The organism is Georgenia sunbinii, assembly GCF_036421875.1.
Lineage (GTDB): Bacteria > Actinomycetota > Actinomycetes > Actinomycetales > Actinomycetaceae > Georgenia_B > Georgenia_B sunbinii.
Genome location: NZ_JAZGOL010000005.1, coordinates 225,607 through 282,579, shown reverse-complemented (window position 1 = coordinate 282,579; position 56,973 = coordinate 225,607). Strand labels below are relative to the sequence as shown.

Annotated in this window: 49 protein-coding genes, 3 tRNA genes, 1 other RNA gene and 1 pseudogene (1 of these 54 only partly in view); 30 read left to right on the top strand and 24 right to left on the bottom strand. The window is 72.3% G+C overall.

Annotated features, from left to right (window positions below; translation table 11 throughout):
- Positions 1-22 precede the first annotated feature (22 nt).
- Both V2J52_RS14085 and V2J52_RS14080 read left to right on the top strand, forming a co-directional pair.
- Positions 23-1,405: a serine hydrolase gene (locus V2J52_RS14085; RefSeq protein ID WP_331228349.1), complete on the top strand. Its 1,383-nt coding sequence runs from the start codon at positions 23-25 to the stop codon at positions 1,403-1,405.
- Positions 1,405-1,671, top strand: coding sequence for an acylphosphatase (locus tag V2J52_RS14080; protein ID WP_331228348.1), 267 nt, complete (start codon positions 1,405-1,407; stop codon positions 1,669-1,671). The genes V2J52_RS14085 and V2J52_RS14080 overlap by 1 nt, the downstream gene beginning before the upstream one ends.
- Before the next feature lie 28 nt (positions 1,672-1,699).
- Here the strand turns inward: V2J52_RS14080 and V2J52_RS14075 are convergent, their stop codons facing one another.
- Positions 1,700-3,022 (bottom strand): CAP domain-containing protein, encoded by a 1,323-nt coding sequence (locus tag V2J52_RS14075; RefSeq protein WP_331228347.1) that lies wholly within the window; start codon positions 3,020-3,022, stop codon positions 1,700-1,702.
- Between the two features lie 243 nt (positions 3,023-3,265).
- Entirely contained in the window at positions 3,266-3,901 is a 636-nt protein-coding gene (gene upp, locus V2J52_RS14070) for a uracil phosphoribosyltransferase (protein ID WP_331228346.1), read from the bottom strand.
- 46 nt (positions 3,902-3,947) lie between these two features.
- Between upp and V2J52_RS14065 the strand changes: the two genes are divergently transcribed.
- Positions 3,948-4,412 carry a nucleoside deaminase gene (locus V2J52_RS14065; protein WP_331228345.1) on the top strand — a complete coding sequence of 155 codons (465 nt, stop codon included), beginning with the start codon at positions 3,948-3,950 and terminating at the stop codon, positions 4,410-4,412.
- 35 nt (positions 4,413-4,447) lie between these two features.
- Here the strand turns inward: V2J52_RS14065 and V2J52_RS14060 are convergent, their stop codons facing one another.
- The gene (locus tag V2J52_RS14060; protein WP_491062189.1) at positions 4,448-5,299 is read right to left on the bottom strand and encodes a Sir2 family NAD-dependent protein deacetylase; all 852 of its coding nucleotides are present in this window, start codon (positions 5,297-5,299) and stop codon (positions 4,448-4,450) included.
- Positions 5,300-5,465: 166 nt separating this feature from the next.
- On the opposite strand from V2J52_RS14060, the gene V2J52_RS14055 reads away from it, so the two are divergent.
- Positions 5,466-5,551 (top strand) — tRNA-Ser (locus V2J52_RS14055).
- 60 nt (positions 5,552-5,611) lie between these two features.
- Here V2J52_RS14055 and V2J52_RS14050 read toward each other — a convergent pair.
- From V2J52_RS14050 to V2J52_RS14035, 4 genes are all read right to left on the bottom strand, one after another.
- Positions 5,612-5,899, bottom strand: a complete 288-nt coding sequence (locus tag V2J52_RS14050) for a transcriptional regulator (protein WP_331228344.1) — start codon at positions 5,897-5,899, stop codon at positions 5,612-5,614.
- 7 nt (positions 5,900-5,906) lie between these two features.
- Positions 5,907-6,353: a hypothetical protein gene (locus V2J52_RS14045; protein ID WP_331228343.1), complete on the bottom strand. Its 447-nt coding sequence runs from the start codon at positions 6,351-6,353 to the stop codon at positions 5,907-5,909.
- 66 nt (positions 6,354-6,419) lie between these two features.
- A complete protein-coding gene (locus V2J52_RS14040) occupies positions 6,420-7,151 on the bottom strand; it encodes a glutamine amidotransferase (protein WP_331228342.1) in 732 nt (243 codons plus the stop codon).
- Between the two features lie 21 nt (positions 7,152-7,172).
- The gene (locus tag V2J52_RS14035; RefSeq protein ID WP_331228341.1) at positions 7,173-7,691 is read right to left on the bottom strand and encodes a DUF4190 domain-containing protein; all 519 of its coding nucleotides are present in this window, start codon (positions 7,689-7,691) and stop codon (positions 7,173-7,175) included.
- Positions 7,692-7,800: 109 nt separating this feature from the next.
- Here V2J52_RS14035 and V2J52_RS14030 point away from each other — a divergent pair, with 109 nt between their 5' ends.
- Positions 7,801-9,117 (top strand): uracil-xanthine permease family protein, encoded by a 1,317-nt coding sequence (locus V2J52_RS14030; RefSeq protein WP_331228340.1) that lies wholly within the window; start codon positions 7,801-7,803, stop codon positions 9,115-9,117.
- 6 nt (positions 9,118-9,123) lie between these two features.
- On the opposite strand, the gene V2J52_RS14025 is transcribed toward V2J52_RS14030, so the two are convergent.
- From V2J52_RS14025 to V2J52_RS14015, 3 genes are all read right to left on the bottom strand, one after another.
- Positions 9,124-9,756 carry a LytR C-terminal domain-containing protein gene (locus V2J52_RS14025; protein ID WP_331228339.1) on the bottom strand — a complete coding sequence of 211 codons (633 nt, stop codon included), beginning with the start codon at positions 9,754-9,756 and terminating at the stop codon, positions 9,124-9,126.
- Positions 9,757-9,804: 48 nt separating this feature from the next.
- Positions 9,805-10,125, bottom strand: a complete 321-nt coding sequence (locus V2J52_RS14020) for a type II toxin-antitoxin system VapB family antitoxin (protein WP_331228338.1) — start codon at positions 10,123-10,125, stop codon at positions 9,805-9,807.
- Between the two features lie 121 nt (positions 10,126-10,246).
- Positions 10,247-10,331: transfer RNA gene (locus V2J52_RS14015), tRNA-Ser, on the bottom strand.
- A 128-nt stretch (positions 10,332-10,459) separates the two neighbouring features.
- Between V2J52_RS14015 and ffs the strand changes: the two genes are divergently transcribed.
- The 7 genes from ffs to V2J52_RS13980 all read left to right on the top strand — a co-directional run bounded on the left by ffs (position 10,460) and on the right by V2J52_RS13980 (position 17,954).
- An RNA gene (ffs, locus tag V2J52_RS14010) (signal recognition particle sRNA small type) lies at positions 10,460-10,556 on the top strand.
- 76 nt (positions 10,557-10,632) lie between these two features.
- On the top strand, positions 10,633-13,299 hold the full coding sequence (locus V2J52_RS14005) for a DNA polymerase III subunit gamma and tau (protein ID WP_331228337.1): 2,667 nt from the start codon (positions 10,633-10,635) through the stop codon (positions 13,297-13,299).
- An 89-nt stretch (positions 13,300-13,388) separates the two neighbouring features.
- Positions 13,389-13,988, top strand: coding sequence for a recombination mediator RecR (recR, locus tag V2J52_RS14000; protein WP_331228336.1), 600 nt, complete (start codon positions 13,389-13,391; stop codon positions 13,986-13,988).
- Entirely contained in the window at positions 13,981-14,604 is a 624-nt protein-coding gene (locus V2J52_RS13995; protein ID WP_331228335.1) for a DUF5063 domain-containing protein, read from the top strand. Before recR ends, V2J52_RS13995 begins: the two co-directional genes overlap by 8 nt.
- A gap of 63 nt (positions 14,605-14,667) precedes the next feature.
- Positions 14,668-15,444 carry a TSUP family transporter gene (locus V2J52_RS13990; protein ID WP_331228334.1) on the top strand — a complete coding sequence of 259 codons (777 nt, stop codon included), beginning with the start codon at positions 14,668-14,670 and terminating at the stop codon, positions 15,442-15,444.
- Between the two features lie 177 nt (positions 15,445-15,621).
- Positions 15,622-16,896, top strand: coding sequence for an aspartate kinase (locus V2J52_RS13985; protein ID WP_331228333.1), 1,275 nt, complete (start codon positions 15,622-15,624; stop codon positions 16,894-16,896).
- The gene (locus tag V2J52_RS13980; RefSeq protein ID WP_331228332.1) at positions 16,893-17,954 is read left to right on the top strand and encodes an aspartate-semialdehyde dehydrogenase; all 1,062 of its coding nucleotides are present in this window, start codon (positions 16,893-16,895) and stop codon (positions 17,952-17,954) included. The genes V2J52_RS13985 and V2J52_RS13980 overlap by 4 nt, the downstream gene beginning before the upstream one ends.
- 205 nt (positions 17,955-18,159) lie before the next feature.
- On the opposite strand, the gene V2J52_RS13975 is transcribed toward V2J52_RS13980, so the two are convergent.
- Positions 18,160-20,022 (bottom strand): S9 family peptidase, encoded by a 1,863-nt coding sequence (locus V2J52_RS13975; protein ID WP_331228331.1) that lies wholly within the window; start codon positions 20,020-20,022, stop codon positions 18,160-18,162.
- 100 nt (positions 20,023-20,122) lie between these two features.
- Between V2J52_RS13975 and trxA the strand changes: the two genes are divergently transcribed.
- The 5 genes from trxA to V2J52_RS13950 all read left to right on the top strand — a co-directional run bounded on the left by trxA (position 20,123) and on the right by V2J52_RS13950 (position 27,701).
- A complete protein-coding gene (gene trxA / locus V2J52_RS13970) occupies positions 20,123-20,497 on the top strand; it encodes a thioredoxin (RefSeq protein ID WP_331228330.1) in 375 nt (124 codons plus the stop codon).
- 100 nt (positions 20,498-20,597) lie between these two features.
- Positions 20,598-21,386, top strand: coding sequence for a DUF3152 domain-containing protein (locus tag V2J52_RS13965; protein ID WP_331228368.1), 789 nt, complete (start codon positions 20,598-20,600; stop codon positions 21,384-21,386).
- A 460-nt stretch (positions 21,387-21,846) separates the two neighbouring features.
- Positions 21,847-25,323 (top strand): PQQ-dependent sugar dehydrogenase, encoded by a 3,477-nt coding sequence (locus tag V2J52_RS13960; RefSeq protein WP_331228329.1) that lies wholly within the window; start codon positions 21,847-21,849, stop codon positions 25,321-25,323.
- Positions 25,324-25,404: 81 nt separating this feature from the next.
- Positions 25,405-26,409, top strand: coding sequence for a sugar phosphate isomerase/epimerase family protein (locus tag V2J52_RS13955; protein ID WP_331228328.1), 1,005 nt, complete (start codon positions 25,405-25,407; stop codon positions 26,407-26,409).
- Positions 26,410-26,420: 11 nt separating this feature from the next.
- Positions 26,421-27,701: a hypothetical protein gene (locus V2J52_RS13950; protein ID WP_331228327.1), complete on the top strand. Its 1,281-nt coding sequence runs from the start codon at positions 26,421-26,423 to the stop codon at positions 27,699-27,701.
- Between the two features lie 388 nt (positions 27,702-28,089).
- Here the strand turns inward: V2J52_RS13950 and V2J52_RS13945 are convergent, their stop codons facing one another.
- From V2J52_RS13945 to V2J52_RS13930, 4 genes are all read right to left on the bottom strand, one after another.
- Positions 28,090-28,320 carry a hypothetical protein gene (locus V2J52_RS13945; protein WP_331228326.1) on the bottom strand — a complete coding sequence of 77 codons (231 nt, stop codon included), beginning with the start codon at positions 28,318-28,320 and terminating at the stop codon, positions 28,090-28,092.
- 661 nt (positions 28,321-28,981) lie between these two features.
- Positions 28,982-29,055, bottom strand: a tRNA-Pro gene (locus V2J52_RS13940).
- Between the two features lie 80 nt (positions 29,056-29,135).
- A complete protein-coding gene (locus tag V2J52_RS13935; protein ID WP_331228325.1) occupies positions 29,136-30,047 on the bottom strand; it encodes a metallophosphoesterase in 912 nt (303 codons plus the stop codon).
- A gap of 26 nt (positions 30,048-30,073) precedes the next feature.
- Entirely contained in the window at positions 30,074-32,572 is a 2,499-nt protein-coding gene (locus tag V2J52_RS13930; protein ID WP_331228324.1) for a transglycosylase domain-containing protein, read from the bottom strand.
- A gap of 209 nt (positions 32,573-32,781) precedes the next feature.
- On the opposite strand from V2J52_RS13930, the gene V2J52_RS13925 reads away from it, so the two are divergent.
- Genes V2J52_RS13925 through V2J52_RS13915 form a run of 3 tightly spaced genes read left to right on the top strand, consistent with a single transcriptional unit; the run spans position 32,782 to position 33,749 of the window.
- Positions 32,782-33,123 carry a WhiB family transcriptional regulator gene (locus V2J52_RS13925; RefSeq protein WP_491062109.1) on the top strand — a complete coding sequence of 114 codons (342 nt, stop codon included), beginning with the start codon at positions 32,782-32,784 and terminating at the stop codon, positions 33,121-33,123.
- A 9-nt stretch (positions 33,124-33,132) separates the two neighbouring features.
- The gene (sp36, locus tag V2J52_RS13920; RefSeq protein ID WP_331228322.1) at positions 33,133-33,285 is read left to right on the top strand and encodes a Sp36 family protein; all 153 of its coding nucleotides are present in this window, start codon (positions 33,133-33,135) and stop codon (positions 33,283-33,285) included.
- Positions 33,282-33,749: a RidA family protein gene (locus V2J52_RS13915; protein ID WP_331228321.1), complete on the top strand. Its 468-nt coding sequence runs from the start codon at positions 33,282-33,284 to the stop codon at positions 33,747-33,749. The genes sp36 and V2J52_RS13915 overlap by 4 nt, the downstream gene beginning before the upstream one ends.
- Before the next feature lie 105 nt (positions 33,750-33,854).
- Here the strand turns inward: V2J52_RS13915 and V2J52_RS13910 are convergent, their stop codons facing one another.
- The gene (locus V2J52_RS13910; RefSeq protein WP_331228320.1) at positions 33,855-34,532 is read right to left on the bottom strand and encodes a Crp/Fnr family transcriptional regulator; all 678 of its coding nucleotides are present in this window, start codon (positions 34,530-34,532) and stop codon (positions 33,855-33,857) included.
- A 163-nt stretch (positions 34,533-34,695) separates the two neighbouring features.
- Here V2J52_RS13910 and nth point away from each other — a divergent pair, with 163 nt between their 5' ends.
- Positions 34,696-35,391 carry an endonuclease III gene (gene nth, locus V2J52_RS13905; protein ID WP_331228319.1) on the top strand — a complete coding sequence of 232 codons (696 nt, stop codon included), beginning with the start codon at positions 34,696-34,698 and terminating at the stop codon, positions 35,389-35,391.
- A 59-nt stretch (positions 35,392-35,450) separates the two neighbouring features.
- Here nth and V2J52_RS13900 read toward each other — a convergent pair whose 3' ends face one another.
- From V2J52_RS13900 to V2J52_RS13885, 4 genes are all read right to left on the bottom strand, one after another.
- On the bottom strand, positions 35,451-36,356 hold the full coding sequence (locus tag V2J52_RS13900) for an alpha/beta fold hydrolase (RefSeq protein ID WP_331228318.1): 906 nt from the start codon (positions 36,354-36,356) through the stop codon (positions 35,451-35,453).
- 59 nt (positions 36,357-36,415) lie between these two features.
- Positions 36,416-38,422: an acetate--CoA ligase gene (gene acs, locus V2J52_RS13895; RefSeq protein ID WP_331228317.1), complete on the bottom strand. Its 2,007-nt coding sequence runs from the start codon at positions 38,420-38,422 to the stop codon at positions 36,416-36,418.
- A 141-nt stretch (positions 38,423-38,563) separates the two neighbouring features.
- Positions 38,564-39,685: a hypothetical protein gene (locus tag V2J52_RS13890; protein ID WP_331228316.1), complete on the bottom strand. Its 1,122-nt coding sequence runs from the start codon at positions 39,683-39,685 to the stop codon at positions 38,564-38,566.
- 203 nt (positions 39,686-39,888) lie between these two features.
- Positions 39,889-40,671, bottom strand: a complete 783-nt coding sequence (locus tag V2J52_RS13885; RefSeq protein WP_331228315.1) for an HAD family hydrolase — start codon at positions 40,669-40,671, stop codon at positions 39,889-39,891.
- A 145-nt stretch (positions 40,672-40,816) separates the two neighbouring features.
- Here V2J52_RS13885 and ssd point away from each other — a divergent pair, with 145 nt between their 5' ends.
- The 7 genes and pseudogenes from ssd to V2J52_RS13850 all read left to right on the top strand — a co-directional run.
- Complete coding sequence (ssd, locus tag V2J52_RS13880) at positions 40,817-41,851, top strand: septum site-determining protein Ssd (protein ID WP_331228314.1); 1,035 nt, start codon at positions 40,817-40,819, stop codon at positions 41,849-41,851.
- A 26-nt stretch (positions 41,852-41,877) separates the two neighbouring features.
- The gene (locus V2J52_RS13875; protein WP_491062188.1) at positions 41,878-43,083 is read left to right on the top strand and encodes a TadA family conjugal transfer-associated ATPase; all 1,206 of its coding nucleotides are present in this window, start codon (positions 41,878-41,880) and stop codon (positions 43,081-43,083) included.
- The gene (locus tag V2J52_RS13870) at positions 43,083-43,967 is read left to right on the top strand and encodes a type II secretion system F family protein (RefSeq protein WP_331228312.1); all 885 of its coding nucleotides are present in this window, start codon (positions 43,083-43,085) and stop codon (positions 43,965-43,967) included. Before V2J52_RS13875 ends, V2J52_RS13870 begins: the two co-directional genes overlap by 1 nt.
- 5 nt (positions 43,968-43,972) lie before the next feature.
- Entirely contained in the window at positions 43,973-44,560 is a 588-nt protein-coding gene (locus V2J52_RS13865) for a type II secretion system F family protein (protein ID WP_331228311.1), read from the top strand.
- Positions 44,561-44,706: 146 nt separating this feature from the next.
- Complete coding sequence (locus V2J52_RS13860; RefSeq protein ID WP_434056431.1) at positions 44,707-44,922, top strand: DUF4244 domain-containing protein; 216 nt, start codon at positions 44,707-44,709, stop codon at positions 44,920-44,922.
- Between the two features lie 118 nt (positions 44,923-45,040).
- A complete protein-coding gene (locus V2J52_RS13855) occupies positions 45,041-45,382 on the top strand; it encodes a TadE family type IV pilus minor pilin (RefSeq protein WP_331228310.1) in 342 nt (113 codons plus the stop codon).
- Positions 45,312-45,680 (top strand): annotated as a pseudogene (locus V2J52_RS13850) (Rv3654c family TadE-like protein); the annotation flags it as partial. The gene V2J52_RS13855 and the pseudogene V2J52_RS13850, both read left to right, overlap by 71 nt.
- Before the next feature lie 219 nt (positions 45,681-45,899).
- Here the strand turns inward: V2J52_RS13850 and V2J52_RS13845 are convergent.
- Positions 45,900-48,107: an HNH endonuclease signature motif containing protein gene (locus V2J52_RS13845; RefSeq protein WP_331228309.1), complete on the bottom strand. Its 2,208-nt coding sequence runs from the start codon at positions 48,105-48,107 to the stop codon at positions 45,900-45,902.
- A 187-nt stretch (positions 48,108-48,294) separates the two neighbouring features.
- Positions 48,295-50,847 carry a DEAD/DEAH box helicase gene (locus tag V2J52_RS13840; RefSeq protein WP_491062187.1) on the bottom strand — a complete coding sequence of 851 codons (2,553 nt, stop codon included), beginning with the start codon at positions 50,845-50,847 and terminating at the stop codon, positions 48,295-48,297.
- Positions 50,848-50,948: 101 nt separating this feature from the next.
- On the opposite strand from V2J52_RS13840, the gene V2J52_RS13835 reads away from it, so the two are divergent.
- Complete coding sequence (locus V2J52_RS13835) at positions 50,949-53,291, top strand: sodium-translocating pyrophosphatase (RefSeq protein WP_331228307.1); 2,343 nt, start codon at positions 50,949-50,951, stop codon at positions 53,289-53,291.
- A 76-nt stretch (positions 53,292-53,367) separates the two neighbouring features.
- Here V2J52_RS13835 and V2J52_RS13830 read toward each other — a convergent pair whose 3' ends face one another.
- Positions 53,368-53,871 (bottom strand): DUF8738 domain-containing protein, encoded by a 504-nt coding sequence (locus V2J52_RS13830; RefSeq protein ID WP_331228306.1) that lies wholly within the window; start codon positions 53,869-53,871, stop codon positions 53,368-53,370.
- A 67-nt stretch (positions 53,872-53,938) separates the two neighbouring features.
- Positions 53,939-55,966, bottom strand: coding sequence for a bifunctional metallophosphatase/5'-nucleotidase (locus V2J52_RS13825; RefSeq protein WP_331228305.1), 2,028 nt, complete (start codon positions 55,964-55,966; stop codon positions 53,939-53,941).
- Between the two features lie 127 nt (positions 55,967-56,093).
- Between V2J52_RS13825 and V2J52_RS13820 the strand changes: the two genes are divergently transcribed.
- Positions 56,094-56,973, top strand: partial view of a DUF7059 domain-containing protein gene (locus tag V2J52_RS13820; protein ID WP_331228304.1) — the 5' portion only. The gene runs 671 nt beyond the window's last position; 880 of the gene's 1,551 nt are visible here — the first part of the coding sequence; its start codon is at positions 56,094-56,096; its stop codon lies beyond the right edge, outside the window.

The following is a 56,973-nucleotide window of genomic DNA, read 5'->3' as shown; positions in this document are numbered from 1 at the left end:
GGCGGCTGGGAGGATGACGGCGATGACTACTCGAGCTGCGTCCCGCCCCGTCCTCGGCGCCGTCGTCGGTGCTCTCCTGCTCGCCGGCTGCTCCGGGCAGGGCACCGAGCCCGAGCCTGAGACGACGACCCCGGGACCTGACGCCGTCGTGGTGGCCCCGGAGGTGACGATCCCGCAGACCCGCGCCGGTACCGCGACCCAGTGGGTGCTCGACCAGCTCGCGGCCCCCGAGGGACCGGCGGCCGAGGAGGTGGCGGAGCGCTTCGAGGAGCGCTTCCGGGAGCAGGTGCCGGACGAGGACCTCGCCGCAGTCTTCGACCAGCTCCGTGCCTCCGGACCGTTCACGGTCGAGGGGTACAGCGGCACCGAGGACGACGCTCAGCTGCCGCTGGCTGGTCCCGTCGACCGGTTCGTCCTTCACCTCGGCACCCAGCCGGACGGCCGGATGAGCGTGCTGTTCTTCGAGATCGCCGAGCCGGTCCCCGAGGTCACGAGCCTCGATGACCTCGACGCCGCGCTCGCGGGGCTGCCGGCCGAGACCTCGGTGCTCGTCGCCGAGGTCGACGACGGCACCTGCCGCCCGCTGCTCGCGCGCGACGCCGACGTGGTGCGGCCGATCGGCTCGATCGTCAAGCTCTACGTGCTCGACGCCGTGCGGTACGCCGTCGCCGACGGCGAGCTCGGCTGGCAGGACACCCTCACGCTCACCGACGACCTCCGGTCGCTGCCCTCGGGCACGCTGCAGGGCGAGCCGACCGGCACCGAGGTGACCGTCGAGGACGCCGCGGCCGCGCTGATCGCGATCAGCGACAACACCGCCACCGACCTCCTCATCGATGCCGTCGGACGGCCCGCGGTGCTCGCGGCGGCCGAGCGGCTCGGCCATCACGACCCCGACCTCCTGACGCCGCTCATCACCACCCGCGAGATGTTCCAGCTCGGCTTCACCGAGCGTGAGCTGCGCCGGCGGTGGGCCGCCGCCGACGATGCGGAGCGCCAGGCGCTGCTCGACGGGCTTCCCGGCGGCGACGTCGTCATCGACCAGGCGCGCGCCGCCGACGTCGTCTGGGACGACGACCTCGACTGGTTCGCCACCGCCGAGGACCTCTGTCGCGCGCACGTCGGCCTGCAGGAGGAGACCGCCGAGCTCGAGGCGGTGCGCGGCATGCTCGCCGCCAACCCGGGCATCGAGGTGCCCGCCGGCTGGGAGCACGTGGCGTTCAAGGGCGGCAGCTCGACCGGTGAGATGGCAGGCTCGTGGTACCTGGAGCACGAGGACGGCCGGCAGATCGTGGTCGTCGTACAGATCGCCGGCGAGGACATCGCCTCGGTGCCCGACGCCGGGTGGATGGTCGACGTTGTCGCGCAGGCAGTCGAGGTGCTCGGCGAGGAAGGTGGGCAGTGATGCGACGGAGCCACGCGATCGTCTCCGGCCGCGTGCAGGGCGTCGGCTACCGGCTGTCGTGCGTACGGCAGGCGGAGGCACTCGGCGTCGCCGGCTGGGTGCGCAACCTGCCCGACGGCACCGTCGAGGCGGTGCTCGAGGGGGAGGACGACGCCGTCGCGGGCGCGCTGCGCTGGCTGCACGACGGGCCGTCCGGTGCGCGCGTCGAGCGTGTCGAGGTCCGCGACGAGGAGCCGCTCGGCGAGCAGGGCTTCACGCAACGCTGACCGGTGGGCTGGCCGATCGGTGCTGGTGTCAGAGCTGTTGGCCGAGGATCGTCACCGCGTAGGGGACCCCCGAGTTGCTCCACACGAAGCCGTAGCCGACGTGGGTGTACTCGTCGTCGAGCATCCACGGCCAGTGGCCGTCGGACTCCGTCCACCAGGTGTGCATCCAGCTGAGCAGGTTGTTGAAGTTCATGTTCATCCCGCCGGTGTTGCGCACGACGAGCTCGCTGGTGCGGCCCCATCCGCCCGGGGCCTGGACCTGGGCGCGGTAGTTCGGGTTGTGCCGCACCGCGTCGATCGACTTCAGCTGGTTGGCCCAGCCCTGCGCGACGCTCTGCAGGTGGTTGTTGTACTCCAGCCGGGGCAGGCCCTTCGCCGCGCGGAACTGGTTGATGAGCGCGAACAGCGTGCTGCGCGCGGTGGCGGTGTCCCCGTTCGAGACGGGTGGCGGTGTCGGCGTCGGCGTGGGGCGCGGGGTGGGCGTGGCCGTGGGGCTCGGCGTCTGGGACGGCGTCGGGCGCGGCGTTGCCGACGGGGTGGGACTGGGAGCCGGCTGCGGTGTCGCGGACGGGCTGGGCGCCGGTGCCGGGGTCGCCGACGGGGTGGGCGCGGGGGTGGCCGTGGCCGACGGGGTCGGCTCGGGCGTGGTCGGCTCGGGTTCCGGGGTGGTCGGCTCCGGCTCCGGCTCCGGCTCGGGTTCCGGCGTTGTCGGCTCGGGCTCGGGCTCGGGCTCGGGCTCGAGCTCGGGCGTGGTCGGCTCCGGCTCCGGCGTGGGGCTCGGCTCCGGCTCGGTGGGCTCCTCGGTCGCCACGACCGCGGGCTCGGCGGAGGGCTCTTCGGCCGGTAGCGCGACGTCGGGCTCGGCCTCGTCAGGGCGTGCGACGGCCTCACCCTCGCCAGGTCCGGCGAAGGTGGCCTCCTCGTCGCCGGGGCCGGCGACGGAGACGTCGTCCTCGGGACTGACCTTGGGGGTCGTCGGCGGCAGCGCGCGAGAACGGGACGCGCGGGGCTGGTCGAAGGCGGCGGTGCGGGCCTTGGCGGCGTTGTCACCGGACGCGGCGCTGTCCTCGCCCGCGGTGACGATCTGCTCGCTCACCTGCTGCTCGACGTAGACGTCGAGCGGACGGGTGAGCGCGCTGCGCTGCAGCGGAGCCTCGACCGGCCGTGCGGCGACCATCCCGGTGGCCTCGAGCGGCAGCAGCAGCCACCCGGGGATCGACGGGGCCGCGGTCACCGTGCTGGCGAGCACTGCGAAGGTCAGCAGCCCGGCGAGCAGAACGGTGCTGAAGCGGCCGACGATCCGGCGCCCCCGGCGGGGCGGCACAGAGCCAGGGCTCGCGGCAGCTGACACGTCGTCTCCTCAGAAGGTCGGGGCCCGTGCCGATCCGTCCGAGAGGACGCCGGCACCGAGTTCCTCGCGAAAGACTAATGCACATCTGTCACATAGAAAACTCTTGCAACATCAGTCACATGAATAACAGGCATGTCGTTTCCGCTGCCCGCACAACAAAGCAGCGGGGAACTTTCGTCAGTGCATGACTGACGAAAGTTCCCCGCTGTGAGCGGTCGTTGCAGGTGGTCGGTGCGCGTGACCTCAGACGATGCCGTAAAGGCGGTCGCCGGCGTCCCCGAGGCCCGGCACGATGTAGGCGTTCTCGTCGAGCCGCTCGTCGACAGCCGCAGTGACGATCGTCACGTTGCCACGGTCGCCCACGCTCGCCTCCACGGTGCGCAGACCTTCGGGTGCGACGAGCAGGAAGATGGCCGTCACGTCACGCGCGCCGCGCTCCAGCAGGTACTCGATGGCCATGACGAGCGTGGCGCCGGTGGCGAGCATCGGGTCCAGCACGAACACCTGGCGTCCGGAGAGGTCGTCGGGCAGCCGGTTGGCGTAGGTGATCGCCTCGAGCGTGGTCTCGTCGCGCTGCATGCCGAGGAACCCGACCTCGGCGGTCGGCAGCAGGCGTGTCATGCCGGCGAGCATCCCGAGCCCGGCGCGGAGGATGGGCACCACGATGGGCCGGGGAGCAGCGAGGTGGATCCCGGTGGTCTGCGCCACCGGTGTGTGCACCTCGATCCGCTCGGTGCGCACCTCACGGGTGGCCTCGTACGCCAGCAGCGTGACGAGCTCGTCGACGAGCAGTCGGAAGGTCGGTGACTCGGTGCGCTGGTCACGCAGCACGGTGAGCTTGTGGGCGATGAGCGGGTGATCGGCTACGTGCAGGCGCATGGATAGAACGTACCCGGTACCGGCGGGGTCGCGGGAGGATGGGGTCATGAAGCGGTGGGCGGCGGCCATGGCGCAGGCTCTCGACGAGGCACGTCGGGCACCCGAGACGGGCGACGTGCCGGTCGGGGCGGTTGTCCTCGGGCCGGACGGTGCCGTGCTGGCCGCCACCCGCAACCGTTGCGAGGCCGATTCCGACCCCACCGCGCACGCCGAGATCCTCGCGCTGCGGCAGGCCGCGGCGGTCCGCGGTGATCTTCGGCTCACCGGCTGCACGCTGATCGTCACCCTCGAGCCGTGCACGATGTGCGCCGGCGCGATCGTGCTCGCCCGGGTGGCCCGGGTGGTGCTCGGGGCATGGGACCCGAAGGCGGGTGCGTGCGGGTCGGTGCGTGATGTGGTCCGTGACGGCCGGCTCAACCACCGGGCGGAGGTTGTCGGCGGGGTCGAGGCGGAGGTCAGCGCCGAGCTGCTGCGCGGATTCTTCGCTGCGCGCCGGTCGCCCACCGGGTGAGTCGCGGCGGCGGGTGGTCGGTGCTGGCCCGTGGCTCAGCTGCCGGGCAGCACCCGGGCGAGCAGCGGCAGCACCCGGCTGGCGCCGGCCTCGACCTTGACCGCGGCGAGGTCGTCCCCGCGGGAGGGGCCTCGGCTGACGATGACGATCGGCTTGTCCTCCTTGGCGGCCTGCCGCACGAACCGCAGCCCGGACATCACCGCCAGCGACGAGCCGACCACGAGCAGCGCGTCGGCCTCCTCGACCATCGTCCGCGCGGCGGTGACCCGCTCCGGCGGCGTGGTTGCGCCGAAGAACACCACGTCGGGGGAGAGCACGCCGCCGCAGCGCGGGCAGTCGGCAACCACGAAGTCGCCGGTGCTGGCGAGCACCGCGTCAGCGTCCGGCGCCACCTCGACGTCCACGACGCTCGCCATCCGCTCCCGCCAGCCCGGGTTGAGGGCGACGAGCATCGCGTCGTGCTCCTCGCGCGGGATGACCAGCCGGCAGTCGAGGCAGACGATGCGGTCGTAGCGCCCGTGGAGGTGCACGACGTTGCGTGACCCGGCGCGGACGTGGAGCAGGTCGATGTTCTGCGTGATGACGCCGTTCACCACCCCGGAGCTCTCGAGCTCGGCCAGCGCCATGTGCCCGGCGTTCGGCGCCACCTCCAGGAGGTGGCGCCAGCCGAGGTGGTTGCGGGCCCAGTAGTGGCGGCGGAAGGTGGGGCCGGAGAGGAACTGCTGGTAGGTCATGGGAGTGCGCGGCGGCGAGCCGGGGGAGCGGTAGTCCGGCACCCCGGAGTCGGTGGAGATGCCGGCGCCGGTGAGCACCGCCGTCGTGCGGCCAGCGAGAGCGTCGATGATCGGCGCGGTCGCCGCCTCGATGTCCGCGGGTTCGGGACGCAGGGCGTCGGCGGGTGGGGCGACGATGCGGGGCGGCAGGTGTCTCACGTTCCCGAGGCTACGGGGCCGCGCCACGAAGCTCGCGTCGGTCGCCGAGCCGCGCCGGCGGGTGTGACGTGGGCCTCCGGCTTGGGCGCAGCCGCTCCCGCCGGGTAGCATTGCCCGCCGAGGTAGCGTGTCCGAGCGGCCGAAGGTGCGGCACTCGAAATGCCGTGTGGTTCATAGCCACCGTGGGTTCAAATCCCACCGCTACCGCGTGTGGAAGGGCCCCTCGGCATCCCGAGGGGCCCTTCTTGTCTCCCTGCGGTGCCGGGCTCAGTGGCCGGCGACCTCGTTGAGGGTGCGCAGCAGCTCCCGGAATCTCTTCTCGCCCTCGTCGCTGAGCCGCACGAGTGTGTGCCCGTAGCGGTTCTTGCGTTCCTTGGTGACCTCGACCAGTCCGCGTTCCTCGAGGTCGCGGATGATCTTGGACAGGTCGGGGGTGGACAGCCCGGTCGACTCCTGGAGCGCGGGGTAGTCCGCCTGCTCGACCTGGTTGAGGTGGGCGAGCGTGACGAAGCGCTTGGGGGCGAGGAGGTGTGGGTCGAGCTCTTGATAGGTCACGTCGGCCTCAGCGGCGGATCAGTAGGATGACGTAGAACACCAGCCAGGCGACCGGGGCGAGCCCGGCAAGGATGAACGCCTCTGGGAGCGGCGCTGTCTCGCCCCGGGTGATACCTCGCCAGACCGGCACCAGCAGCCAGGCGGTGAAGACCGCGGTCGGCAGGATGGTGGTGCGCAGTCGCGGCTCGTTCACGCGCTGGATGCGACCGGTGAGCCAGGCGTTGGCCATTGCGATCGCTGCAAGCGCGGGGATGGTGGCCCACCAGGGCCTGCCGGAGAGGGCGAGCAACCCCGAGGCCAACGCGAGGACGATCGTGAGCCCAGCGCTGAGGTGGTCCGTCGGCCCGAGCTGCCGTCTCGGCCGGCTCGGCAATGAGGCGAGCAGCGCGCGGGCACGCTCCGGCGTCACTCCGGTGCCGGGGGTGTCCTCTGTGGTTGCGGTCCATTCGTCCATGGCGCAACCGTTGCACCTAGTTGCAAGAAGTGCAAGTAGCTTCGATTCGAGGTCAGAGTGCCTCGGTCACCTCGCGTAGCGCTCGACGAAGTTCGCCAGGATCCGGTGCACCGCGCCGACGTCGGCGGCCGCCACCTCCCGGTGGACGGCGGCGAACTCCTCGGGCGGGAAGTAGCCGGCGTGCCGGTAGGTCTCCATCCGCTCGACGAGAGCGTCGAGCGTGAGCTCGGGGTGGAACTGGGTGCCGTAGAGGTTCTGCCGGACCCGGAACATCTGGACCGGGCAGCGGGCCGAGCCAGCAAGGACGGTCGCGGTCGCCGGCAGATAAGCGCAGGCCTCCTTGTGTCCCACGTACGCCTGGAAGCTCTCCGGCAAACCGGCGAGCAGCGGGTCGCGCCGTCCGGCGTCGGTGAGGGTCACCATCGGCGCGCTGATCGGCTCCCCGTAGGTGTCGTCGATGACTCCGCCGATGTGCCGGCCCAGCGTGCCGACCCCGTAGCAGGCGCCGAGGAACGGGAAGTCGCGATCGATGAGCTCGTCGAGCAGCTCGGCGAGCTCGGCCTCCACCCGACGCTGGGTGTCACTCTTGTGCTCGTCGGGGATCGACGTGGTGAACGGGCTGCCACCGACGATGATCCCGGAGTAGCCGTCGAGGTCGATGTCCGGCATCGGCGTCGCCTCGAGCCGGACCCGGTGCAGCTCGGACTCCGTCAGCCCGCCGTGGCGCAGGAGTGAGGCGTACTCGGTGTCGGCGACGGCGTCCTCGGACCGGGTTGCCAGCAGCAGGAACGGCTTCACAAGACGGCACGCTACCGCTGCTCAGAGGGAGTTGAGCACCAGTTGCAGGACGAGGACGGCGAGCCACACGGCGGTCATCAGGTAGCCGAGGACGAGGCCCGCCACCGCCAGGCCGCGGCCGCCGCGGTAGGAGGTACGCAGCCGGCGCAGCCCGATGTGGCCCAGGAGCACCGCGAACAGGCAGACCGCCGGGACGACGACGCCGACCAGGCCGAGCACGAGCGAGGCGACCGCAGCCTGGTCGTTGCGGTACGCCGGGCTGCTGTACCCGGGACCGGCGAGCACCGACTCCCGGTGGCTGCCGCTGACCGCGAACGGCTGTGCCGCTCCGGGCGCCGCTCCGCCGGAGCCGGGCCACGGGGCAGCCGACGCGGCGGCGGACGGGTGCGGCTGCGCCGGTTGCCGCGGGTGGACCGGCCGGTACGGGTCGGCAGGTCCGGAGCGGTCGGCCGGCGCCGGAGCGTCGGCAGCGCGCCGCTCGTGCCCCGGCGGCGCCCACGGTGCCGCGGACGGATCGGGGCGGACGTCGTCGTCGGTCATCGTGTGCCTCCCGGGAGCAGCCTGCCACGACCTCGGACGATCGAGCCCTGCGGCTACCCAGGCCCGCTAGTCTGCGCGTCACCACGAGCGGCGATGAGAGGTAGGAGCCATGGCAATCTGGCGCGTGCACGGAGATGGTGTCAACGTCGGGCCGGGCGACGTCGTCGCCCCCGGTGAGCGGCTCAGCTGGCCGCGGACGATCGGGATCGGCGCCCAGCACGTCGTCGCGATGTTCGGGGCGACCTTCCTCGTACCGCTGCTCACCGGCTTCCCGCCGGCGACCACGCTGTTCTTCTCGGCGATCGGGACGCTCGGCTTCCTCCTCATCACCCGCAACCGGGTGCCGAGCTATCTCGGCTCCAGCTTCGCGTTCATCGCGCCGATCGGCGCGGCGACCGAGATCGGCGGCATGTCGGCCGCCCTTGGCGGGATCCTCATCACCGGGGTCCTCCTCGCGCTCGTCGGGCTGCTCGTGCACTTCGCGGGGGCACGCTGGATCGACATCGTCATGCCGCCGATCGTCACCGGCACGGTCGTCGCGCTCATCGGGTTCAACCTGGCGCCGTCGGCCTGGAACAACGTGTCCGCGGCGCCGGTGACGGCGCTGGCGACGATCGCGGTCGTCATCCTCGTGACCGTGCTGTTCCGCGGGATCCTCGGGCGCCTGGCCATCCTCGTCGGCGTCCTCGCCGGCTACCTCGTGGCCGTGCTACGCGACGAGGTCGACTTCACCGCCGTCGGCGAGGCGTCCTGGATCGGGCTGCCGCAGTTCACCGCGCCCACGTTCGAGCTGTCGGTGGTCGGGCTGTTCGTGCCGGTGGTCATCGTCCTCATCGCCGAGAACGTCGGTCACGTGAAGTCCGTCGCGGCGATGACGGGGGAGAACCTCGACGACGTCACCGGCCGCGCACTGTTCGCCGACGGCGTCGCTACCACCCTGGCAGGAGCCGGTGGTGGCTCGGGCACCACGACCTACGCGGAGAACATCGGCGTGATGGCCGCGACCCGCGTCTACTCCACCGCGGCGTACGTCGTGGCGGGGCTCGTCGCACTGCTGCTGAGCATGTCGCCGAAGTTCGGCGAGCTCATCAACACCATCCCCGCCGGCGTCCTCGGCGGCGCCGCGACAGTGCTCTACGGGATGATCGGCGTGCTGGGCGCCCGCATCTGGGTGCAAGCCAAGGTCGACTTCTCCGACCCGGTCAACCTCACGACGGCGGGGATCGCGCTCATCGTCGGGATCGCGAACTACACCTGGGTGGCCGGAGACATGATCTTCGAGGGGATCGCGCTGGGCACCGCCGCCGCGCTGGGCATCTACCACGTCATGCGCGCGCTGGCCCGGTGGCGAGGGACGAGCGCCGAGGCCGTCAGCCCGGCGTCGGTCCCGCAGCCGCGCGAGCCGGAGGAGGCACCGCGCGACTGAGCGCGGTCACGCGTCGGTGGCGTCGTCGGTGGGCTCGGGGATGGTTACCGGGCTGCACCCAGCAGGGACCTCGAGCGGTGCCTCCGGGTCGAGTGCCGCCGACGTGGGATCGGGAACGCTGTCGAAGGCACTGCCGACGACGACGTCGATCGTCTCGTCCTCGCGTCCGTCGAGCGCCACCTCCGCGCCCGGCATGAGTGCGGCCACCGTGTACGCGGACCGCAGGCCGTGCGGGCCGGTGACGATCCGGGCGACGCCGTCGACGGAGGTGCTGTAGTTCGCGGTCTGGCTGACCGTGATGCCGAACTGGGCGAGCCCGCTGGCGGTACGGGCGGCCAGGCCGCCCTCCGTGGTCGCGTTAAAGATGTTCACGGTGATCTCGCCGAACGGCGTGGGGAGCGCGTTCGCCGGCGGGCAGGGCACCGACGTGTTGGCGGCGTCCGTCGGTGCCTCGGAGCTGAACGGCCGGCTGAACGGCGACGGGATGACGTTGCCCCACATCGCCGCCGCGAGGAGGGCGACGGCGAGCAGGGCGGTGAGCAGCACGCCGAAGATCAGGGTCTGGCGCTGCTGGAGCCGGCGGCGGCGAGCGGCGCGGCGGCGTTCGGCAACGGCATCGGCGTCGAGGTCGGTCGTCACGGTGCCAAGGTAGTCGGTGCGGGCTGGTTCCGGTGATTCGTGGCGGTCCTACGCACCGAGCACCTGACCGTCGAGGTCGAGCTCGAGCACCCGGGCGTGGACGTGGAGCCGCTGCTGGAGGGCGGCGCGCAGTGCGCGGTGGAGGCCGTCCTCGAGGTAGAGCACGCCGCGCCAGGTGACGACGTGGGCGAACAGGTCGCCGTAGAACGTCGAGTCCTCCGACAGCAGGTGGTGCAGGTCGAGCTCACGCTTGGTGGTGACGAGCTCGTCGAGCCGGACCTGGCGCGGAGCGACGGCTGCCCAGTCCCGGGTCGAGGTCACTCCGTGGTCGGGGTAGGGGCGCTGGTCGCCGACTGCCTTGAAGATCACCCGTCGATACTACGTTCCGGCTCGCCCAGAGGGGCCGCGGTCAGCTCCCGCACCAGCGAAGGTGCCGGGACGACGACGGGCCCGGCTGCGCAGCTGGTGCGCGGCCGGGCCCGTCGGGCTGCGGAGGATGAGGGATTCGAACCCTCGAGGGCTTGCACCCAACACGCTTTCCAAGCGTGCGCCATAGGCCACTAGGCGAATCCTCCTGGCGGTACGAGGGTACCTGAGGCTGAGCGCCGGATCGAACCGCCCGGTCGGACTGTGCTGAAGATCGCGTCGCTGCCCGCCCCGAGCAGGGCGGCTGGACCCGGTCGTGGCGTCCGTTAGACTTGCGGGCGACCCCTCGTGCGGCGTCACCTCACTGAACTCCCCCAGGGCCGGAAGGCAGCAAGGGCAGGTGAGCTCTGGCGGGTGCACGAGGGGTCCTTTACGTCTCCGGCCCGGCCGGCCGGGCACCCGGTCCACAGGGATGAGCGCCGCGGTCGTCGGGGCGCCTAGAGTTCAGGGGTGAGCACCGCCCTGTACCGCCGCTATCGCCCGGAGACCTTCGCGGACGTCATCGGGCAGGAGCACGTGACCGATCCGCTGATGTCCGCCCTGCGTGGCGACCGCATCTCCCACGCCTACCTGTTCTCCGGCCCCCGCGGCTGCGGGAAGACGACGTCGGCGCGCATCTTCGCCCGCTGCCTCAACTGCGAGCAGGGCCCGACCGACACCCCGTGCGGCACCTGCCCGAGCTGCGTGGACCTCGCGCGCGGCGGCGCCGGCTCGCTCGACGTCGTCGAGATGGACGCTGCGTCGCACGGTGGTGTCGACGACGCGCGCGAGCTGCGCGAGCGGGCCGCGTTCGCCCCGGCGCGGGACCGGTACAAGATCTTCATCATCGACGAGGCCCACATGGTCACCAGCCAGGGCTTCAACGCACTCCTCAAGCTTGTCGAGGAGCCGCCGGCGCACGTGAAGTTCGTCTTCGCCACCACCGAGCCGGAGAAGGTCATCGGGACCATCCGCTCGCGCACCCACCACTACCCGTTCCGGCTGGTCCCGCCGGAGCGGCTGCAGTCCTACCTGGAGGAGCTGTGCGCGGCCGAGGGGGTGAGCGTCGACGGCGGTGTGCTGCCGCTCGTCGTGCGGGCGGGTGGCGGCTCGGTCCGTGACTCGTTGTCGGTGCTCGACCAGCTCATCGCCGGCGCGCAGGACGGCACGATCGACTACGAGCGGGCGGTCGCGCTGCTCGGTTACACGCACGCGACCCTGCTCGACGACGTCGTCGACGCCATCGCGGCGGCCGACGGTGCCGCGCTGTTCCGCGTGGTCGACCGGGTCATCGGCTCCGGCCACGACCCCCGGCGGTTCGCCGAGGACGTCCTTGAGCGGCTGCGGGACCTCATCGTCATCGCGGTGTCCGGCGAGCACGCCGCCACCGTGCTGCGCTCGCTGCCGCAGGACCAGCTCGACCGGATGCGGATCCAGGCGCAGCAGCTCGGCCCGGCCCAGCTGTCCCGCTCGGGGGACCTCGTCAACGAGGCGCTCTCCGAGATGAGCGGCGCCACCTCGCCGCGGCTGCAGCTGGAGCTGCTCTGCGCCCGGCTGCTGCTGCCGGCGGCCGGCGATGCCGCCCGCGGCTTCGGTGCCCGGCTCGAGCGGCTCGAGAACCAGCTCACCGCGGGCGCGGTGCCGGCTCCTGCAACGGGTGGTGCTGGCGGCCAGCCGGCCTCGGTAGCCCCGGCGCCGGCAGCTTCGGCACCGCAGCCGCAGCGCACCCCGGACCGTCCGGTGGCACCGGACCGCGCGCCCTCGTCGGCCCCGTGGCCGACGGCCGCGGCCGAGGGCCGCCCCGACCGGGAGCCGGCAGCGACGCAGCCATCGACCGCAGCGGCCGCGGCGGCGCCCCCGGTGGCCGCCGGCTCGTCCCCCGGAGCGCAGCAGCCCACCGCCTCCCGGTGGCCGACTGACTCGGCGTCGGCAGCACAGAGCTCCGACTCCGCAGCCTCGTCCCCGGCACCGCAGCAGCCCACGGTCTCCCGGGAGCCGGCTGACTCGGCGCCGCGCGACGGAGCCGGCCAGCAGCAGTCGCCGGGCACCGCGCCGCAGCAGGCGCCGACGGAGACTGCTGCGCCGCGGCAGGACGCGCCGCCGCAGGAGACGACCGCGGACCGGCCCGTGCCCCAGCAGGCGCGGCCGGAGCAAGAGGCAACCTCGCCGCCGCAGCAGGCGACGACGCGGCCGCAACAGGCAGCTCCCCAGCAGCAGGCCACCGCGCCGCACCAGCAGGCACCCCAGCAGCAGGCGCCGCAGCAGGCGCCCCAGCACCAGCCGCCCGCCCAGGAGGCGCCTCGCCCCGCCGCGGGGCAGGCCGACGCCGAGCTGGTCCGCCGCCGCTGGCCCGAGGTGCTTGCCACCCTTGCCCGGTTCAAGCGCACCACCTGGGCGCTGGTCTCGCAGAACGCCCAGGTCGCCGACGTCTCCGGCGGGGTCCTGCAGCTGGCCTTCACCACCTCCGGGCTCGCCCACACCTTCCGTAACGGGCAGCACACCGAGGCTCTGCAGCGTGCGTTGTCCGAGACGCTCGGCGTCGACGTCCGGATCGAGCCCGTCCTCAGCCCGGCGGCGCAGGGCGGCGGCGGACCGCAGCACAGTCAGAGCACCGGCTGGAGCGGTGAGGCGCCCGCCGGTGGCGGCCACCCGGGGCCGTCGGGTGGCGCTTCGTCGGCCTGGGGTGCCGCCAGCCCGTCGGGCGGTCAGCCGCCCGCGGACGACCCGGGCGGGGAGTGGTCCGGTGGATCCAACCCTGGCCATGACGCCACGTCGTCGCCAGCCGACCTTGGCCGAGGTGCCTCGGGTGGCCCGGCAGGCGCGGCGACCGGACCCGGGCGGTGGGCAGGGTCAGCCGCGCCCGCCGTCGGCGGCAGCGTCGGTGGCGGCGCCGTCGCCGGAGCTCACGGACCGGCGTCGGCCGGAGCCAGCACCAGCACAGGGACGGCGGTCGCCTCTCCGGCGTCCGCCGGCAGCCCAGCCTGGTCGGCGCCCTCACCCCCGGCCGCGCCGCACGTCGCGCCCGCCGACGACACGCCGAGCATGGACGACCCCGACGCGGAGAACTCCGAGCTCAGCGGCGCCAAGCTCATCGAGAAGATGCTCGGCGGCACGGTCATCGAGGAGATCGAGGACTGAACCCGCCGGATCTTCCGGGGCGCGAGGCCGGTCGCGTCCGGCCGCGGGCGGACGCAGCCGGTCGGGCCGCGGCGACGTAGGCTGACGGGGTGTACGAAGGCGCAGTGCAGGACCTCATCGACGAACTCGGACGACTCCCCGGGATCGGTCCCAAGAGCGCCCAGCGCATCGCCTTCCACCTGATGTCCGCCGAGACTGCCGACGTCGAGCGGCTGGCGCACGTGCTCACCGAGGTCAAGCTGCGGGTGAGGTTCTGCGAGGTCTGCGGCAACATCTCCGAGGCGCCGAAGTGCCGTATCTGCACCGACCCGCGCCGCAGCGACGACCTCCTCTGCGTCGTCGAGGAAGCCAAGGACGTCGTCGCGATCGAGCGCACCCGCGAGTTCCGGGGCAAGTACCACGTGCTCGGCGGGGCGATCAACCCGATCAACGGCATCGGCCCGAACGACCTCCGGATCCGCGAGCTCATGACCCGGCTCGCCAGCGGCAACGTCACTGAGGTCATCCTCGCCACCGACCCGAACATCGAGGGCGAGGCGACCGCCACCTACCTCGCGCGGATGCTGCGCGGCATGGAGGTCCCGGTCTCCCGGCTGGCCTCCGGCCTGCCGGTGGGCGGCGACCTGGAGTACGCCGACGAGGTCACCCTCGGCCGGGCATTCGAAGGACGTAGGAGGATCGATGACTGACACACCGGACACCACCGCCACCGGCGCCGACTCCGACGCCGACCCTGACGCGCAGGAGGCCGCCGACCTGCGGGTGCTGGTCGCCGCCACCGCCGCCGAGTCCGAGCGCTTCCTCGCCACGCTCACCGAGGTCGCCGCCGGCACCAACCCGGACGCGGCGATCTCGCTGCTGCTGCTGGCCGTCTCGGACATCTCGGCCGCCGGCGCGCGGCTCGGCGCCGTCGTCGACGTCGTCCCGTCCCACCGCTTCGAGCCCGACGACGGCGGCGAGCCCGACGTCGACCCGCTGCGTCTCGGGCTCGCCAACGCGCTCGAGGGGGTCGACGAGTACCGCGAGGTGCCCGACCCGCTGCTCGACGCCGCCGTGACACCGGGCGCGATCTCCGCCGACCTCGCCGACATCGCCACCGCGCTGCGCCGGGGGCTGCAGCACCTGCGCGCCGGAAACGAGATCGAAGCGCTGTGGTGGTGGCAGTTCTCCTACCTGTCGAGCTGGGGAGAGCGCGCCGCCGCAGCGCTGCGCACGCTGCTGTCGATCCTCGCCCACCTGCGGCTGGACGTGGACGAGGACGTCGCCGCCGACGCCGAGTTCGAGGCGCTGCACGCGCCGGACTAGAACCGCGCCGACCGCGCCGCCCGACCGACGGGCGGCGAGCGCCGGTCACGGCATGATGTCGCTGTGCCCCTCGACCTCGACGTCCTCACGGTCGTCCTCCTGCTGCTCGCCGGCTTCACCGCCGGCTGGGTCGACGCCGTCGTCGGCGGCGGCGGGCTCATCCAGCTGCCCGCGCTGCTGCTGGTTCCCGGTATCAGCCCGGTCCAGGCGTTGGCGACGAACAAGCTCGGCTCCATCATGGGCACCGCGGTCAGCTCGCTGACCTACTACCGGCGCGTGGGACCGGACCTGCGCACCGCGGCGCCGATGGCGCTGACGGCGCTGCTCGGCGCGGTCGGCGGCGCTGCGCTCGCCTCGCGGATCCCGGCCGACCTGTTCACCCCGATCATCCTCGTCGTGCTCGTCGGAGTCGCCGCCTGGACGATCGCCAAACCCACGATCGGCACCCAGACCGACCTGCGCTGGTCCGGGCGTGGCCACCACCTCGCAGCCGCCGGGCTTGGCCTGGTCATCGGCGCCTACGACGGGCTGCTCGGTCCGGGCACCGGCACCTTCCTCGTCATCTCCCTGGTGTCGGTGCTCGGCTACGCCTTCCTGCCGGCGACGGCGCTGGCCAAGATCGTCAACTTCGCCACCAACGCCGGTGCCCTCATCTTCTTCATCCCCTACGGCGCGGTCCTCTGGGGCCTCGGGCTCGCGCTGGGCACCGCCAACCTCCTCGGCGGCTACCTCGGCGCCCGGATGGCGGTGGCCAAGGGCAGCGGGTTCGTCCGGGTGGTGTTCGTCGTCGTCGTCGGCGCGCTCATCCTCCGGCTCGGCTGGGACCTCGTCACCCGCTGAGACGAGCGGATCCGGACCGGGCCGGACGCTCTAGTGACGGCGTGACCGCCGCCACGTGCTCCCACGGAGCGGACGCCACGGTGCCCGACATCTGAGATCGTTCTAGACTGTGCTGCGTTCTTGGGGCCGCCCGTGCGGCCGGCTCCTGTGTGTCACCGACCTAGCGGAGCTCCCCTCGTGGCCCTTGTTGTCCAGAAGTTCGGCGGATCGTCCGTCGCCGACGCTGCCAGCGTGCGTCGTGTCGCCCAACGCATCGTCGAGACGAAGGCGGCGGGCAACGACGTCGTCGTCGTGGTCTCCGCCATGGGCGACACCACCGACGACCTGCTCGACCTCGCCTCGCAGGTCACCGACCAGCCTGCCGAGCGCGAGCTCGACATCCTGCTCACCGCCGGGGAACGCATCTCGATGTCGGTCCTCGCGATGGCGATCACCGAGCTCGGTGTCCCCGCCCGCTCCTACACCGGGCAGCAGGCAGGTGTCCTCACCGACGCCGCCTACGGCAAGGCCTCGATCGTGGGTGTGGTGCCCGAGCGCATCGCCCGCACCCTCGAGGAGGGCGGCGTCGCGATCGTCGCCGGGTTCCAGGGCGTCTCGCAGGACATGGACGTGACCACGCTCGGCCGGGGCGGTTCGGACACCACCGCGGTCGCCATCGCGGCAGCGCTCGACGCCAGCGTCTGCGAGATCTACAGCGACGTCGACGGCCTGTTCACCGCCGATCCCCGGATCGTGCCCGCCGCCCGCCAGATCACCGACATCACCAGCGAGGAGACGCTGGAGATGGCGGCCCACGGCGCCAAGATCCTGCACCTGCGCGCCGTCGAGTACGCGCGGCGCTACAACGTGCCCATCCACGTCCGGTCCTCGTTCTCCACCAAGCGCGGAACCTGGATCCGGAACGTCGACTCCCAGTCCGAGGAGGACACCATGGAAGCCCCGATCATCGCCGGCGTGGCCCACGACCGCAGCCAGGGCAAGATCACCGTCAAGGGCGTGCCCGACGTCCCCGGCGCAGCCGCGCGGCTGTTCGCCGTCGTCGCCGGTGCCGGCGCCAACGTCGACATGATCGTGCAGAACGTGTCCTCGGAGTCCACCGGCCTCACCGACATCTCCTTCACGCTGCCGGAGACCGACGGCGACGCCACGCTGGCCGCGCTGCGCGCCGCGGAGGCCGAGCTCGGCTACGCCGACCTGCGCTACGACGACCAGATCGGCAAGCTGTCGCTCGTGGGCGCCGGCATGCGCTCGCACCCGGGCGTCTCGGCCAAGCTGTTCAGCGCACTGTTCGATGCAGGAATCAACATCGAGATGATCTCCACCTCGGAGATCCGCATCTCGGTGGTCACCCGGGCCGACGTGCTCGACGATGCCGTGCGCGCTGTGCACAGCGCGTTCGAGCTCGACACCGACGAGTCGGAGGCCGTGGTCTACGGAGGGACCGGACGATGAGTGAGAACCGCAACGGGATCAACCTGGCCGTGGTCGGCGCGACCGGGCAGGTCGGCAAGGTCATGCGGGCGCTGCTCGCCGAGCGCGACTTCCCGGTCGCGTCCATCCGCTACTTCGCCTCGGCGCGCTCGGCAGGCACCACGCTGCCGTGGGGTGACGAGGACGTCGTCGTCGAGGACGTCGCGACCGCCGACCCGTCCGGGATCGACATCGCGGTGTTCTCCGCCGGGGGCGACACCTCACGCGAGCACGCGCCGCGGTTCGCCGCGGCCGGCGCGACCGTCGTCGACAACTCCTCCGCGTGGCGCAAGGACCCCGAGGTGCCGCTCGTCGTCAGCGAGGTCAACCCGGTCGCGCTGGACGACGTGCCCCGGGGCATCATCGCCAACCCCAACTGCACGACGATGGCCGCGATGCCGGCGCTGAAGGCGCTGCACGACGAGGCCGGCCTCGTCCGGCTGGTGGTCTCCACCTACCAGGCGGTCTCCGGCTCCGGCCTCGCCGGGGTGCGCGAGCTCGACACCCAGGTGCGTGCCGCCGTCGAGCAGGACGCCACCGCGCTGGTCCACGACGGCGCGGCGGTGACCTTCCCGGAGCCGCAGACCTACGTCGCGCCGATCGCGTTCGACGTCATCGCGCTCGCCGGCAACCTCGTCGACGACGGCTCGGACGAGACCGACGAGGAGCAGAAGCTGCGCAACGAGTCGCGCAAGATCCTCGGCCTGCCCGAGCTCGCGGTCTCCGGCACCTGCGTGCGGGTGCCGGTGTTCACCGGCCACGCGTTGTCGATCAACGCCGAGTTCGAGCGGCCGATCAGCGCCGACCGTGCCCGTGAGCTGCTCGCGGGTGCTCCTGGTGTGCAGCTCGCCGACGTCCCGACGCCGCTCGCGGCCACCGGGGCCGACGTCACCCTCGTAGGACGGGTCCGGCAGGACTCGAGCGTCGACGGCGGTCGCGGGCTGGCGCTGTTCGTCGCGGGGGACAACCTGCGCAAGGGCGCCGCGCTCAACACCATCCAGATCGCCGAGCTGCTCGCCCAGCGGATCCTCACCGCCTGACGCACGGCCGGCCGGGCTGATCCATCGGCCCGGCCAGCCCAGCCGCGCCCCGGCCGCGCCAGCCGAGCCGCGCGCCGGGCTCGCCCCTTCCACTCGCCCGGCGGGTGCTGGGAGGGCCGAGCGTTGATCGAACAGGGCGAGCCCAACGGGGTGCAGCGGGCCCAGCGGGGCCAGCGGGCCCAGCGGGGCCAGCGGGCCCAGCGGGTCAGGGGGTTCGGGGGGCGTCGCCGAGGTGGCGGCGGGCGAAGCCCAGCTGCACCTGCAGCTGGGCGATGCGCTCGTCGTCCACCAGCGAGCCGTGCCCGCCGGCGAACTGGTAGAGCTCCACGTCGCCGCCGCGCCGCCGCAGCGCGTCCACGTAGTTGCCGACCTGCCGCACCGGGCACCGCGGGTCGTTCATCCCGGCGAGGACGAGCACCGGCGCGCGGACGTGCTCGACGTAGGTGATCGGGCTCGCCACCCGGTACGCCTCCGGCACCTGCTGCGGGGTGCCGCCGAAGAGTGACCGGTCGAAGGCCTGCAGCGAGGCGGTCTCGTCCTCGTAGGCGGCGACGTAGTCGGCCACCGGGACGTCGGCGATGCCCAGCCGCCACCGGTCGGGCTGGGTGCCCAGCCCCAGCAGGGTGAGGTAGGCGCCCCACGACGCTCCGGCAAGGATCGAGCGTTCGGGGTCGAGCACCCCGTCGACCACCAGCGCCTGGTGCACGGCGGCGATGTCCTCGAGCTCGGTGTGCCCGACTCCTGCCTCGATCGCGTCCCGCCAGCGCGTGCCGTAGCCGGTGGAGCCGCGGAAGTTGATGCTCAGCACCGCGAAGCCGTGGTCCACCCACGCGGCGAGCGTGGGGGAGAAGGAGTCGGTGCGGTGGTCGGCCGGCCCGCCGTGCACGTCGACGACGACGGCGTAGGGCTGCTCGATGCCCTCGGGCACCCGGAGCAGCGCGTGGACCTCCCCACCGGGCCCGGCGACCCGCACGTCCTGCACCGCGGTCGACGGCCGCGGCCGCGGACCGATGGGAAGGATGAGGGTGCCGCCGCCGCGCGTGGTGCGCAGGGTATGAGGCTCGACCGCGGACGACCAGGTGAACCAGACCTCGCCGTCGGGCCGCGTGGTCGCCTCGTCGACGGTGCCGTCCCACGGCCCGACGGCGGTGGTGCGGCCGCTGGCCAGGTCGTGGCGGTAGAGCCGGGTGCGGGCGTCGTGGTCGACCGCGACGAGCACACCGGTGCCGTCGGGGTACCAGTCGGCGTCGGTGACCTCGCCGTCGACGGGCCCGAGCAGCAGCTCGCGGCGGGCGCCACTGGTCGGGTCCCACACCGCGAGGCCGGGCATCGCGGTCTGCTCGTGGAGCACGAGCAGCCGGGTGTCGCCCGGCAGCGGCGCGAAGCCCAGCGCCCAGATGCCGCGACCGGGCCCGTCATGAAGCTCGGCGACGAAGGTTCCGGTGTCGGCGGCGACCACCCGCAGCGCCGGGTGGCGGCTGTCGCCGTGCTCCGAGTGCTCGATCGCCAGCAGGTTGCCGTCGTCGCTCAGCGCGGCGGCCTCCGCGTCGTGCTCGCTCGCGTAGAGCAGCACGGGCGGCTGCGGCGTGGCGGTCGACGGCCCGGGGAAGACCTGGTGGATCGTCGTCCCGTCGGGGGTGTCGGTGCGACCGATGACCGCGGTGCCGTCATGGGCGAGCAGCAGCCCAGCGGGGGAGGCCGGCGGCAACGGGATCGGGGTCTCGGCGCGCCGGCTGGGCGGTGAGCCGAACGGCTGGCGCCGCCAGTGGCCGAACTCGTCACCGTCGGTGTCGTCGAACCACCACAGCCAGCGGCCCGAGGGGTCGATCGTCGCGTGGTCGGTCCCCGCGGGCCGGTCGGTGGCCGGCAGCAGGTGCCCGATGCTCGGCTGCCAGGAGTGGACCTGTGGGGCCCCGCGGTGGGTGGCGATGACGACGGCGTGGTCCGGCTCGTCGCTCGCCCACTCCGGGACGTCGACCCTGCCGGCCCGGAAGCGCTGCTGCCACACCGGCGGGGGCCAGTCGCCCGCCGTTGTTCGTCCCTGCGACCGTTGTCGGAGCCTCGTCATGGTCTCAGCGTAGGTCGCCTGGGATGCACGACGGCCGGTTGGGGGAATGATGGACGATAGGACGACGTTCCTCTGAGGACACCCACCACAAGGAGAGATCATGGCGACGACCGACGTCACCGAGGCCACCCTCGAGCAGACCATCACCGACAACGACATCGTGCTCGTCGACTTCTGGGCCGACTGGTGCGGGCCGTGCAAGAACTTCGCACCGGTCTACGAGAAGGCGTCCGAGAGCCACCAGGACGTGTTCTTCGCCAAGGTCGACACCGAGGCGGAGCAGCAGCTCGCCGCACAGGCCGGCATCACCGCGATCCCGACACTGATGGCGTTCCGCGAGGGCGTGCTGGTGTTCTCGCAGGCGGGCGCGCTGCCCGGGCCGGCTCTCGAGCAGCTCATCACGCAGGTCAAGGACCTCGACATGGACGAGGTCCGGGGCAAGGTTGCCGAGGCGCAGGCCGCCCAGGAGTCCTGACCAGGACCGAGGCAGGCCCGCCCGGCACGACGGCGGGGGCGCGCTCGCGTGAGACGATCGAGCGTGTACCCGCCGCGACCTGCAGGAGTTTGGTGCCGTGATGCGTAGCCGGGCGCTGCGGACGGTGCTCGCGCTCGCCGTCCTCGGGGCGGCGAGCGCGCTTGTGCTCTGGCCCAACTGGGCCGACCCTGGCGGGGCCCGCCCGGCCGCCGTCGAGCAGTTCGCCGTTCCCGACGACGCGCCGTGGAGCCCGCCCGAGCTCGCCGGTGACGGCTGGCACGCGCGTTCGGCAAAGACGCCCACCCTCGGCTTCGTGTCCGCGCAGGGCGGCCTGTGGAGCACCGACGTCCCCCCGGACGCCGGCGGCCAGCTGCGTACCGTCCCCGGCGAGGAGCCCGCTCCCGACGGCGACGCCGCCCGGGTGGCGACCGTCCGGGTGGAGGTCGAGACGGGGCTGGGGGTCGACGGCGGTGAGTTCGCCCGCCAGGTGATGACCACACTCAACGATCCGCGAGGCTGGGGCCACGACGGCTCGATCAGCTTCGCGAGGACCGAGGGTGACGCCGACGTCGACGTCACTCTCGCCTCACCGGCGACCACTGACCGGCTCTGCCACCCGGTCGATACCGGCGGGACCGTCTCGTGCGGGCGGGTCGGGTTCGCGGTGCTCAACGCGGCCCGCTGGGCCGGTGGCGCCGACCCGTTCCTCGCCGCCGGCGGCACCGTGGCGGAGTACCGCCTGTACCTCGTCAACCACGAGGTGGGGCATGTCATCGGCCGGGGCCACGTCCGCTGCCCGGCACCCGGGGCGGTGGCGCCGGTGATGCTCCAGCAGACGCTCGGGCTCGACGGTTGCCGGCCGAACGGGTGGCCTGCAGCGGCATCCTGAGGCCGGCGAGCAGGGCCATGGACGGCGCTCGGACGCGCCATTATTCGCGAGATAGTGCGGGTATGCGCGGTTGTGAAAGCGCGCCTCGCCTAGGTTGCATCTCGCCTTTCGGCTTTTGGTTGACCGTCTTCAAAAGTGAGGTTATCTTCACAGCATGATCACCGTTGATCGATCGGTGGCTACGCCTGCGTGGCCAGCCGCAGTTCAGCGCCGAGCACTGTTGCTCGGAGCTCGCGCCACCTCCGTCGCCCTTCGCGACCCCGCGCGCCACGGCACTCCGTGAGATCCACGGTCGGACGGAAAGGAGGAAGTCGACCCGTGTGCCGGCGCTGAGCCGGAAAGACAGTGACCGGGACCCGCACCCTGTGGTGGTGGGCGGGCCCCGGTCTTGTGAGAACCCCTCAGAGGAGTTGCATCACAGATGAACCTTAGTCGTGAACGACGCAGAGTGCGCCGTTCGATGGCAGTGCTGGCGGCCGGTGCCATGGTCGTCACTGGAATGCTCGCTGCCCCGATGGCAGCAGCCGACAACGGCGTGGACCCCGCACTCGAGGACGGCGCCGAAGCCGCCCTCGACTGGTCCAACTACGAGAAGGTCACCCTGACCAAGGACACCGGCGAGCCGATCGGTATGGCCGTGCTCCCGGACACCCGGATCCTGCACACAGCCCGTAACGGCATCGTGCGGATGACGGATCCGACCAGCGGCCTGACCCGCCACGTGGCGCAGCTCGATGTCTACGCCAACTCCGAGGACGGCCTGCAGGGCATCGCCCTCGACCCGAACTTCGAGGAGAACAGCTGGGTCTACCTCGCCTACGCACCCCGCGTGATGTCGGGTACCTCTCCTAGTGGTGTGGAGTACCGAGAGACGACCCCCCAGGGCAACGCGCCCAACTCACTTCCTGCTGGACAGGACGCGAGCTACTGGGACCAGTGGCTCGGCTACAACCAACTGTCCCGCTTCAAGTGGGATGACGAAGCCGGTCAGCTGGACCTGACCACCGAGGAGGCGATCCTCAAGGTTGAGGCCCAGCGTGGGCAGTGCTGCCACGTCGGAGCGGACATCGCGTTCGACAGCGATGGCAACCTGTTCCTCTCCACCGGAGACAACACTCCGGCCAGCACGCCGGGCGCAAACGGCTACGCGCCGAACAACAACGCCCCCGGAATGAACCCCGGCTTCGATGCCCGCCGTGGTGCCGGTAGCACCAATGACCTGCGGGGCGCGATCCTGCGGATCAAGGTACTCGACGAGATCGCGGCCGATGCCGAGGTTGGCCCAGGAAGCACCTACACGATCCCCGAGGGGAACCTGTTCACCGGCGAAGAGTACGCCGACGAGCCGGTCCGTGAAGAGCTGTACGTCATGGGCCTGCGTAATCCGTTCCGCATTGGCTACGACGCCGAGTCCGACTCGCTCTTCTGGGGCGACTACGGTCCGGATGCCGGTAACGCCAACGAAGTTCGCGGCCCGATGGGTTACGTCGAGTGGCAGCTGACCACCGAGGCGATGAACGGCGGCTGGCCCTACTGCCACGGCCCCAACGCCAACTACAACGAGTGGGACTACGCCACTGCTCAGCCCGGCGAGTTCTTCGACTGTGAGGCGGGTGCGGAGAACAACTCCACCTGGAACACCGGCATGGACGTGCTTCCGCCGGCGACCGCTCCGCAGCTGTACTACGGCGACCGCCCCGGGGACCAGCCCTGGGACGAGCTCGTCGAGTTCTCCACCCGCGGCGGCCAGGGTCCGATGGGTGGGCCCGTCTACCGCTACGACGAGAACAACCCCTCAACGACCAAGCTCCCGCCGTACTGGGACGGCAAGCCCCTCATGGGTGAGTACTCCCAGGACTACCTCGCCGCTTTCACGCTCGATGAGCTGAGCAGCGACGGCGTGGTCACCGGGATCACCAACTTCTTGCCCAGCGTAGCCCTGTACGACATGGTTGCTCCGCAGTGGTCGGGCATCATCGACATGGAGTTCGGTCCCGACGGCAGCCTCTACGTGCTCGAGTACGGCAAGGGCTTCTTCCGGGAGAACCCGGAAGCAGGCATTTTCCGGATCGACTACGTCGAGGGCAACAAGTCACCCCGTGCCGCATTCACGGCCGAGCCGATCTCCAGCAGCGACGCGCCCCTGACCATCACGGTGGATGCCTCTGCATCGGTTGACCCCGAGGGTGAAGCGCTCACCTACGAGTGGGACTTCGACGGCGACGGGGTCTTCGAGGCTTCAGGCGTCCAGGCGACCCACACGTACGCCGAGCTGGGCGTCTTCGATGTTCGTCTTCGAGTGACCGACCCGCACGGCAGTTTCGCGCTGACCTCTCGCCAGATCTCGGTCGGCAACCAGGCTCCGGTCGTCACCATCGACGACCCGGTCAACGGTGGCTTCTTCGACTGGGGCGACGTCGTCCCGCTGAGCGTGAGCACGCAGGACGCCGAGGACGGCAACGAGACCGTCTGCTCGCGAGTCTCCTGGACCTACGGCCTGGGGCACGACCAGCACGCCCACCCGGAGACCACGGGCACGGGCTGCCAGACCGCCATCCAGACCGACCCGAACTCTCCCGAGCACGGGCCTGGCGCGCTGATCTTCGGCGCGATCGTCGTCAGCTACACCGACGCCGGTCACGAGGGTGTCGCCCCCGCGCGGGGCGAGGCCACCGCACACCTCAACCCGAAGATGCAGCAGGCCGAGCACGCGCTCGCCCTGCAGGGCGTCGTCAGCTACGAGGACGAGGACGCCAGCGGCGGCAAGGCCATCCGAGGCCTCGGTGGCGGAGACTTCCTCCGCTACGACCCGGTCAACCTCAGCAACATCGATAGCGTCGTCGTCCGTGCCCAGGGTGGCGGCGCGGTCCAGCTGCGCTGGAACGCCGCGGACGCGGAGCCCTTCGCGGTTGCGCAGATCCCGGGTGGTTCGGGTTGGAAGGACGTCGAGGTCAACTTCTCGAACGCTCCGACCGGCACCGGCCAGCTGTTCGTCACCTCGGTGGACGAGCTGGCCGTGGACAGCCTGACCTTCGTCGGCGACGGCATCGCCGACGTCGAGGCCCCGTCCGCGTCCTACGAGCTGACCCCGGCCACCCCGACCGGTGTCGGGGGCGTCTACAACGTGCCCGTCACCTTCCAGGGCATCGCGACGGACAACGGCGCGATCGCGTCCATCCAGTACTCGCGTGACGGAGGGGCGACCTGGTCGAACCTCAACTCACGTCAGCAGTACCGGGTGACGTTCAACGCCAACGGTGAGTACGACCTGCTCTACCGGGCAACCGACACCGCCGGCAACGTCTCCGAGGTCGGCGAGGTGTCGTTCACCATCGACCTGCAGGCTCCCAACGAGCCCACGGTCGACTCCACCACGACCGCCAGGGTGTCCTCGGCGCGGGCCGTCTACGGCGCCCCGGGCGAGGTCACCGTCACCGTCTCCGGTGAGGGTGGCACGCCGTCCGGCGTCGTCGTCGTCACCGCCGGTGAGGTCGAGGTCGGTCGAGCCACCCTCGCCGAGGGTGCCGCCACCGTCGCGCTCGACCCGACGCTCGCCGTCGGGTCGCACACGCTGCGGGCGACCTACCAGGCCGACGAGACCTTCAAGACCTCGTCGACCACTGCACGACTCGTCGTGACCAAGGCGGCCTCGGTCCTCACTGCTGACGTGAGCCCGACGGTCAAGCCTGCGGTTGCGGCGACGGTCGCCATCCACGCCGAGACTGAGACCGGCCTCGCCGGGACCGGCCCGGTCACCCTTCACGTCAAGCGCGGTGTCTCCACGGTGGCGATGCTTTCCACCACGCTCGACGAGAACGGTGACGCGGTGGTCACCCTGCCGAAGTTCCCGGCCGGGTCGTACACGATCACCGTGACCCACACGGCGACCGCGAACACCACCGCGAGCTCCCTCCGCGCCAACCTGGTCGTCAAGTAACCAGGAACGCGCACTCTTAGTAATTGCGGGGCCGGCCGTCCAGCCGGCCGGCCGGCCCCGCGCTCAACTCGAAGGAGAGTCATGAGTCACCAGCACGCCCACCCCACCATCCCCAACCGGCCGATGAGCCGGCGCAACATGATCAAGGCCTTGGCGGCCTCCTCCGTCGCCGTCGGCCTCGGTGCCGGTATCGGTAGCGTCGCCGGCGCAAACCCCGGCGCCATCCCCGGCGCGGCGCCGTCCGGCGGCCGGAACCGCCTGGTCCCGCTGAGCAAGCTCGGCATCATCCTCTACAGCGTCCGGGACAAGGTCAGCAGCATCGGCTTCCGTGCCGTGTTCGAGGAGCTCGCCGCGATCGGCTACTCCGAGATCGAGTTCGCCGGATACACCCAGGGGAATGTCGGCCCGATCACGCCCCAGGAGATCCGTCAGCTGCTCGACGACAACGGCCTGCGTGCCGTCGGTGGTCACAACAGCCTCAACCCGAACAACATCGATGCCCAGCTCGACATCGCCGAGACCCTCGGCATGCCGTTCGTCGGGCAGGGGGGCCAGGTCACCCGCGACAACACGGTCGCCGGCTGGGGCCAGGCCGCCGACAACTGGAACATCATGGGGGAGAAGGCCCGCGCCCGGGGCATCAAGATCTACTCCCACAACCACGCCGGGGAGTTCGGCTACCTCAGCGACGCACCCGACACCCGCCTGTACGACTTCTTCCTGGAGAACACCAACCCCGACTGGGTGTTCCTCCAGATGGACGTCTACTGGGCGCACGTCGGCGCGCACCAGTACCCCGGATTCCGGCCGATCGACTACCTCAAGGCCGACCCCCGCCGCTTCCCGCTGCTCCACCTCAAGGACGGGAAGATCAACCCCAACAGCGGCAACGGCTACGACATCATCGAGTTCGGCGCCGGCGACATCGACTTCCAGGAGTTCCTCTCCGCCACCAGGGACCGCGGCCAGCGGATCGGCCTCTGGGAGCAGGACAACGCCGCGAACAACGCTGTGCCCCCGCACCAGCCGAACTCGCTCGGCAACGCCGCCCGCAGCTACGAAGCCATCGCCGCACTGCGCGGCTGACCACAGGAGACATGAATATGAAGCTCTGGAAGATTCCGACCGTGTCCCTCGCGGCCGCGGCCCTCGTGGTCGTCGCCGCCCCGGGGGCAAGCGCGGCGGAGACCGAGTGCGACAGCGACCTCGGCTCCGCAACCATTACCGGTGACCTCGTCGTCCCCGCCGGTGGGACCTGTACCCTCGGCGGCGCGTCCGTCGAGGGCGACATCTTCGTCGACGAGGACGGCTGGCTCGACGCCACCTCGGTGACCGTTGGCGGGGACGTCATCGGCATCGACAGCTACGGCATCCTGCTCGACGGCGCCGCTGTCGCCGGCGACGTCGTGTCGTTCACCGAGGGCCTGCGCGGCGGGTTCCTCTACATTCTCGACAGCGCGATCGACGGCAGCGTCGAGGCCGGTGGCCTCGACCTCGAGATCAGCGACAGCACCATCGGTGGCATCCTCAACTCGCTGGAGTCGAACTACGTCGACCTCCTGCGGCTCACCGTCGACGGAGACGTCAGCATCGTGGGCAGCCAGTGGGGAGTGAGCGCCGCGGGCGTCATCACCAGCGGCAACCTCGCCGTCACCGGCAGCGCGCGCGACGTCCTCATCGGAGCGACGCCGGACGGCGGCGCCGACCAGTGGGGCAACACCGTCGGCGGGGACCTCATCCTCTCCGGCAACACGGCCAACCTCCAGGTCGCCGGCACCACCGCGCTGGGTTCGTTCGTCCTCGCGGACAACGACCCCGCCGCGAACCTCGGTGCGGGCAACCAGGCCGGCGCCGTCGAAGGCGACCACACCGGGGACGCCCCGGCCGCCGGTGGCAACGACGGCGACCAGAACGTCGTCGTCGTCGTGCCCGAGCGGGACCAGGGTGAGTTCATCTGGACCATCGACTCGACGAGCAACCTCGTCAACCTCGGTGTCGCCGTGGAGTCCGGGGACCACTTCCTCGCCACCGGCGAGCTCAACCCGGTCCGGGTGACCGACACCCGCATCGACGCTCCGGCGTGGTCCGTCTCGGGCCAGGTCGGCGACTTCACCGCGGGCGACAACAGCGCCTCGGGTGCGGACCTCGGCTGGACGCCCGAGGTCGTCGAGGCCGGCGGGGGTGCCGTCGCCGGCGCCCACGTCGACTCCGGGTTCGACGGCGGGGACGGGCTCTCGGTCTCCCGCGTGCTCGGCAGCGCGGACGCCGAGCACGAGCTCGGCTCGGCCGTGCTCGGTGCCGACGTGGAGCTCAAGCTCCCCGTCGACGTCGAGACCGGGACCTACAACGCCACGCTGACGCTCACCGCCCTGAGCTAGCGTGACGGTGTGGCCGCCCGGGCCCTCGTGGCCCGGGCGGCACGTCCACGTCAGAACTACCGTCGGAGGTCCTCGTGCCCGTCGCGACACGACGTGAGGCAAGGCTGCTCGCGCTGCTCGTCTCACTGTTCATGCTCGTCGTTGTCGTCGTGCTGCCCAGCAGTGCCTGGGCGCAGACCGCGGACGACGACGCCGCCGCGACCGGACCGGCGTCGGTCACCTGGAGCGTCCGGCCCGAGGACAACGATCACGGCGCCGACCGGCCGAACTACCAGTACGACATCGCCGCCGGTGCGACGATCTCCGACGCGCTGCTCGTCAGCAACTACTCCGACGAGCCGATCTCGCTGGCGGTGTACGCCGCCGACGGCTTCCTCAACGAGGCTGGTCAGCTCGACGTGCTGCCGGCGGACGAGGAGTCCACCGAGCTGGGGGCGTGGGTGGTGCTGCCGCAGGACGAGGTGACCATCGAGCCCGGCGAAGGGGTCCGGATCCCGTTCCGCATCACCGTGCCGCCGAACGCGCCCCCGGGCGACGTCGTCGGCGCCGTCGTCACCTCGCTGCGGACCGCGTCCGAGACCGACGGCGTGACCGTCGACCGCCGGCTGGGCTCACGCATCCTGCTGCGGGTCGACGGTGACGCCGCTCCGCAGCTGGAGATCGCCGACCTCGTCATCGACTACGACGGCAGCCCGTGGCCGTGGCAGCCCGGCAGCGCGACGCTGACCTACACGCTGCGCAACACCGGCAACATCACCCTCGACGGGGCGCAGAGCGCGACCTTCGCCGGGCCGTTCGGCCTGGGCACGAGCGAGGCGACCGGGGAGACCTTCCCGGCGATGCCGCCGGGCTCCGAGCTCGAGCGGCAGATCGTGCTGGAGAAGGTCTCCCCGCTCGTCCTCGTCAGCGGAGAGCTGACCGTCGCCGGGGCCAACGCCGACCTCGACGCCGAGGTGCTCCGGGCGCGGACCTTCACCGTCTGGGCGGTGCCGTGGCTCGTGGTGGCCGCCGTCGCCCTCGTCGTCGCCCTCGTGATCGTCTCGCGGGTGCGGCGCCGGGCCCGGCNCCCCCCCCCCGGGCCGAGGACCGTCGGGTCGCCGCGGCCGTCGAGGCCGCGATCGCGCAGCATGCGGCGCAGGGCACCCCGGCTGAGCCGTCTGACGCCGAGTCGTCTGACGCGTCGTCCGCGCGCACGCTCAGCCCGTAGCCGGCACCCTGCAGCCTGCTGCCAGGGGACGAGAACGGCCCGGGACCTTGCGGTCCCGGGCCGTTCTCTTCTGTCGGGGTGGCGGGATTCGAACCCACGACCTCTTCGTCCCGAACGAAGCGCGCTACCAAGCTGCGCCACACCCCGTGGAGCCTGCTCAGGATAGCGGAGCGGACGGGCCAGAGGAAAACCGGTGAGGCGTTGCGGGGCCGGATGTGAGCAATCGCTCAGCTGGCCATCGCCGGGGAGGCGGTCGTCGGGAGCAGCTCGATGAGGCTCACCTCGGGCCGGCAGGCGAACCGCACCGGCGTGAACGGTGAGGTGCCGAGGCCGGCGGACACGTTGAGCCAGGCCGACCGGGCGCCGCCGGGGGCGTCCGGCCGAGGTCCGGGCCAGCCGTGGAGGCCGCTGGCCCGACCGGTGTCGAGGTCGCAGTTGGTCACCAGTGCGCCGTAGCCCGGGACCCGGAGCTGACCGCCGTGGGTGTGGCCGGCGAGGACGAGGTCGCAGCCGTCGGCGACCATCTGGTCCAGCACGCGGGTGTAGGGGGCGTGGCTGACCCCCAGGTGCAGTGCGCCGCGATCCGTGGCCTCGGTCGCGGGGAAGCGGTCCCGCTCGAGGTGAGGGTCGTCGACCCCGACGAGGCTGATCCGGGTGCCGTGCACGGTGAGCTCGCCGCGGGTGTTGGTGAGGTCGAGCCAGCCGGCACCGGTGAAGCCCGCAACGAGATCGGGGGTGGGCAGCGTCGTCGGATGCTCGCTCGTGCTGCTCCGGCGCGATGACGGGAGGAGGTAGCGCGCGGGATTCTTCAGCTGCGGGGCGTAGTAGTCGTTGGAGCCGAGCACGAACGCGCCGGGCACCCCGAGGAGCGGCCCGAGGGCGTCGAGGGCCGCGGGGACGGCGTCCACGTGCGCCAGGTTGTCGCCGGTGGTGATGACCAGGTCCGGCTCGAGCGTGGCCAGCGAGCGCACCCACTCGCGCTTGAGTCGCTGCTGAGGGGTGAGGTGCAGGTCGGAGACGTGCAGCAACCGCACCGGTCGGGTGCCGGCCGGGAGCACGGCGACGGCATGGGTCCGGACGGTGAACATCCGCGTCTCGGCGACCGCCCACGCCAGCCCGGCGGCTGCGGCGGCCGTCACGCCGAGGACGGCGCGGCCGGCGGGGTTCAGTCGTCGTCCCCGGAGCGACCGCCCCAGCCGCGGCCCTCGTTGCCGCGGTCGCTACCGCGGTTGCCCGAGCCGGCGCTGTCGCCGGAGCCGCCGCTGTTGCCGGAGCTGGCGCTGTCACCGGGGCCGCCGCTGTTGCCGGGGCCGCCGTCGGCGCTGCTGTCGGAGGACCGGGACGCCGCTCGTCCGCCACTGGTGTAGAGAGTGACCGTCTCGCCGCGGCGCGCTTCGCTGCCGGCGGTGGGGGTGGTCGCCACCGCCGCGCCGACCGGCCAGCCGGAGTCGACCGCGCGGCCCATCTCCACGTCGAAGCCGGCGTCCTCGAGGGTGTCGCGGGCGTCCTCGACGCTGCGGCCGCCGATGTTGGGGATGGTGATCTGCTCGCCCTGGATCGCGGTGCGCGAGGCCTCGGGGAACTCCACGATCGGCATGTCCTCGGTGGCCTCGAGCATGTAGTCCTTCCACGTCGGTGCCGCGATGAGACCGCCGTAGACGCTCTGGACGTAGCGTCCGTTGATGGTTGTGTAGATCATCGGCTCGTCGCCATCGGCATGGCCCATCCACACCGCGCTGGAGATCTGCGGGGTGTACCCGATGAACCAGGCGTGCTTGGCGTCGTTCGCGGTGCCGGTCTTACCTGCGGTGGGACGCGGGGGGATGCGCGCTGGGGAGCCGGTGGAGTCCCACTCGGGGCCCATGACCTCCTGCAGCGCGTGGTTGACGCCGTCCACGACGTCCTCCTCGAGCACTTGCTGGCAGTCCGACGGCGGGACCGGGATCTCCTCGCCGGTGCGGTCGGTCATGCTGGTGATCGCCACCGGCTCGCAGTACGTCCCGCCCGAGGCGAGCGTCGCGTAGGCGTTGGCCATCGACAGCGGGGTGACGTTGTTGGTGCCGAGGATCATCGACGGGTTCGGCTCCAGGGGCAGGCCTTCGCCGTTGCGCACGCCCATGTCGGCGGCGATGTCGATGATGCCGCACAGGTCCATCTGGTTGGCCATGACGACGAACGAGGTGTTGACCGACTTCCGGGTCGACTCGAGCACCGTCTCGACGCCGCCACCGAAGCCCTCGAGGTTCTTCGGCTCGTAGTCGGTCGCGTAGTTCCCGCAGGAGATCTCCCAGCTCTCGCGCGGGAAGGACCGGTTGGCCGAGTTGATCCGGTCCATCAGCGAGTGGCCGGTGCGCAGCCACTCGACGAGGGTGAACACCTTGAAGGTCGAGCCGGCGTGGAAGCCGGCGCCGCCGCCGTGCGCCTGGTCGACGCTGTAGTTCACCTGGGTGGCGCGCGGGTTGTCCTCGCTGGCGGTCCCGTAGGTGGTGTTCTGCGCCATCGCGAAGATGTGGCCGGTGCCCGGCTCGATCGACGGCAGCGCCATCGAGATGCCCGACGGGTCGTCGATCGGGATGGAGCCGGTCACGGCCTCGAAGGCGGCCTCCTGCTTAGCAGGGTCGAGCGTGGTGTGGATCGCCAGCCCGCCGCGGTTGAGGAGCTGGCGCCGGTCCTCGACCGTCTCGCCGTAGGCGTCATTGAGGAGGATCTCGTTGACGACGTACTGGCAGAAGTAGGCGGCGTTCCCGGCCACGCCGCAGCCGCGCGGCGCGTCCTGGACTTCGAGCATGTCATCGATGCTCAGCGCGGCCGCCTCGTCGTGCTCGGCCTGGGTGATGTAACCGTCACGGAGCATGGTGCCGAGGACGACGTTGCGCCGCTGCAGTGCGTTCTCCGGGTTGCCGACCGGGTCCCAGCGCGCCGGCGACTGGGTGATGCCGGCGAGCATCGCCGACTCGGCGATGTTGAGCTCCGCGGCGGTCTTGTTGAAGTAGTGGTGGGCGGCGGTCTCCACGCCGTACTGCGAGGGGCCGAACTGCGCGAGGTTGAGGTAGCCGGTGAGGATCTCGTCCTTCGACCACACCTTCTCCAGCGCGATGGCATACCGGGCCTCGCCGAACTTGCGGCCGATGCCTGCGGCACCCTCGGTCTCGGTGGCCTCCGCGTAGAGCTCGGGGTCGTTGGTGACCCGGCTCTCCTCGACCTGGACGTTCTTCACGTACTGCTGGGTGAGCGTCGAGGCTCCCTCCAGCGGCTGCCCGGCGAGGTTGTTGACGACCGCACGCATGATCCCTTCGGGGTCGACGCCGCCGTGCTCGTAGAAGCGGCGGTCCTCGATCGAGACGGCGGCGTCCTTCACGTGCTGGGAGATCTCCTCCGAGCTGACGACGATGCGGTTCTCCGCGAAGAACGTCGCGAGCAGCCCGCCCTCGGCGTCGAGCATGACGCTCTGCTGCGAGGGCTCGGTGAAGTCCATGTCCGTGGGCAGCTCGTCGAACAGGTCCGTGGTCGCGCTGCTCACCGCGCCGACGGAACCGACGGCGGGCAGCAGCAGGCCGGCGGTCAGCACGCCTCCGGCGACAGCGATGAGGAGGAACGCGACGAGCATCGCGACGAGCTGCACCGGACGGACGCTGCGTCCGGGTGAGGAGGGTCCTGAGGCCATGCTTCCAGCGTACGTCCCCGGGTGTGCTCCATGGCTAGGGCGCCCAACGCGGGGTGAGGAGGTTCACCAGGAAGTGTAAAAATCCGGAAGAAATGTTGTGAAGATCCCGTAAAGGTCACGATTTGGCCACCGGGCTATCCGAAACGTGCTAACCCGGGTTACGGTCAGCACAAGTGTGCAGGTGGCGACGAAGCCACGATCACAGGAGGATGGCTATGAGCTCCACAAATGACCAGACCTGGGCCGTGCGTGCGGCATGCCGCGAGGTCGGACCGGACGAGCTGTTCGTCAGAGGCGCGGCGCAACGGGCCGCCCGCGAGCTCTGTTTCCACTGCCCGGTGCGGCTCGAGTGCCTCGCCGACGCGCTTGACGCCCACGTGCCCTTCGGCGTCTGGGGCGGGCTGACCGAACGCGAGCGACGAGCGCTGCTGCGTCGCTACCCCGAGGTCCCGTCGTGGACGGAGCGGCTGCGCGACGAGGATGACGAGCTCATCGCCGAGCTCCGATCGGCACGGGCGCCGCGGATCCTCGCCCGGGTGCGGCAGCCGTAGGATGGGGACATGACGACCTGGGAGTACGCGACGATTCCTCTGCTCATCCACAGCACCAAGGCGATCCTTGACCAGTGGGGCGCCGACGGCTGGGAGCTCGTGCAGGTGGTGCCCGGCCCGAGCGAGAACCTGGTGGCCTACCTCAAGCGGCCCCGGGCATGAGCATCTCGCGGCGGCTGGCGGAGCTGGGCCTCGAGCTGCCGGCCGTCACGCCGCCGCTCGCCGCCTACGTTCCGGCGGCCCGCCACGGTGACACCGTGTGGACCTCCGGCCAGCTGCCGATGGTCGACGGCGTGATGCCGGTGACCGGCAAGGTCGGCGACGGCCCGGGCCTGGTGACGCCGGAGCAGGCCAAGGCGCTGGCACGGGTCGCGGCGCTCAACGCGCTGGCGGCGGTGGCGGCCAAGGTGGGCAGCCTCGACGCCGTCGTCCAGGTGGTCAAGGTCGTCGGCTACGTCGCCAGCGACCCGTCGTTCACCGGGCAGCCCGGGGTGGTCAACGGCGCCTCCGAGCTGCTGGGGGAGCTGTTCGGCGAGGCCGGCGTGCACGCGCGCAGCGCGGTCGGTGTCGCGGCGCTGCCGCTCGACGCGCCGGTCGAGCTCGAGCTCGTGGTCGCGGTCCGCTGAACGTCGAGGTCTGCTGAGCCGAGCTCGACGCGAGCGCCGGCCCGGCTCAGCGGGCCCGGCCTGGGGCCGGCCCGGCGCTGGCCCGGCTTGCGGCGCCGGTCCGGCTCAGCGTGCCCGGCGGCGGACGCGGTCGAGGTCGAGGATCTGCACGGCCCGGCCCTCGAGCCGGATCCAGCCGCGGGAGATGAAGTCGGCCAGCGACTTGTTCACGGTCTCGCGCGACGCGCCGACCAGCTGGGCGAGCTCCTCCTGGGTGAGGTCGTGCGCAACCCGAAGGCCGTCCGGCGTCTCCTCGCCGAAGCGCTCCGCGAGGTCGAGCAGCGCCTTGGCAACCCGCCCGGGAACGTCGGAGAACACCAGGTCGGCCAGCGCCTCGTTGGTCTTGCGCAGCCGCACCGCCAGCGCTCGCAGCATGTGCTTGGCGAGCTCGGGCCGGGTGTCGACGAGTGCCATGAACGGGTCGTGCTGGAGCTCGAGCAGCTGGGTGACGGCCACCGCGGTGGCCGTGGCGGTGCGCTCGCCCGGGTCGAACAGCGTGAGCTCACCGAGCAGCTCGCCGGGGCCGAGGATCGCCAGCAGGTTCTCCCGGCCGTCGCCCGAGCTGTGGCCGAGCTTCACCTTCCCCTCGATGACGAGGTAGAGCCGGTCGCCGGGGTCGCCCTCGTTGAACAGCACCTCGCCCCGGCGCAGCGTGACCTCGTGCATGGCGCCGCGCAGGTCCGCGCGAGCGTCGTCATCGAGGGTCGCAAAGAGCGGAACATTGCTGATCGCGGTGTCGTCCACGGTGGCTTCCCATCTGTTCTGTCGTCCTCGCCTGCGGCCCGCCGACGGCCCGCCTGCGATCATCCTGCCATCGAGTGGCCCGTTGTGCCTGCACGTCGCTGCGGCACGGTGCAACTCCGTGGCGCAGTGCCGTCAGCCGGTCGCCGCCCGTAGGCTGGCGTCCATGGCCTCGACGGACCCGACTCCCGGCGACCCCCGGCACGTCGTGGTCGTCGACGACCTGCTGGCGGACCGGTGGCCCGACGCGCGGTGCGAGCTTGACTTTGCCTCGCCGTTCCAGCTCCTCGTCGCCACCGTGCTGTCGGCGCAGACCACCGACGTGCGGGTCAACGCGGTCACGCCGGCGCTCTTCGAGCGGTACCCGGGAGCGGTGGAGCTCGCCGGCGCGGCCCCGGACGCACTCGAGGAGACGCTCCGCCCGCTCGGCTTCTTCCGGGCAAAGGCCCGGGCGTTGCGCGGTCTGGGAGCGGCACTGCTCGAGGACCACGGCGGTGAGGTGCCAGGCACGCTCGACGAGCTGGTCAAGCTGCCGGGCGTCGGGCGCAAGACCGCGAACGTCGTGCTGGGCAACGCCTTTGGTGTCCCCGGCATCACGGTGGACACGCACGTCGGGCGCCTCGCGCGCCGGCTCGGCTGGACGACGTCACGCGACGCCGTCCGCGTCGAGCGCGACATCGCTGCGCTCGTCGAGCCGGAGCGCTGGACGATGCTGTGCCACCGGCTGATCTTCCACGGCCGCCGGGTGTGCCACTCGAGGCGGCCGGCGTGCGGCGCCTGCGTCCTCGCCGAGCTGTGCCCGAGCTACGGCGAGGGGGAGACCGACCCGGTGGCCGCTCGGCAGCTGGTGCGCGAGCCCTGATAGCCGGCCCGGGACGGTGGGGGCGGTTGACCGGGCTCAGGGCCAGGGGGTGACCGGGCTCAGGGCAACGTGGCGAGGTGCTCGAGCAGCAGGTCGGCGATCTCCGCCGGGGCCTCCTCGGGCAGCAGGTGCCCGGCGGCGGGCACCACCGCGGTGCGCAGCGGGCCGTGGACGTGCTCGGCGTCGTCGGCGAAGGCCGCCGCCGGCGCGAGGCGGTCCCGGCCACCGCGGACGCTCAGCACCGGGACGGTGATCGGCCGGGACATCGCCGCGAGGTAGCGGCGACCGTCCGGTCGCGGCGTCGAGCGCACCAGCCAGCGCAGGTGCTCCAGGCTGGTGTGGGCCACCGAGGGCAGGCTCATCGCTGCTCGGTACGCGGCGATCTCCTCCGGCGGGACCGCTCGACCGGGAGCGGAGGCAGCCGTGATCACCCGGGTGACCAGGTCGCGCTCACGCAGGGCCCGCTCGGGGAACCACGGCACCTGGATCCGGGTGATGAACGCGCGGGTCAGTGGCGTGAGGCTGTTGCGGACCCGCAGGAGGGAGACCGGGTGCGGGGCGCCCAGCACCGCGATGGCGCGCGTGACGTCCGGCTCGAGGACCGGCATCGACCACGCGAGCAGGCCACCGAAGTCATGACCGACGACGACGGCCGTGCCGCTGCCCAGCGACCGGATGACCCCGCCGACGTCGGCGGTGAGGGTGGGGGTGGAGTGCCCGACGGGAGGCTTGTCGGAGCCGCCGAAGCCACGGATATCCATCGCGGCTACCCGGTAGCCGGCGGCGGCGAGCACCGGGACCTGATGGCGCCAGGCCCACCAGAACTGCGGGAAGCCGTGGAGCAGCACGACGAGCGGGCCGTCGTCCGGCCCCGCGAGCACGACGTGGAACCGGGAGCCGTTCGACGGGACGAACCGGTGCTCCCAGGGACCTTCCTGCCAGATCACGCTTTGGTCGCCTGCCACGTTGCCAGACCCTACCGGGCGTCGCCCGCACGCCGGCACAGGGCGTGCGGGCGACGCCGCTACGTGTTCATCCCGCTGGTGATCTGCGTCATCACCGAGGAGTCGGCGAGGGTGGTGACGTCGCCGACCTCCCGCTTCTCGGCGACGTCGCGCAGCAGCCGCCGCATGATCTTGCCCGAGCGGGTCTTCGGCAGCTCGGAGACCACGAGGATCGACCGCGGCTTGGCGATCGGCCCGATCTCCGCGGCGACGTGGTTGCGCAGTGCCTGGATGTGCTCGGCCGCCCCCTCGCCGTTGTCGGCGGCGGCTGCGGCGTCGCCGCGCAAGATGACGAAGGCGACGATCGCCTGGCCGGTGGTCGCGTCGGTCGCACCGACGACTGCCGCCTCGGCCACGGTGGGGTGCGAGACGAGTGCCGACTCGATCTCCGTGGTCGAGAGCCGGTGGCCCGAGACGTTCATGACGTCGTCGACGCGGCCGAGGACCCAGAGATCGCCGTCGTCGTCCTTCTTGGCCCCGTCGCCGGCGAAGTAGACCCCGGGGAAGCGAGCCCAGTAGGTGTCCTGGTACCGCTGCTCGTCGCCCCAGATGCCGCGGAGCATCGCCGGCCACGGCTTGGTGAGGACGAGGTAGCCGCCCGCGCCGTCAGGGACGGGCTCGCCGGCCTCGTCGTACACGTCGGCGCTGATGCCCGGCAGCGCGGCCTGCGCAGAGCCGGGCTTGGCGGCAGTGATCCCGGGCAGCGGCGAGATCATGATCGCGCCGGTCTCCGTCTGCCACCAGGTGTCGACCACCGGGGTCCGGTCGCTGCCGATGACGCGGCGGTACCAGATCCACGCCTCGGGGTTGATCGGCTCGCCCACGGAGCCGAGGACGCGCAGCGAGGACAGGTCGAAGCCGTTCGGGTGTTCCTCGCCCCACTTCATGCAGCTGCGGATGGCGGTGGGGGCGGTGTAGAAGATGGTGACGCCGTACTTCTCGACGATCTCCCACCAGCGGCCCCGGTGCGGGGTGTCCGGCGTGCCCTCGTACATCACCTGGGTGGCGCCGTTGATGAGCGGGCCGTAGGTGACGTAGGAGTGGCCGGTGACCCAGCCGATGTCGGCGGTGCACCAGTAGACGTCGGTCTCCGGCTTGAGGTCGAAGACGTAGCGGTGGGTGTACGCGCTCTGCGTGAGGTAGCCGCCGGTGGTGTGGAGGATGCCCTTGGGCTTCCCGGTGGTGCCGGACGTGTAGAGGATGAACAGCGGGTGCTCGGCGTCGACGGCGACCGGCTCGTGATCGGTGCCCTGCCGTGCGACGACGTCGTCCCACCACAGGTCGCGGCCCTCGGTCCACGCGACGTCCTGACCGGTGCGGCGGACGACGATCACGTTGGTCACGGTCGTCTCGCTCTTGGCCAGAGCGGCGTCCACCGCCGGCTTGAGGGCGCTGGGCTTGCCGCGGCGGTACCCGCCGTCGGCGGTGATGACCACCTTCGCCTCGGCGTCGAGGATGCGCGAGTGCAGCGCCTCGGCGGAGAACCCGCCGAAGACCACCGAGTGGGGTGCGCCGACCCGGGCGCAGGCGAGCATCGCGATGACCGCCTCCGGGATCATCGGCAGGTAGATCGCCACCCGGTCCCCGGTGTGCACGCCCAGCTCGGCGAGCGCACCGGCGGCGCGGGCGACCTCGTCACGCAGCTCGGCATAGGTGATGGTGCGGGTGTCGCCGGGCTCGCCCTCGAAGTGGATGGCGACCCGGTCGCCGTGGCCGGCCTCGACGTGCCGGTCGACGGCGTTGTAGGCGGCGTTGAGGCGGCCGTCGCCGAACCAGCTGGCGCGCGGCGCGCCAGACCAGTCGAGCACCTCGGTGAAGTCCGTGGACCAGGTCAGCAGGTCCCGCGCCTGCTCCGCCCAGAAGGCTTCCGGGTCCGCGGCTGCCCTCTCGTAGACCTCGGCGGAGGCGTTGGCGTGGGCGGCGAACTCCGGGCTCGGCGGGAACCGGCGATCCTCGGCGAGGAGGTTCTCGAGGCCTCCCGCCCCGGTGTCCTCGACGCTCGGTGAGGCGGCGTTCTCATCAACCATGATGTCCTCCGGACGACGTTGTGCGTGGCAGGCGCTCGCGCGGCGCTGTGGTGCGCGTCACGTGCGGCATGGGTTCGAATGTACCCCTCTGCGCCCACATCCATCACGTCCAGGGGCGGCCGAGGGGCCCTGCCGGGAGCGTCAGTCGCGGACGGCGCGCGCCCGTGCCAGCGCCTCGCGGCGGCCCTGACGACGTGCCCCGTGGGAGACGACGCCGAGGAGCACGAGCGCGACGCCGTAGACGACGAACCGGCCGCTGGAGCCGGTGGCGACGAGGTGGTGCGCGACGTTGCCGCCAAGGTCGTTGAAGTCGCGCAGCCACTCCAGCGCCGGGGCGAGGAACTCCTGCGTCCACTGCGGGACGGCGACGAACGGCACACCGAGGACGATGACGAGCGAGCCGACGACGATCGAGCCGACCGAGCTCCACCGAGCAGCCAGCAGCGCGACGGCGAGCACGACGAGACCGCCACCGAGCTCGAGCAGCGCCGCCACGTTGAGGTTGCCCGTCTGCCACGGGCTGCCGGCGGGCAGCGTGAGGCGAGCGCCGGCGTCGGCGGTCAGGTACCAGGCGACGGGCAGCAGCACGATCGCGACGAGCACGCCCAGCCAGTGCGCACCGGCCCGGGACCGCAGCGTCGGCTCGATCGTGGCGCCCTCGAGGACGACGGCGGTGTCCGGCTCGTCGTCCGTGGCGCGGGATACGTCGAGCCGCTCGGTGACGGGCGGTTCCGAGGTCCAGCCGGGCAGCGCCGCCGTCGGGGCCGGGTCGGTCAGCGGTTCCGGGGGCAGGTCGTGGACCGGTCCGTGAGCCGGCTCGCGGTCACCGGTGAGGTAGCCGGCGCTGGCGTGCTCGGCGAGCCCGGAGCGCGGGACCGGGCGCTCGATCCGGTGCTGGCGTGCCGCGGTGTCGGCCGACGTGGTCGTCGGACCGTCGGTGGCTGTGAGGTCCTGAGGCGCCGTGGCCGAGGTGGTGGCAGGCGTCTCGGTCGCGACAGGCGGTGCGGCCGGTGCGGCCGGCGCGGTCACCGGCTCGGTGACCGGCTCGGTGACCGGCCGGGTGCCGTCGACGGTGGCAGGCCCAGTGGCCGGCTCGACGTCGCCGGGCTCGTCGCCGCCGGGCTCGTCGTAGGGGGAGGTGATGGTGCCGGTGTCCTCCAGCGCGGACCTCGTCGGCGACGGCTCGGGGGTCGATGGCGCCTGCTGCCCCGACTCGTCCGGCTCGGCGGGCTGCTGCGGGTCGTGGGACGAAGGGGTGGACACGGGTTCCTCCTCGATTGGATCACGCCCAACGTATCGAGCGAGGCGATCGGCGGCGCTGCGGCGCGCCGCACGGCGCCGAGGCGGCTCTGGCGGCTCTGGCGGTTGTGGCGGTTGAAGCGGCCGGGGTGGCCGGGACCGCTGAGGCGACCGAGGCGGCCGTGGCGGCGAGGCCGCGCACGGCCGCGGCGGCTACTTCCGTCGGGTCAGCGGCGCCAGTGGCGAAGCAGGCGCCAGCCGACGAGCCCGCCGACGACGAGGCCGGCGACGGCCAGTGCCGCCGAGCTCCGGTGCAGCGGTGGCCCGACGGTCACCGGCCGCGCGAAGTCGCGGATCGCCCAGCCCTGCTCCGCCGCGTGGCGGCGCAGCGTGCGGTCGGGGTTGACCGCCACCGGGTGGCCGACCGCCTCGAGCATCGGGATGTCGGTCGCGGAGTCGCTGTAGGCGTGGCTGGACGCGAGGTCGTAGCCCTCCGTCCGGGCCAGCTCCTCGATCCCGGTCCGTTTCGTGGGGCCGTAGGCGTAGTAGTCCAGGGTCCCGGTGTAGCGGCCGTCGACGACCGAGCCGCGGCTGGCGATGACGTGGTCGACGCCGAGCAGCTCGGCGATGGGACGCACGAGAGTCTCGCTCGAGGCGGAGACCATCACCACGTCCTCGCCGGCGGCGTGATGCTCGGCGATGAGGTCGATCGCCTCTTGGTAGACGACCGGGCGGATGCGGTCCTCGAGGGCTGCGGCGATGATCTCCTCGGTCCTCGCGACGTCCCAGCCGCGCACCACCTGGCCCAGCCGGTCCTTCATCCGCTCCATCTGGTCGTGGGAGGCGCCCACGGTCAGGTAGCCGAGCTGGGCCATGATGCTGCGGGCAGCGCCGCCCGGCGTCAGCAGCCCGCTGCGGAAGAAGGGCTGGGAGAACGCCAGGGTCGAGGACCCGGCGATGACGGTCTTGTCGAGGTCGAAGAATGCGGCCGGACGGTTCGTGGGTGACAACGAGGGACCTCCTGGGGCCCAGCCTAACCAGCGTCGACGCCTGCTCCCCAGAGTGCGACGTGGTGGTGCCCGTCCACAGCCGCCTGCCGGTGCCCGGCAGGCCGGCCGGCTGGGTAGCACGCTGGTGACTCGAGGGGAGGTTGCCATGACGGACCCGGGACGGCACGACCCGCATCACGGGGCGGTGCTGCGGTCCGCGGACCCGGGGCTGATCGACCAGGTCCGGCGGCTGTGCGCGCTCGGTGGGCTCGAGCTCACCGTGGTGCCACCGGGGAGTGGCGCCCCGGTCGGGTCGATCCACCTCGATGACGTCACCGTCCCCGTCGAGCCGCGCTGGAGCGAGGTCGTCACCACTGGCCGTGTCGTCGAGCTGGCGGCCGCCGGGCACGGTGGCGCCGACGCGTTGCACCTGCCGGCCGACGCGGAGTCGCTGCTCGACCTGTTGAGCCAGGCCGCAGCACCGGTGCGCGCCGCCGTCATCGGCGTCATCGGGGCGAGCGGCGGCCTGGGGGTCTCCGCGCTGGCCGCGGTCCTCGCCCGGCTGGTGGTGGGCACCGGCAGCGCCACGGCGCTCGTCGACCTCGACCCCGCCGGCGGTGGGCTGGACGTGCTGCTCGGTGTCGAGCACGACGCCGGGCCGCGGTGGGCCGACGTCCTCACCCAGCACGGCGGATTCCCGCCCGACCGGCTCACTTCGTCACTCCCGGTGTGGCACTCGGTACGGGTGCTGTCGGGCGACGTGCGCGGGGGCGTCGACGGCGCGACTCCCGTCGCGCTCGCGGCAGTGACCGCGCTCGCCCGCGCTCGTGACGTCGTCGTCCTCGACCTGCCCCGTCTGCTGCTGGCACCGGGCGTGGACCCGGGGTGGCTGCGGCTGTGCGGCGACGTCGTCCTCCTCGCCGGTTGCGACGTCCGGTCGGCCGCTGCGGCCACCACCGCAGCCGCGACGCTCGCGGCCACCGGCACCCCGGCCGGGCTCGTCGTGCGGGGGCCCGCGCCCGGCTCGCTGCAGCCGGCGGACATCGCCGAGGCGTGCGAGCTGCCGCTCATCACCGTGATGCGGGCGGAACGGGCGTTCGCCGCGGGTGTCGAACGTGGGATGTCGCCGGGGGACCAGCCGCGGGGACCGCTACGGGCGGCTGGTCGCAGTGTGCTGCGGCACGTGGGGCTGCTGTCGTGACCGAGCCGGCATTGGACGAGGTGCGCGTGGCGATCTCGCGTCGCGCCACGACCGCCGACGGCGCGGGGATCAGTGCCGTCGTCACCGATGCCGTCGCGCCTGGGCCGCTGGGCTGGCGGACCATCCTTGACCTCGACCGTCGGGCCCGTTCGGAGCTGCTCGGGGCCGGACCGCTCCAGGCGCTGCTCGACGAGCCCGCTGTCACCGACGTCCTGGTCAACGGCCCGGCGGGGGTGTGGGTGGACCGCGGCGGCGGGCTGCGGCACGAGCGGGCGACGGTCGGCGGTGAGCCCGAGGTGCGTGCGCTCGCGACCCGGCTGGCCGCGGTCTGCGGCCGGCGGCTCGATGACGCGAGCCCGGTCGTCGACGGCGCGCTGCCTGACGGCACGCGGCTCCACGCGGTGCTGCCCCCGGTCTCGGCCTCGGGCACGCTCATCAGCCTGCGTACCCAGCGACGCCGGGCGATGACCCGTGACGAGCTCGTCGCCGGCGGGATGCTCACTCCCGCGGTGGCCGAGGTGCTTGCGGCGCTTGTCGTGCGGCGTGCGAACGTCCTGGTCAGCGGTGCGGCGGGCACTGGCAAGACCACCCTGCTGGCCGCGATGCTCTCCACGGTCCCGCACGGCGAACGGATCGTGTGCATCGAGGAGGCGGTCGAGCTGCGCCCGGAGCACCCGCACGTGGTCCACCTGCAGGTACGGCGGGCCAACGTCGAGGGCGCGGGCCAGGTGGAGATGGCCGAGCTCGTCCGCGCCGCGATGCGGATGCGCCCGGACCGGCTGGTGCTGGGCGAGTGCCGCGGCGCCGAGGTGCGCGAAGTGCTCGGCGCCCTCAACACCGGGCACGACGGCGGGTGGGCCACCGTCCACGCCAACACCTCGGCGGACGTTCCGGCGCGGCTCGTGGCGCTGGGCTCGTTGGCGGGCCTGGACGAGCACGGTGTCGCCGTCCAGGCGGCCAGCGCCCTCGACGCCGTCGTTCATCTGGTGCGTGACGACGACGGTCGACGCAGGCTCGCGGAGGTGGCGGTCCTCGGCCGCGAGGGCGGCGAGCTGCACTGCGAGCCCGCACTCACCGTGCGGCGAGACGGCACCGTGACGCAGGGGCCGGCGTGGCCCGGGCTGGCGGTCCGCCTCGACTCACTGGCCGAGCTGGTCGGGCCTGGCGTGCCGGATGACCAGCACATGCTCGCCGCGCGCCGCCGGACCCGGCGGTACGGACGAGAGCCGTGATGAGCGGCACCTGGCTGGCGTTGCTCGTGCTGGTCGCGCTGGCGGTGATGGCGCGGCAACCGACGAGGCGCACACCGCGGCCTGGCACGCCTGCCGGTCTGCGAGCGTGGCTGCGGCGAAGCTGGGCAGACCGCGGACGGGTCGGCCGACGAGGCTGGGTGCGACGTGCCGCGGAGCCCGATCTCGGCCTGGTGCTCACCGAGGTCGCCAGCCGGCTGCGTGCCGGGGCGCCCACCGACGTCGCCTGGGAGGCGGCACTGCGCCGAGCGGAGCTCTCGGGTGAGCTGAGCGGTCGCCCGCAGGAGCGGGATGCTGCGAGATCGGCGCGGCCTGGACCGGGTGCCGCGGTGCCTGCTGCCCCGGTGCTTGCTGGACTGGCGGCCGGTGCCTCAACTTCTGGTGTGGCAGATCCGGGCGTGCCGGGACCGGTCGCGGCGCTGGCCAGGCAACCGGTGCGGGACCCGGCGGTCGGCGCCTCGTGGCAGACGGTGGTGGCGGCCTGCCGGCTCACCCACGAGGTCGGTGCACCGATGGCGCAGGTGCTCGACCGGTGCGCGCAGAGCATCACCGAGGCGCGTGAGGCCCATGACGCCAGGAGGGTCGCGATGGCCGCCCCGGCGGCGACCGCCCGCATCCTCGCGGTGCTGCCGGTGATCGGGCTGCTGCTCGGCGTCGCGCTGGGAGCGGACCCGGTCGCCGTGGCGCTCGACGGCGGTTGGGGCACCATGAGCGCTGCGACCGGGCTGGTCCTCGTTGCCGTCGGGCGATGGTGGACGACCTCGTTGGTGGCGGCCGCCCGTGACCCGGCTGGCTCAGCCGGGCGGTCACGGTCGTGGTGGGGCCGGAGCGCGCGCAGGATCCGCGCCGGACCGGGCGGCCGGTGATGGTCATGCTGCTCGTCCTCGGCGTGCTCGCGGTGCTGCCCTGGTGGCTGGGCCGGATGCCGGTGGCCCAGGCGCCCGCGGACCGCGCGTCGACCGACCGGCAAGGGCCCGACGGGAGGAGACGGTGGCCGAGCCGCCGAGGGGCCCGGGTGATGACCACGGCACCAGATCCGGCAGTGGTGCTGGACCTGGTGGATGTCGCGCTCGCGGCTGGCGCCTCGATCCCCGACGCGCTCCACGGCCTCGGAGTTGCGCTCGCTCCCGGCCGGGTCGCGCGTGATCTCACCACAGCCAGTGCGGCTCTGCGGCTGGGCGCGTCGTGGCGGGACGCGTGGTCCGGCGCTGCCGCGGCAGTCGAGCCGCTCGCGGCCGCGCTGGAGCCGGCGTGGCTCGACGGCGCTGATCCAGGGCCGCTCGTCCGACGGGCTGCGGCCGGGGTTCGAGCCCGCCGGCAGCGAGCGGCGCGTGAGGCGGCCGAGCGGCTCGGCGCCACCCTGGTCCTGCCGCTCGGGCTCTGCTTCCTGCCCGCCTTCGTGCTGCTCTCGCTGGTGCCGGTGCTGCTCTCCGGCAGCAGCTCGCTCCTGGGCGGATGACCTCGGTGCGAGTCCCGTTGGTCCAACGGTGACCGTCGTGCGGCAGCCGTCCACAGCGCGGCTGTGCGGCCGAGCGGGCGATCGTCTGACCGCTCGACAGTGGTGGGGAGCCGGCCGGTCCACGGCCGGAGACGAAGGGAGTCGAGATGTCGACGACACGACGGACCCGCTGGCTGCACGCCGTGAGGTTGCGGCTGGGGGTGCTCCGCGAGCACGGGGAGGCCGGCATGGCGACGGCCGAGTACGCGATCGCCACGCTGGCGGCCGCGGGCTTCGCTGGGTTGCTCCTGGTGATCCTGCGGAGCAACGAGGTTCGGCAGTTCCTGCTGGACATCATCCGCCAGGCTCTCCAGGCGGGGTGAGGTGGGCAGGCGTCGTCCGGCGACGAGGTTCCGCCGGTGGTTCTCACGGGCCACCGGCGGGACGCGCCGCCCTCGCCGGGCGGAAGTTGCTGGCGGCCACGCTTCGGAGCGGGGAACCGTGACAGCGGAGATAGCCATCGTGCTGCCGGCGGTCGTCCTCGTGCTCCTGGTGTGCTGCGTCCTTGGTGCCGCAGTCCTCGGGCAGGTTCGCTGCGCCGACGCTGCCCGGGCGGGCGCTCGCGCGGCAGCCATCGGGGAGGACCGGGAGGTGGTACTCGCGACCGCCCGGCAGCTCGCCGGCGCAGACGCCCAGGTCGTGATCGTCGTCGAGGGGGCATGGGTGCGGGTGGAGGTGAGTCGACAGGTCGCCGGCGACCTCGTCGGACTTCGTGGCCTGCGCGCCTCAGCCACCGCGAGTGCCTGGGTGGAGCCGGGTGGTCCGGCTGATCCGGGTGGCTGACCGGGCACCCGGTGCCGAACCGTCGGCTGCCGGACGTGAGCGCGGCTCAGGAACGGTGCTGGGCCTAGCAGTCATCGCTCTCGGTCTCGTGCTGGTGCTGACCGTCGCTGGGCTGGGTCGGGGCCTGCAGGCCCGGGCGGCGGCGCAGTCGGCCGCCGACCTCGGCGCCATCGCCGGTGCTGAGGTGCTGCACCGGCCCGGTGGTAGCCCGGCAGCGGCGTGTGCACGGGTTCGCGAGGTCGTCGTGCGTGGCGGGGCGGTCATGGACAGCTGCCACGTGAGCGACGGCCACGTCGAGGTCCATGCCTCCGTGACGACGTGGTCGCTCACCGCACGAGCAGCTGCGAGAGCTGGCCCCGTGGGCCGGCGCCAGGACCGTCGATCATGTGGAGCAGCCAGCGACAGAACCGTTGCCCGGGGAGGGGAGCGAGCGAGAGCGGCCAGCGAGAGTGCCGTCGGCCAGCGAGCGTCCGCGACAACGGCTGGCCGCGAGGGCGGCCGTGGGCAGAGCTGTCCCCTACGGGCTGTGGCCGGGTTCATCGCCGCTGTGACCGGCGTCATCGCCGTTGCCGCTGCCGCTGCCGTTGCTGCCGCTCCTGCGATCGCTGCCGTGCCTGCGGTCGCCGCTGCTGCCGTGGTGGTCGTTGTGTCGTGGGGCCTGGATCTGCTGGCCGTGGCGGTCGTGGAAGATCCAGGTGCCGTTGGTGCGGGCGATGGTGATCTGGTGGGCGTGGACCCAGTCGTGGTGGTGCCAGCACAGCAGGATCCCGTGCTCGGTGTCGGTGGGACCGTGGTCTCGGCCCCACCACAGCGAGTGGTGGATCTCGCCGAAGCCCGGTGGCTCGTCGCAGCCGGGGTACTGGCAGTGCCGGTCGCGGGCATGGATGGCCCGGGCCTGGTTGGCGGGGAAGATCCGCTGCTCACGGCCCACGTCCAGCACGGTGGACTGCGGCCCGAACACCACCCTTGACAGCGCTGACTCGCAGACCAGCCGGGCCAGCAGCGCCGGCGACAGCGGGGTGCCGTCCTCCAGGGTGGCCGGCTCCATCCCGCGGATCGCGTCGTAGTCGATCGCGGTGGAGATCACGTGATCATCACCCGGCTGCCACTGCTCGACCCGCGTCCGCGCCTGCGGCGACAGCTCGAACAACACCGCGCCCGCCGCACCGTCCAGGTCAGCCGGGTTGTCGGGCCCAGCTGGGTTCTCGGGAGCAGTTGAGCCGTCGGACCCGGCCGAGCTGTTGGGGCCGCGCTGCCCGCCGGCCGGGCTGCCGGCGTCACGCGGCCGGCCGGACGGCGTCTGCGCGTCACGGGGCCCGCCGGGTGCCGACAAGGTGGACTCCGCACTGATCTCGACGCACGACCCCGGCTCACCCGGCCCGGCCGGCTCACCCGACCCGTCGGGTGCATCCGGCGTCGGCGTCGGCGCCGTTGTCGTCGGCATCGGCGTTGGTGGTACCGCGGAACCGGTCGCGGCGGCCATCGCTCGCAGCGTCTCCAGCGACGTGGTCACCGTCACATGCGGCCGCACCCGCGCACCAGCGCCCTGCAGACCACCGTCCAACGACTGCCGCGCCAACGACACCAACGCCGCCGCCCGCCGCTGCGCTGCAGGACGGTCATCGCCCTTGGCCTTACGACCCATGTGCGCAGCCAACGCGGCACGCACCGCCGTACCCGACACATCGTCCAGCCAGCCCTCGACATGGAACCCGTCGGTGGTCGGCGCGACCGTGAACTTCTCCTTGGCGTCATCCTCGCGCCACCGGCGATCCGCCGCCTCCGGATCCACCCGGATCGCCCACGCCTTGACCACCTTGGTGAACGTCCCGGCATCCATCACCTGGGCCTGGTCCACCAAGAACGCCTCACCCATCACCGGATCAACGAGCTGAGCACGCAACCGCTGCGTGGTGACCGCCTCTCGCACCAGCACCGATACGTGCTCGGCACTGATCAGCCCGGCGGCCAACGCCTGGGCGGCCAGCGGCAGGTGATCACGTAACGCCCGCGACTCACGGACCTGCCGTGACGCCGCCCCAGCCGTCGCCCCGGTGCGCTGACGAACCCACGCATTGAACGTCCGCGAACCGTCCAACGTCCACAGCCCATCAGCATCCACCGCGGTCAGCACCCGCGACCGCACCCCCGCCAGCTGACGCTCCACCTGCTCCACCAGGTCCAACGCCTCACTGGCACCCCGCCCGGGCAACCCGTGCCAATCCGCACCAGCCAACGACGACACCGACGCCAACATCACCGACAACTCACCCAACAAGTCCGTCGACACCGCCGCGGAGCCGATATCAGGTGACCCGGCCGCCGAATCGCCCTCGGCTGGGAGAGCCGCTGAAGCGCCCCCAGGTGTCACCGCCGCCGAAGCGCCCTCAGGAGTCACAGCCACCGAGGCGTCATCGATCGACACCGTCTCGGCATCCCGCGGGAGGTCCGCCGCGACCGTGCGAGCCGGCCGGCGACCGGAGGCGGCAACGGTGGCGCCGCGGTCGCCCTCACCGACCAGCCGGTACCGCGTCTTCGCGCCGTGCGCGAGCGAGAACGTCTCCCACGGCAGCCAGGTGTCGTAGCCCTCACCCACCTGGGTGGGCTCGGGTGACGCGAACGCCCTCGGGCGAGAACCGGCGCCGTCGGGCCGGGCGGCGAGCGCGGACGCGAGCCACCGTTCCGCGGCCGAGACCTCGTCGTCGAGAAGTGTCTCCGTCGTCATCGCACTCACCTCCTTGCTGTGGTTCCTACGCTAGGACCGACCTGTGACATTCAGCCGGGAGAGCCGCCATCGCCCTCATCTCCTTGTCGCAGTCCCCACGCTAGGACCGACCTGTGACATCTGGCCGCGGCCCGTCAGCTCGCCGTAGCCACCATCCGCGCCACGGCCCGATCGGCGTCGGCAAAGATCAGGTCGAGCGCGGCTGCTCAGACTCTGGTCGCTCCGGGCAGGCGGAGACGAGGAACCGCAGGACCCGCACGGCGCCGGCCTTGTCGAGCGGCGAGTTGTTGTTCCCGCACTTGGGGGACTGCACGCAGCTGGGGCAGCCGCTCGGGCACGGGCAGTCCGCCACCGTGGCGAGCGTCGCGGTGAGCCACTCGCGGGCGGCGGCGAAACCGCGTTCGGCGAACCCGGCGCCGCCGGGATAGGCGTCGTGGACGAACACCGTGGGCTGCTCGGTGTCCGGGTGCAGGGCGGTCGACAGGCCGCCCAGGTCCCACCGGTCGCAGGTGGCAACGATCGGCAGCAGCCCGATGGCGGCGTGCTCCGCGGCGTGCAGCGCACCTGGCAGCGCGTCGGCGGTCACCCCCACGGCCGCCAGGTCTGCGGCGGTCGCCGACCACCACACCGACGCGGTCGGCAGCATGTGCTCAGGCAGGTCGAGGTCGTAGGCGCCGATGAGGTCCATGTCTGGGATCCGGCGTCGTTCGAAGCCGGTGACCCGCGAGGTCACCTCGACCTGGCCGTAGGACCATCGCACCCCGCGACCGGCCGGGTCCTGCCACTGCGCGTGCGCCTGCTCGGCGACGATCCGCACCGATGCATGGCTGCGGGCGCGCGTCCGGTGCGCCAGCTCGACGTCACGGTGGACGATCGCGACGTCGTCCTCCAGAGCCTCGACGACGAACGACTGGCCCTGGTGGATGTAGACCGCGCCAGGATGGACGGTGGCGTCCGCGCGGGAACCGTCGACGGTGCCCAGCACGGTGCCGGTGCCGCGCTCGACGACCTGCACAGGCTTGCCCTGCCCGCCCCGGAGGTCGGTGAGTGACGCTGGGTGCTCCGGGCGGGAGAAGTTCCAGAACCAGCCCGTGGGCCGGCGCCGCAGCAGCCCACGGCGGACGAGCTCGAGCAGCAACGACTCGTCGGGCAGGCCGAAGAGCGCGAGGTCCCCAGGGCCGAGGGGCAGCTCGGCGGCGGCGGCGCACAGGTGCGGCGCGAGAACGTACGGGTTGGTGGGGTCGAAGGTCGTCGCCTCCACCGACTGGCCGAAGATCGCCTCCGGGTGGTGGACGAGATAGGAGTCGAGAGGGTTGTCGGAGGCGATGAGCACCGCCAGCCCTTCGCGTCCCGCCCGCCCGGAGCGTCCCGCCTGCTGCCACATCGAGACCCGGGTACCGGGCCAGCCGGCGATGACGACGGCGTCCAGACCAGCGACGTCCACCCCGAGCTCGAGCGCATTGGTGGTCGCCAGCGCGAGGAGCTCACCGGTGCGCAGCGCGGTCTCCAGCGCCCGCCGCTCCTCGGGCAGGTAGCCCCCGCGGTAGGCGGCCACCCGGTCGGCCAGCCCGGTGCAGGCGAGGCGCGACCGAACCTGCTCGGCGACCGCCTCGGTGCCGTAGCGCGAGCGCACGAAGGCCAGGGTGCGCGCCCCGTGCCGCACCAGCCGGGCGAGGATCTCGCCGGTCTCGCTGATGACGCTGCGCCGCGGCCCGGCGTCGTCGTCCAGAGCTGCCGACGCTCCTGCCGGCCCCGCCGGATCAGCAGGATCGGTCGGAACGGCGGTGCCCTGAGCCGGCCAGTGCCGACCGGAGTCGGTCAGCGCCGGCTGCCACAGCGCAATCGTGCGGGTGCCGCTCGGTGCGGTGTCGCGCGTGACGGCGTGGACGTCGTCGGAGCCGATCAGCCGCGCCGCGGTCCCCGCCGGGTCGCCGGTGGTGGCCGACGCGAGGACGACGGTCGGTTCCGCACCGTAGTGCCGAGCCAGCCGCAGCAGCCGCCGCACGACGAGCGCGACGTGCGCCCCGAGGACGCCGCGGTAGGCGTGGCACTCGTCGATGACGATGAAACGCAGCCCGCGCAGCAGCCGTTGCCAGCGTCGGTGCCCCGGCAGCAGGGAGAAGTGGAGGAAGTCCGGGTTGCTCAGCACGATGTCCGCGTGGTCGCGCACCCAGTCCCGCTCGGACAGCGCGGTGTCCCCGTCGCAGGTGCTCGCCCGCACCCCGGTGAGCCGCGCAGCCGCGAGCAGCCGGTCGAGCGCGGCGAGCTGGTCCGCGGCGAGCGCCTTGGTGGGGGCGAGGTAGAGCGTCGTCGGTCGGCGGCTGTAGGTGGAGATCCGGCCGGCGCCCGGCCTGGCCGCATCGGCCGCGGCCTCGCGCACCGCGCTGACGGCCGGCAGCCAGGCGGCCAACGACTTGCCCGACCCGGTCGACGTCGCGATGACGGTGTGCTGCCCTCGCCACACGGCGTCCGCCGCCTCGACCTGGTGCGCCCACGGGCTGGCCACGCCGAGCCGCTGGTAGCCGGCCACCAGGTCCTCGTCGGCCCACGGCGGCCATGGCACCGTGCTGCCGGCACGGCCGGGGATCTCCTCCACGTGCAGCAGCTGGCCCTCGCCACCGTCCACCTGCCGCAGCAGCGCGAGGAGTTCGGTGACGGCCATGGATCTCATCATCGTCCATGGTCTGGGAACCGGCTTTCGGGAAGATGCTCGGTACCCAGGTACAGGGGCCTTCGACATGCGTAGACTCCGCCACACCAATGCAGCGGCCCTGCGGGTCGCGTCGATCACTCTGTGCGTGGACGAGGCTGTCCCCGCACGTGCGCTGCCGAGGAGGGCGGATGGACGAGCTGAGTGCTACAAGCCTCACCATCGTTGGGATCATCACGGGGATCGGGGCCGTCGCGCTGATCATCGCCGTGATGCTACGACGCCAGGTCTTGGCGGCGGACCCCGGCTCAACGGGGATGGGGGACATCGCCAGGGCGATCCAGGAGGGGGCCGCCGCCTATCTCAACCGGCAGCTGCGGACCCTCGTGCTGTTCGTCGTCGTCGTGTTCGGGCTGCTGTTCCTGCTACCGGGGGACGGCGGGGTCAAGGCCGGCCGGGCGATCGCTTTCGTCTTCGGTGCCGGCTTCTCCGCCGCGATCGGGTATCTCGGCATGTGGTTGGCGGTGCGGGCCAACGTCCGCGTCGCCGCAGCCGCGCAGCACCCCGACGGCAACAGCGTGGGGGCGCGCATCGCGTTCCGCACCGGCGGGGCCGTGGGCATGTCGGTCGTGGGCCTGGGCCTCCTCGGTGCCGGCGGGGTGGTCCTGGTGTTCCAGGGCGACGCACCCGCCGTCCTCGAGGGCTTCGGCTTCGGTGCCGCGCTGCTGGCGATGTTCATGCGGGTCGGCGGCGGCATCTTCACCAAGGCCGCCGACGTCGGGGCGGACCTTGTCGGCAAGGTCGAGCAGGGCATCCCCGAGGATGACGCGCGCAACGCGGCGACCATCGCCGACAACGTCGGTGACAACGTCGGCGACTGCGCTGGCATGGCGGCCGACCTCTTCGAGTCCTATGCGGTGACCCTCGTCGCCTCGCTGCTGCTCGGCAAGGCGGTGTTCGGTGAGCAGGGCATCATCTTCCCGCTCATCGTGGCTGGTATCGGCGCCATCGTCGCCGTCCTCGGCGTGCTCATCACCAAGGTCCGCGGCAACGAGAGCGCTCTCCGGGCCGTCTACCGCGGCTTCTACACCGCCGCCGTCGCCGGCGTGGTCCTCGCGGGGATCGCCGCCTACCTCTACCTGCCGAGCACCTTCGGGGCGATCACCGGCATCAGCGAGGATCTTGCCACCAAGAGCGGCGACCCGCGGCTCATCGTCGCCGCCGCGGTGGCGATCGGCGTCGTGCTCGCCGGGATCATCCTGTGGCTCACCGGCTACTTCACCGGCACCACGTCCAAGCCCACCATCCACGTCGCACGGACCTCACGGACCGGTGCGGCGACCGTCGTGCTCGCCGGGATCGGCGTCGGCTTCGAGTCGGCCGTCTACACCGCCGGCGTCATCGCGGCCGCGATCTGCGGGGTCTTCCTCATCGCCGGCGGCTCGGTGTGGCTCTCGCTGTTCCTCGTCGCGCTCGCCGGCTGCGGGCTGCTCACCACGGTCGGCGTCATCGTCGCGATGGACACCTTCGGTCCGGTCTCCGACAACGCGCAGGGCATCGCCGAGATGTCCGGCGAGGTCGACGACGCCGGTGCGCAGGTCCTCACCGACCTCGACGCCGCCGGCAACACCACCAAGGCCATCACCAAGGGCATCGCGATCGCCACCGCGGTGCTCGCTGCCACCGCGCTGTTCGGTGCCTACGCCGACGCCGTGAGCCAGTCGCTGGAGACCATCACCACCGCGGGCACCGAGCTGGCCAGCGGCGTCGTCACGTCGATGCTCAGCTACGAGATCATCTCGCCGGTGACGCTCGTGGGCCTCATCCTCGGGGCGTCGACGGTGTTCCTGTTCTCCGGGCTGGCCATCGACGCCGTCACACGTGCCGCCAGTGCCATCGTCTTCGAGGTCCGCCGCCAGTTCCGCGACAACCCGGGGATCATGACCGGAGAGGTGCGGCCCGAGTACGGGCGCGTGGTGGACATCTGCACCCGGGACTCGCTGCGGGAGCTCGCGCCGCTCGGGCTGCTCGCGGCCTTCGCGCCGATCGCGGTCGGGTTCGGCCTGGGCGTCGGCCCGCTCGCCGGCTTCCTCGGCGGTGCGATCGGCTGCGGGGTGCTCATGGCGGTGTTCCTCGCCAACTCCGGAGGGGCCTGGGACAACGCGAAGAAGCTCGTCGAGGACGGTCACCACGGCGGCAAGGGCTCCCCTGCTCACGAGGCCGTCGTCATCGGCGACACCATCGGTGACCCGTTCAAGGACACCGCCGGACCGGCGATCAACCCGCTCATCAAGGTGATGAACCTCGTCGCCGTGCTCATCGCCCCGGCGGTGGTGCAGATGAGCGTGCCCGCGGACGCGAACCACGTGCTCCGCATCGGGATCGCCTCGCTGGCGGCGGCGATCGCCTTCGGCGCGGTCATCGCCTCCCGGCTGCGCGCGGCGAGGGTCGGCGCGGACGTGGAGGCGCAGCTCGACACCGACACCGACGCCGACACCGACACCGGCCAGCCGGCTCGCGTCGCCCGCTCGTAGCGACGACGACGAAGGGGTCCGTCCGCCAGGTGCGGACGGACCCCTTCGCTCGTTCAGCGGTCGTGGCTCGTGCCGCTCAGCCGGTCGGGGCCGGCTGCTGCGGCCGGTCGCACCGCGTCAGGTCGGGCTCGCTGCCCGCGTGGTAGGCGTACTCGGCGCCCTCGGCACCGAGCACCAACCGGGTGCCGGGCACCAGTGCCTGCGTGTAGCTCATGCCCGGCTGCGGGCAGCCGAGGGAACCGTCCGGCCAGGTGACCGACTCCAGGCTGACCACCGAGACATCGTCCGGGGCGATGCCCAGGTGCTCGGCGAGGTCCGCGACCGCCGCCACCACCTCCGGGGAGTCGGCCGACGGCCCGCCCCCGGGAGCCGTCGGCGCCTCCGTCCCGCCCGGTGGCGACGTCGCGGTGCCGCCGGGCGACGGCGTGGCGGTGCCGCCAGGCGACGGCGCCTGCGTGGTGGGTGGCGCCGTCGTCCCGGGGTCGGTCGGTTCCTCGGCGCCGTCACCGCAGCCGGCGAGCAGCGTCACCGCCACTGCCGTCGCTGCGAGCACCGCGCGGCAGGTCGTCAGCCGCCCCATCTCACCACCTCTCCACCAGCCGGAGCCGGCATCTCGCCGGGGCGGTCATGGCACCGGGCAGTCATGCTCAGCGCCGCGCGCGACGGACCACCGCGACGGTGCCGCCAAGGAGCAGGAGGAGTGCCGCACCGAGAATCCCCCACACCGGTGCGCCGGTGCTCGGCAGCTGCCCGCCGGACGGTGGTGGCGTCTGGGCCGGCGGTGCGGTCGATGAGGGCGCCGCCGTCGGGTCGGTGGTGGGGTCGGTCGTCGGCTCCTCGGTGGGCTCCGGCGTCGGCGTGGGCGTGGGAGTCGGCTCCGGCAGCGGCTCGGTCACCAGCCACCAGTTCTCGACGAAGAAGTCCGCCGGGTCGATGACTTCACGGTCGGTCGCCCACTCGATGAGCAGCTGGCGGATCTCCAGCAGCTCGTCGTAGACCACCGGGGCGTCGGCCACGTGCGGGAACGCCCCGCCGCCGGACTGCCGGTAGTTGTTGACCGCCATGACGAAGACGTCATCGTCGGCCACCGGCGTGCCGTCTGGGTGGGACAGCCCGCTGATGCGCTCGCCGACCGGCTGGGAGATGTCGATCCAGTACTCCAGACCGGAGATGACGTCGTAGTTGTAGTCCGGCACGCCGTCGGGCCGGTCGGGGTAGACGGCGTTGGTGCCGGTCTCCGGGTCGAACTCGGCCCCCTCCTCCACCTGGTTGAAGTACCGCGCGGAGTACTCGAGGTAGTCGCGCAGCTGCGCCCCGGTGAGCTCGACCGCGCGCAGCGTGTTCTCGTAGATGTACAGCCCGGCGATGTCGCGGATCGTCACCTCCCCCTCAGGGAACACCGCGGTGCGCGAGAACGGGGACGCCTGGGAGATGACGGTGGCGTCGGCGTGCTCGCCGCCGGCCAGCGCCGCCTGTACCGTCTCGGCCTGCACGTGGTTGATGAAGTCGATGATGGCGGTGTCCTCGTAGCGCGACGTCGCCGCCGGCAGCTCGGTCACCGACTGCGCGACCGGGGTGTTGACGTAGTCGATCGTCGTCTGGTGCTCGTCCGCGAGCAGGTCGATGAGCGCCGGGTCCTCCTGCTCGACGTCGGTGCCGTAGTGAGCCGCCGCGGTCGGTTCGTTGCCCGCCGACCAGTCCACCGCCCAGCCCTCGCCGTCGGGCACGAGGTTGAGCGTGGTCTCGGTGACCGAGCGCGCCCAGTAGTTCGGCTGGGTCATGAGCACCTGCTCGCCGGCGACGTTCTCGAAGACGACCTCCGCGTTGTCCTCGTGGGTGTGCCCGGCGACGATGACGTCGATCCCCGGCACCTGGCGGGCGATGTTGCCCGTCACGTCCTCGTGCAGCGCCTCGGGGTCGTAGTCCGCGTCCTCGATGTTGCCGAGCCCGGTGTGGGCGATGACGACGACGACGTCGGCGAGGTCATCGACGACCGGCACCCACTCCTGCGCCGCCTCGACCATGTCCTGGAACTCCAGGACGCCCTCGACGTGCTGCTGGTCCCAGATCCGTACCCCGGGCGTGACCATGCCGATGACGCCGATGGTCACCTCCTCGCCGTCGACCTCCCGCTCGATGAGCGTGTACGGGTCGTGGAACGGCTCGCCGGTGGCGACGTCGAGGACGTTGGCGCCGAGCAGCGGGAAGTCGAGGTCGGTCTGGTATGCCGCCAGCATGTCGAGCCCGTAGTTGTACTCGTGGTTGCCGACGGTCTGGGCGTCATAGCCGATGTGGTTGAACGCCGCGGCCATCGGGTGGGTGATCTCGTCGTCGAGCACCGACTGGGCACCGTCGCCCATGCCGTAGTAGTAGGTGAGGGGCGTGCCCTGGATGGCGTCGCCGTTGTCGACGACCACCACCGACTCGGCGCCCTTCTCCGCGCGGACGTCCTCGACGACGGTCGCGACGCGGGTGAGGCCGAGGGAGTCGTCCTCGGGGAACGGCTGGCCCCGGAAGTAGTCCCAGTCGTACACGTGACCGTGGACGTCGGTGGTGGCGAGCAGCGTGAGCTCGAGCTGCTCCGGATCGGTGGGTTGACCGGTGGCGGGCGCTGCCACCGCGGTGAGGAGGATGGCCGCCGCGGTCGCGGCGGGAAGTGCTCGACGGGTACGCATGAGGACCTTCCGTTGGTCGGCTGCTGATCGTCCGCTGGCCCCATCGCCGACCGAGCGCAGGGCGCTCACGGACGCCTCGAAGCTAGCGCGTCGGTGTGACACGGGACACCCCCGTACGCTCGGAGACATGCCCCGTGCCACCGCCCCCGCTCCGCCGCGCCCAGGACCGCCGCTCGCCCAGCTCCGCGAGGACCTCCAGGGCTTCACCCGGGAGGCGGTCGCGGACGTCCTCGGTGACGTCGCGCTCGGGGCGCTCGGCCGCGAGCAGCCGATGCCGGCCCTGCGCGCTGCCCGCGCCTCGACGGAGCCGGCGGCGGCGCTGCTGCGGCTGTTCATGCTCGGTGACCTCGTCACCCGCGCCGAGGTCGACCGGGCGCTGCCCGCGACGGGGACCGACGGCGCGGCCGAGCTCGGTCTCGTCGCCGTGGCCGGCGCGGCTGGCTCCGACGAGGTCGAGGCGCGGGTGGACCTGCGTCCCTACGAGTCCGCCGACGCCGGGGGAGCGGCCCGCTGGTGGCTCGCCTCCGACCTCGGCGAGCTCGCGACCGGCCGCGAGCTTGACCGGGACCACGTGCTCGGGATCGGCGGCGCCTCCCTCACGCTCGCGCAGCTGACGGTCCGCACCGACGTCGCGCGGGTGCTCGACCTCGGGACCGGCTGCGGGATCCAGGCGCTGCACGCAGCCCGGCACAGCCGCGAGGTGGTGGCCACCGACGTCTCTCGGCGAGCGCTGGACTTCGCCGACTTCAACGCCCGCCTCGCCGGCGTCGAGCTCGACCTGCGGGAGGGCTCGCTGTTCGAGCCGGTCGCCGACGAGCGATTCGACCTCGTGGTCTCCAACCCGCCCTTCGTCATCACCCCGGCCGCCGCCTACGCCGCGGGGCTGCCGGTGATGTCCTACCGCGACGCCGCCCGGGAGGGGGACGGTCTCGTGGCCGACGTCGTCGCGTCGGTGGGGGCCCACCTGCGGCCGGGCGGGACGGCCCAGCTGCTCGGCAACTGGGAGC

Bases quoted from the DNA above. Each gene is read 5' to 3' on its own strand.
- V2J52_RS14030 (WP_331228340.1), top strand. From the start codon at position 7,801: ATGGCAATCTGGCGCGTGCACGGAGATGGTGTCAACGTCGGGCCGGGC.
- V2J52_RS14045 (WP_331228343.1), bottom strand. From the start codon at position 6,353: ATGGACGAATGGACCGCAACCACAGAGGACACCCCCGGCACCGGAGTG.
- V2J52_RS14035 (WP_331228341.1), bottom strand. From the start codon at position 7,691: ATGACCGACGACGACGTCCGCCCCGATCCGTCCGCGGCACCGTGGGCG.
- V2J52_RS13925 (WP_491062109.1), top strand. From the start codon at position 32,782: ATGGCTATGAGCTCCACAAATGACCAGACCTGGGCCGTGCGTGCGGCA.
- V2J52_RS13825 (WP_331228305.1), bottom strand. From the start codon at position 55,966: ATGCGTACCCGTCGAGCACTTCCCGCCGCGACCGCGGCGGCCATCCTC.
- V2J52_RS13860 (WP_434056431.1), top strand. From the start codon at position 44,707: ATGTCGACGACACGACGGACCCGCTGGCTGCACGCCGTGAGGTTGCGG.
- V2J52_RS13930 (WP_331228324.1), bottom strand. From the start codon at position 32,572: ATGGCCTCAGGACCCTCCTCACCCGGACGCAGCGTCCGTCCGGTGCAG.
- V2J52_RS14080 (WP_331228348.1), top strand. From the start codon at position 1,405: ATGCGACGGAGCCACGCGATCGTCTCCGGCCGCGTGCAGGGCGTCGGC.
- V2J52_RS13835 (WP_331228307.1), top strand. From the start codon at position 50,949: ATGGACGAGCTGAGTGCTACAAGCCTCACCATCGTTGGGATCATCACG.
- V2J52_RS13980 (WP_331228332.1), top strand. From the start codon at position 16,893: ATGAGTGAGAACCGCAACGGGATCAACCTGGCCGTGGTCGGCGCGACC.
- V2J52_RS14065 (WP_331228345.1), top strand. From the start codon at position 3,948: ATGAAGCGGTGGGCGGCGGCCATGGCGCAGGCTCTCGACGAGGCACGT.
- V2J52_RS13975 (WP_331228331.1), bottom strand. From the start codon at position 20,022: ATGACGAGGCTCCGACAACGGTCGCAGGGACGAACAACGGCGGGCGAC.
- sp36 (WP_331228322.1), top strand. From the start codon at position 33,133: ATGACGACCTGGGAGTACGCGACGATTCCTCTGCTCATCCACAGCACC.
- nth (WP_331228319.1), top strand. From the start codon at position 34,696: ATGGCCTCGACGGACCCGACTCCCGGCGACCCCCGGCACGTCGTGGTC.
- upp (WP_331228346.1), bottom strand. From the start codon at position 3,901: ATGCGCCTGCACGTAGCCGATCACCCGCTCATCGCCCACAAGCTCACC.
- V2J52_RS13955 (WP_331228328.1), top strand. From the start codon at position 25,405: ATGAGTCACCAGCACGCCCACCCCACCATCCCCAACCGGCCGATGAGC.
- V2J52_RS13960 (WP_331228329.1), top strand. From the start codon at position 21,847: ATGGCAGTGCTGGCGGCCGGTGCCATGGTCGTCACTGGAATGCTCGCT.
- V2J52_RS13830 (WP_331228306.1), bottom strand. From the start codon at position 53,871: ATGGGGCGGCTGACGACCTGCCGCGCGGTGCTCGCAGCGACGGCAGTG.
- V2J52_RS13915 (WP_331228321.1), top strand. From the start codon at position 33,282: ATGAGCATCTCGCGGCGGCTGGCGGAGCTGGGCCTCGAGCTGCCGGCC.
- trxA (WP_331228330.1), top strand. From the start codon at position 20,123: ATGGCGACGACCGACGTCACCGAGGCCACCCTCGAGCAGACCATCACC.
- V2J52_RS13950 (WP_331228327.1), top strand. From the start codon at position 26,421: ATGAATATGAAGCTCTGGAAGATTCCGACCGTGTCCCTCGCGGCCGCG.
- V2J52_RS13840 (WP_491062187.1), bottom strand. From the start codon at position 50,847: ATGTCGAAGGCCCCTGTACCTGGGTACCGAGCATCTTCCCGAAAGCCG.
- acs (WP_331228317.1), bottom strand. From the start codon at position 38,422: ATGGTTGATGAGAACGCCGCCTCACCGAGCGTCGAGGACACCGGGGCG.
- V2J52_RS13995 (WP_331228335.1), top strand. From the start codon at position 13,981: ATGACTGACACACCGGACACCACCGCCACCGGCGCCGACTCCGACGCC.
- V2J52_RS13845 (WP_331228309.1), bottom strand. From the start codon at position 48,107: ATGACGACGGAGACACTTCTCGACGACGAGGTCTCGGCCGCGGAACGG.
- ssd (WP_331228314.1), top strand. From the start codon at position 40,817: ATGACGGACCCGGGACGGCACGACCCGCATCACGGGGCGGTGCTGCGG.
- V2J52_RS13870 (WP_331228312.1), top strand. From the start codon at position 43,083: ATGAGCGGCACCTGGCTGGCGTTGCTCGTGCTGGTCGCGCTGGCGGTG.
- V2J52_RS13945 (WP_331228326.1), bottom strand. From the start codon at position 28,320: ATGCGTGAGCCCAGCCGGCGGTCGACGGTCACGCCGTCGGTCTCGGAC.
- V2J52_RS13965 (WP_331228368.1), top strand. From the start codon at position 20,598: ATGCGTAGCCGGGCGCTGCGGACGGTGCTCGCGCTCGCCGTCCTCGGG.
- V2J52_RS13865 (WP_331228311.1), top strand. From the start codon at position 43,973: ATGCTGCTCGTCCTCGGCGTGCTCGCGGTGCTGCCCTGGTGGCTGGGC.
- V2J52_RS14085 (WP_331228349.1), top strand. From the start codon at position 23: ATGACTACTCGAGCTGCGTCCCGCCCCGTCCTCGGCGCCGTCGTCGGT.